Origin of the sequence: Aeromicrobium sp. NPDC092404, from assembly GCF_040684095.1 — a bacterium.
Taxonomy (GTDB): domain Bacteria; phylum Actinomycetota; class Actinomycetes; order Propionibacteriales; family Nocardioidaceae; genus Aeromicrobium.
In genome coordinates this window covers 1,462,696-1,520,366 of sequence record NZ_JBFBFI010000001.1, presented here as the reverse complement: position 1 = coordinate 1,520,366, position 57,671 = coordinate 1,462,696, and the positions used below count along the sequence as shown (strand labels likewise).

46 protein-coding genes (1 of these 46 running past the window's edge) are annotated in these 57,671 nt (G+C 69.8%); 33 read left to right on the top strand and 13 right to left on the bottom strand.

Going from position 1 to position 57,671, the window contains the following annotated elements:
- The first annotated feature begins 6 nt into the window (after positions 1–6).
- On the top strand, positions 7–1,680 hold the full coding sequence (gene treZ, locus AB0N22_RS07625; RefSeq protein ID WP_364637767.1) for a malto-oligosyltrehalose trehalohydrolase: 1,674 nt from the start codon (positions 7–9) through the stop codon (positions 1,678–1,680).
- Positions 1,681–1,725: 45 nt separating this feature from the next.
- Here the strand turns inward: treZ and AB0N22_RS07620 are convergent, their stop codons facing one another.
- Positions 1,726–2,496 carry an SDR family oxidoreductase gene (locus AB0N22_RS07620; RefSeq protein WP_364637765.1) on the bottom strand — a complete coding sequence of 257 codons (771 nt, stop codon included), beginning with the start codon at positions 2,494–2,496 and terminating at the stop codon, positions 1,726–1,728.
- Positions 2,497–2,622: 126 nt separating this feature from the next.
- On the opposite strand from AB0N22_RS07620, the gene AB0N22_RS07615 reads away from it, so the two are divergent.
- From AB0N22_RS07615 to AB0N22_RS07590, 6 genes are all read left to right on the top strand, one after another.
- Positions 2,623–3,207 carry a carboxymuconolactone decarboxylase family protein gene (locus AB0N22_RS07615; RefSeq protein WP_364637763.1) on the top strand — a complete coding sequence of 195 codons (585 nt, stop codon included), beginning with the start codon at positions 2,623–2,625 and terminating at the stop codon, positions 3,205–3,207.
- Positions 3,208–3,599: 392 nt separating this feature from the next.
- Positions 3,600–4,931 (top strand): adenylate/guanylate cyclase domain-containing protein, encoded by a 1,332-nt coding sequence (locus tag AB0N22_RS07610; protein WP_364637761.1) that lies wholly within the window; start codon positions 3,600–3,602, stop codon positions 4,929–4,931.
- Between the two features lie 119 nt (positions 4,932–5,050).
- Complete coding sequence (locus AB0N22_RS07605) at positions 5,051–6,106, top strand: YihY/virulence factor BrkB family protein (RefSeq protein ID WP_364637759.1); 1,056 nt, start codon at positions 5,051–5,053, stop codon at positions 6,104–6,106.
- Positions 6,107–6,560: 454 nt separating this feature from the next.
- Positions 6,561–7,721, top strand: a complete 1,161-nt coding sequence (locus AB0N22_RS07600; RefSeq protein WP_364637757.1) for an ice-binding family protein — start codon at positions 6,561–6,563, stop codon at positions 7,719–7,721.
- Between the two features lie 199 nt (positions 7,722–7,920).
- Positions 7,921–8,808, top strand: coding sequence for an LLM class flavin-dependent oxidoreductase (locus tag AB0N22_RS07595; RefSeq protein ID WP_364639262.1), 888 nt, complete (start codon positions 7,921–7,923; stop codon positions 8,806–8,808).
- Between the two features lie 90 nt (positions 8,809–8,898).
- On the top strand, positions 8,899–9,180 hold the full coding sequence (locus tag AB0N22_RS07590; RefSeq protein ID WP_364637755.1) for a hypothetical protein: 282 nt from the start codon (positions 8,899–8,901) through the stop codon (positions 9,178–9,180).
- Positions 9,181–9,200: 20 nt separating this feature from the next.
- On the opposite strand, the gene AB0N22_RS07585 is transcribed toward AB0N22_RS07590, so the two are convergent.
- From AB0N22_RS07585 to AB0N22_RS07550, 8 genes are all read right to left on the bottom strand, one after another.
- On the bottom strand, positions 9,201–9,584 hold the full coding sequence (locus AB0N22_RS07585; protein ID WP_364637753.1) for a hypothetical protein: 384 nt from the start codon (positions 9,582–9,584) through the stop codon (positions 9,201–9,203).
- 166 nt (positions 9,585–9,750) lie between these two features.
- The gene (locus tag AB0N22_RS07580; protein WP_364637751.1) at positions 9,751–10,581 is read right to left on the bottom strand and encodes a PhzF family phenazine biosynthesis protein; all 831 of its coding nucleotides are present in this window, start codon (positions 10,579–10,581) and stop codon (positions 9,751–9,753) included.
- A gap of 30 nt (positions 10,582–10,611) precedes the next feature.
- Positions 10,612–10,980 (bottom strand): hypothetical protein, encoded by a 369-nt coding sequence (locus AB0N22_RS07575; RefSeq protein ID WP_364637749.1) that lies wholly within the window; start codon positions 10,978–10,980, stop codon positions 10,612–10,614.
- Positions 10,977–11,561, bottom strand: a complete 585-nt coding sequence (locus AB0N22_RS07570) for a hypothetical protein (RefSeq protein ID WP_364637747.1) — start codon at positions 11,559–11,561, stop codon at positions 10,977–10,979. The genes AB0N22_RS07575 and AB0N22_RS07570 overlap by 4 nt, the downstream gene beginning before the upstream one ends.
- On the bottom strand, positions 11,558–13,084 hold the full coding sequence (locus tag AB0N22_RS07565) for a hypothetical protein (protein WP_364637745.1): 1,527 nt from the start codon (positions 13,082–13,084) through the stop codon (positions 11,558–11,560). Before AB0N22_RS07565 ends, AB0N22_RS07570 begins: the two co-directional genes overlap by 4 nt.
- A complete protein-coding gene (locus AB0N22_RS07560; RefSeq protein ID WP_364637743.1) occupies positions 13,071–13,352 on the bottom strand; it encodes a hypothetical protein in 282 nt (93 codons plus the stop codon). Before AB0N22_RS07560 ends, AB0N22_RS07565 begins: the two co-directional genes overlap by 14 nt.
- Positions 13,353–13,425: 73 nt before the next feature.
- A complete protein-coding gene (locus AB0N22_RS07555) occupies positions 13,426–14,058 on the bottom strand; it encodes a LysE family translocator (protein WP_364637741.1) in 633 nt (210 codons plus the stop codon).
- A gap of 41 nt (positions 14,059–14,099) precedes the next feature.
- On the bottom strand, positions 14,100–14,273 hold the full coding sequence (locus tag AB0N22_RS07550; protein WP_364637739.1) for a hypothetical protein: 174 nt from the start codon (positions 14,271–14,273) through the stop codon (positions 14,100–14,102).
- A 171-nt stretch (positions 14,274–14,444) separates the two neighbouring features.
- On the opposite strand from AB0N22_RS07550, the gene glgX reads away from it, so the two are divergent.
- From glgX to AB0N22_RS07455, 19 genes are all read left to right on the top strand, one after another.
- The gene (glgX, locus tag AB0N22_RS07545; RefSeq protein WP_364637737.1) at positions 14,445–16,574 is read left to right on the top strand and encodes a glycogen debranching protein GlgX; all 2,130 of its coding nucleotides are present in this window, start codon (positions 14,445–14,447) and stop codon (positions 16,572–16,574) included.
- Between the two features lie 55 nt (positions 16,575–16,629).
- A complete protein-coding gene (locus AB0N22_RS07540; protein ID WP_364637735.1) occupies positions 16,630–17,310 on the top strand; it encodes an alpha/beta hydrolase in 681 nt (226 codons plus the stop codon).
- 55 nt (positions 17,311–17,365) lie between these two features.
- Positions 17,366–17,833: a VOC family protein gene (locus tag AB0N22_RS07535; protein ID WP_364637733.1), complete on the top strand. Its 468-nt coding sequence runs from the start codon at positions 17,366–17,368 to the stop codon at positions 17,831–17,833.
- 104 nt (positions 17,834–17,937) lie between these two features.
- Entirely contained in the window at positions 17,938–19,944 is a 2,007-nt protein-coding gene (locus tag AB0N22_RS07530; RefSeq protein WP_364637731.1) for a maltotransferase domain-containing protein, read from the top strand.
- 16 nt (positions 19,945–19,960) lie between these two features.
- The gene (gene treS, locus AB0N22_RS07525; protein WP_364637729.1) at positions 19,961–21,781 is read left to right on the top strand and encodes a maltose alpha-D-glucosyltransferase; all 1,821 of its coding nucleotides are present in this window, start codon (positions 19,961–19,963) and stop codon (positions 21,779–21,781) included.
- The gene (locus tag AB0N22_RS07520) at positions 21,778–23,187 is read left to right on the top strand and encodes an aminoglycoside phosphotransferase (protein ID WP_364637727.1); all 1,410 of its coding nucleotides are present in this window, start codon (positions 21,778–21,780) and stop codon (positions 23,185–23,187) included. The genes treS and AB0N22_RS07520 overlap by 4 nt, the downstream gene beginning before the upstream one ends.
- The gene (gene glgB / locus AB0N22_RS07515) at positions 23,187–25,085 is read left to right on the top strand and encodes a 1,4-alpha-glucan branching protein GlgB (protein WP_364637725.1); all 1,899 of its coding nucleotides are present in this window, start codon (positions 23,187–23,189) and stop codon (positions 25,083–25,085) included. Before AB0N22_RS07520 ends, glgB begins: the two co-directional genes overlap by 1 nt.
- A 196-nt stretch (positions 25,086–25,281) precedes the next feature.
- Positions 25,282–27,999, top strand: coding sequence for a hypothetical protein (locus AB0N22_RS07510; RefSeq protein WP_364637723.1), 2,718 nt, complete (start codon positions 25,282–25,284; stop codon positions 27,997–27,999).
- The gene (locus tag AB0N22_RS07505) at positions 27,941–30,241 is read left to right on the top strand and encodes a hypothetical protein (RefSeq protein ID WP_364637721.1); all 2,301 of its coding nucleotides are present in this window, start codon (positions 27,941–27,943) and stop codon (positions 30,239–30,241) included. The genes AB0N22_RS07510 and AB0N22_RS07505 overlap by 59 nt, the downstream gene beginning before the upstream one ends.
- Positions 30,242–30,429: 188 nt before the next feature.
- On the top strand, positions 30,430–31,209 hold the full coding sequence (locus AB0N22_RS07500; RefSeq protein ID WP_364637719.1) for an electron transfer flavoprotein subunit beta/FixA family protein: 780 nt from the start codon (positions 30,430–30,432) through the stop codon (positions 31,207–31,209).
- A gap of 14 nt (positions 31,210–31,223) precedes the next feature.
- Entirely contained in the window at positions 31,224–32,171 is a 948-nt protein-coding gene (locus AB0N22_RS07495; RefSeq protein WP_364637717.1) for an electron transfer flavoprotein subunit alpha/FixB family protein, read from the top strand.
- 297 nt (positions 32,172–32,468) lie between these two features.
- Entirely contained in the window at positions 32,469–34,070 is a 1,602-nt protein-coding gene (locus AB0N22_RS07490) for an ABC transporter substrate-binding protein (protein WP_364637715.1), read from the top strand.
- Between the two features lie 170 nt (positions 34,071–34,240).
- Positions 34,241–35,170 carry an ABC transporter permease gene (locus AB0N22_RS07485; protein WP_364637713.1) on the top strand — a complete coding sequence of 310 codons (930 nt, stop codon included), beginning with the start codon at positions 34,241–34,243 and terminating at the stop codon, positions 35,168–35,170.
- Complete coding sequence (locus AB0N22_RS07480) at positions 35,163–36,149, top strand: ABC transporter permease (protein ID WP_364637711.1); 987 nt, start codon at positions 35,163–35,165, stop codon at positions 36,147–36,149. Before AB0N22_RS07485 ends, AB0N22_RS07480 begins: the two co-directional genes overlap by 8 nt.
- The gene (locus AB0N22_RS07475) at positions 36,146–37,858 is read left to right on the top strand and encodes an ABC transporter ATP-binding protein (protein ID WP_364637709.1); all 1,713 of its coding nucleotides are present in this window, start codon (positions 36,146–36,148) and stop codon (positions 37,856–37,858) included. The genes AB0N22_RS07480 and AB0N22_RS07475 overlap by 4 nt, the downstream gene beginning before the upstream one ends.
- A gap of 75 nt (positions 37,859–37,933) precedes the next feature.
- Positions 37,934–39,925 carry a S8 family serine peptidase gene (locus AB0N22_RS07470; protein ID WP_364637707.1) on the top strand — a complete coding sequence of 664 codons (1,992 nt, stop codon included), beginning with the start codon at positions 37,934–37,936 and terminating at the stop codon, positions 39,923–39,925.
- Positions 39,926–39,973: 48 nt separating this feature from the next.
- Positions 39,974–40,624, top strand: a complete 651-nt coding sequence (locus AB0N22_RS07465) for a hypothetical protein (protein ID WP_364637705.1) — start codon at positions 39,974–39,976, stop codon at positions 40,622–40,624.
- Positions 40,625–42,148 carry a DNA polymerase Y family protein gene (locus AB0N22_RS07460; RefSeq protein WP_364637703.1) on the top strand — a complete coding sequence of 508 codons (1,524 nt, stop codon included), beginning with the start codon at positions 40,625–40,627 and terminating at the stop codon, positions 42,146–42,148.
- An 87-nt stretch (positions 42,149–42,235) separates the two neighbouring features.
- The gene (locus AB0N22_RS07455; RefSeq protein WP_364637701.1) at positions 42,236–45,631 is read left to right on the top strand and encodes an error-prone DNA polymerase; all 3,396 of its coding nucleotides are present in this window, start codon (positions 42,236–42,238) and stop codon (positions 45,629–45,631) included.
- A 1-nt stretch (position 45,632) separates the two neighbouring features.
- Here the strand turns inward: AB0N22_RS07455 and AB0N22_RS07450 are convergent, their stop codons facing one another.
- Positions 45,633–47,144, bottom strand: coding sequence for an ATP-dependent DNA ligase (locus AB0N22_RS07450; protein WP_364637700.1), 1,512 nt, complete (start codon positions 47,142–47,144; stop codon positions 45,633–45,635).
- Positions 47,145–47,264: 120 nt separating this feature from the next.
- Between AB0N22_RS07450 and AB0N22_RS07445 the strand changes: the two genes are divergently transcribed.
- The 5 genes from AB0N22_RS07445 to AB0N22_RS07425 are packed head-to-tail and all read left to right on the top strand — an operon-like array spanning position 47,265 to position 52,730.
- On the top strand, positions 47,265–47,957 hold the full coding sequence (locus AB0N22_RS07445; protein WP_364637698.1) for an NUDIX domain-containing protein: 693 nt from the start codon (positions 47,265–47,267) through the stop codon (positions 47,955–47,957).
- Positions 47,954–49,213 (top strand): quinolinate synthase NadA, encoded by a 1,260-nt coding sequence (gene nadA / locus AB0N22_RS07440; RefSeq protein ID WP_364637696.1) that lies wholly within the window; start codon positions 47,954–47,956, stop codon positions 49,211–49,213. The genes AB0N22_RS07445 and nadA overlap by 4 nt, the downstream gene beginning before the upstream one ends.
- A 9-nt stretch (positions 49,214–49,222) precedes the next feature.
- Positions 49,223–50,761: an L-aspartate oxidase gene (gene nadB, locus AB0N22_RS07435; protein ID WP_364637694.1), complete on the top strand. Its 1,539-nt coding sequence runs from the start codon at positions 49,223–49,225 to the stop codon at positions 50,759–50,761.
- The gene (gene nadC / locus AB0N22_RS07430; protein WP_364637692.1) at positions 50,754–51,596 is read left to right on the top strand and encodes a carboxylating nicotinate-nucleotide diphosphorylase; all 843 of its coding nucleotides are present in this window, start codon (positions 50,754–50,756) and stop codon (positions 51,594–51,596) included. The genes nadB and nadC overlap by 8 nt, the downstream gene beginning before the upstream one ends.
- The gene (locus tag AB0N22_RS07425; protein WP_364637690.1) at positions 51,597–52,730 is read left to right on the top strand and encodes a cysteine desulfurase family protein; all 1,134 of its coding nucleotides are present in this window, start codon (positions 51,597–51,599) and stop codon (positions 52,728–52,730) included.
- Here the strand turns inward: AB0N22_RS07425 and AB0N22_RS07420 are convergent.
- Positions 52,727–53,155, bottom strand: coding sequence for a hypothetical protein (locus tag AB0N22_RS07420; RefSeq protein WP_364637688.1), 429 nt, complete (start codon positions 53,153–53,155; stop codon positions 52,727–52,729). The two genes, AB0N22_RS07425 and AB0N22_RS07420, sit on opposite strands and share 4 nt — an antisense overlap.
- A gap of 157 nt (positions 53,156–53,312) precedes the next feature.
- On the opposite strand from AB0N22_RS07420, the gene AB0N22_RS07415 reads away from it, so the two are divergent.
- Positions 53,313–54,404: a hypothetical protein gene (locus AB0N22_RS07415; RefSeq protein ID WP_364637686.1), complete on the top strand. Its 1,092-nt coding sequence runs from the start codon at positions 53,313–53,315 to the stop codon at positions 54,402–54,404.
- Positions 54,405–54,413: 9 nt separating this feature from the next.
- On the opposite strand, the gene AB0N22_RS07410 is transcribed toward AB0N22_RS07415, so the two are convergent.
- Positions 54,414–55,733, bottom strand: a complete 1,320-nt coding sequence (locus tag AB0N22_RS07410) for an aspartate aminotransferase family protein (RefSeq protein WP_364637684.1) — start codon at positions 55,731–55,733, stop codon at positions 54,414–54,416.
- Positions 55,734–55,741: 8 nt separating this feature from the next.
- Positions 55,742–57,250: a CoA-acylating methylmalonate-semialdehyde dehydrogenase gene (locus AB0N22_RS07405; RefSeq protein WP_364637682.1), complete on the bottom strand. Its 1,509-nt coding sequence runs from the start codon at positions 57,248–57,250 to the stop codon at positions 55,742–55,744.
- A 94-nt stretch (positions 57,251–57,344) separates the two neighbouring features.
- Here AB0N22_RS07405 and AB0N22_RS07400 point away from each other — a divergent pair, with 94 nt between their 5' ends.
- A protein-coding gene (locus tag AB0N22_RS07400) for a PucR family transcriptional regulator ligand-binding domain-containing protein (RefSeq protein WP_364637680.1) crosses the window boundary here: on the top strand, positions 57,345–57,671 show its 5' end (the start). Its footprint extends 1,269 nt past the window's final position; only the first 327 of its 1,596 coding nucleotides appear in the window; the start codon lies at positions 57,345–57,347; its stop codon lies beyond the right edge, outside the window.

Below are 57,671 nucleotides of genomic sequence, written 5' to 3'. Positions count from 1 at the left end.
GGCGCCATGGCTTTCACCGTCTGGTGCCCCGACCTGCAGCGCGTGCGTCTGCGGGTCGGCGGCACCGATCACGAGATGCGGTCCGGCGACGACGGCTGGTGGCGTGCCGATGTCGAGGCCGGACCGGGCACCGACTACGCCTACCTGCTCGATGACGACGACACCCCGTTGCCGGATCCACGCTCGACGTGGCAGCCGAACGGCGTGCACGCGGCCTCCCGGACGTACGACCACGAGTCGTTCGCGTGGACCAATTCGCAGTGGCAGGGCCGTGCGCTCGAGGGGTCGGTGATCTACGAGCTGCACATCGGCACGTTCACCCCCGGGCGTACGTTCGACGCCGCCATCGAGCGGCTCGACCACCTCGTCGACCTCGGCATCGATCTCGTCGAGGTGCTGCCGGTCAACGCGTTCGACGGTGACGCGGGCTGGGGCTATGACGGCGTGCTGTGGGGCGCGGTGCACGAGCCGTACGGCGGGCCTGATGGCTTCAAGCGGTTCGTCGATGCCTGCCACGCTCGCGGGCTCGGAGTCGTGCTCGACGTCGTCTACAACCACCTGGGTCCGTCAGGCGCCTACCTCGATCGGTTCGGGCCCTACTTCGCGGGCCAGAACGACTGGGGACCCGGGCTCAACCTCGACGGCGCGCAGTCCGACGAGGTGCGGCGCTACGTGCTCGACAACGCGCTCGGTTGGTTCGAGCACTTCCAGGTCGACGCCCTGCGCCTCGACGCGGTGCACGCGCTGTCCGACCACCGAGCGCTGCCTCTGCTCGAAGAGCTGTCGGCCGAGACTGCCCGCCTCTCGTCAGAGCTCGGCCGACCGCTGGCGCTCATTGCCGAGTCCGACCTCAACGACCCCCGCATGGTCACGCCGCGCTCCACCAACGGGCTCGGCATGGACGCCCAGTGGTCGGACGACCTGCACCACGCACTGCACGTGCGGCTGACGGGGGAGACCGACGGCTACTACGCCGACTTCGCCGCGCCCGGCGCGCTGACCGCGACACTGCGGGGTGCCTTCTTCCACGCCGGCACGTGGTCGTCGTTCCGCGAACGTACGCACGGCCGCCCCGTCGACACGTCCTCGCTGACCGGCACGGCCTTCCTCGCGTACCTGCAGAACCACGACCAGATCGGCAATCGCGCCACCGGCGACCGCATCTCGGCAGCCATCTCGCCCGGCCTGCAGGCGTGCGGTGCGGCGATCGTCCTGCTCGGGCCCTACACCCCGATGCTGTTCATGGGCGAGGAGTGGGCGGCCGGCACACCGTGGCAGTTCTTCGCGTCATTCCCCGATCCCGAGCTCGCCGAGGCCGTGCGCACCGGCCGCCGTCGGGAGTTCGGCCGGCACGGGTGGGGCGAGTCCGAGGTGCCCGACCCGATGGACCCGGCGACGGTCGAGCGGTCGACGCTCGACTGGTCGGAGGTCGGCGACCCGGACCATGCCGCGATGCTCGATCTCTACCGCTCGTTGATCGCGCTCCGTCGAGCGCACCCTGAGCTGACGGATCCGTCGCTGGACGGGTTCGTCGTGGAGGTCGCGGCAGACGATTCCTGGCTCGTCATGCACCGCGGCTCGCTTCGCGTGGCGGTCAACTTCGCCGCGGAGTCGTTCGAGGTGCGTACGTCCGACTGGTCACCCGAGTCACCGGAGCACGTGCTGCTGCGCTGGGGCTGAGTGCGGCGGTGCCCCGTCCGGCCGCACTGGCCGAGCTGTCGTCACCTACCAGCTGATCTCGCCTGAGGCGTCGAAGAACGTACCGGACAGCCCGGAGGAGTCCAGCAGGGCTGCTTCGACCACGACCTGGGCTGCCTCGTCGGCCGTGGTCGGTGCGGCGGCACGGTTGTCCGGACCGCCGAGGTCGGTCTGCACCCAGCCGGGACAGACCGAGTTCACCTTGATCGCCGAGTCGGCCAACGCCTTCGACAACGCGACCGTCAGGCCGTTCAAGGCAGCCTTCGACGTCTGGTAGGCCGGCACGACCAGAGAGAAGTAGGGCGAAGCCGGGTTGAGCTGCTCGGACAGCGAACCCATGGTGGTCGACACGTTGACGATGCGGCCGGCCGGCGACGCGGCCAGCAGAGGCAGGAAAGCCTGCGTGACGGCAACGGCGCCGAGCACGTTCGTGTTGATGGTCTGCGTGAACAGTGCCAGGTCGAGGGGCCAGCCGGCATCGGGCGTGGTCGCCTCGGGGAGGATCCCCGCGTTGTTGACGAGGATGTCGAGCCGTCCCTGCTCTCGAGTGACCCGTTCGGCTGCTGCTGCGACGCTGGCCGGGTCGTTGACGTCGAGCCGGATCGCGGTCGCATAGATGTCCTCACGCCGCAGAGCGACGACCGCCGCGCGGGACCGCTCCTCGTCGCGCGCGGCGATGATGACGGTCGCTCCCGTACGTCCGAGGAGCCGCGCTGTGGCGAGTCCCAGTCCGCGGTTGCCTCCGGTGATGAGAGCGATCTTGGTGGTCGTGGTTGCTTCTGCTGTCGGCGTGGTCATGGTGCCAGCCTCGCTGGCACCGCGGCCCGGTGCTGGCAGCTATCGGACCTCGCGTTGAACCGCCATGTCACACAGGGCCTCTGGTTTTCGTCTTCATGGTGAAGCTGCACACAACAGGAGGACGACATGACCGGAACCACCCGCATTCCCCCCGCCGAGATCAGCGGATTCAAGGGCGCGATCATCAAGCGGTTCGCGAGGAAGGCACTCGGCCAGGTGCCGAGCTCGATCGGTGTCTACTGGCACAACCAGAAGGTGTTGATGACCATGGCGGGCCTCGGAGGCAAGCTGAAGAAGTGGGACGCGTGCGACGAGCAGCTCAAGTCGTTCGCCCACATGGCGGTCGCCTCGCAGGTGGGCTGCACCTGGTGCCTCGACTTCAACTACTTCGAGGCCAACAACCTCAACCTCGACATGGACAAGGCGCGCGAGGTCCCGCGCTGGCGCGAGGTGGCCGTCTTCTCGCCGCTCGAGCGCGAGGTGCTCGAGTATGCCGAGGCGATGACGGTCACGCCACCGTCGGTGACCGACGAGATGGTGGCCGGGCTCCGCGACCAGCTCGGCGACGCTGCGCTCGTGGAGCTGACGGCGGTGATCGCCTTCGCCAACTTCACGACTCGCCCGAACGTGGCGATGGGCATCGAGTCGGACGGCTTCGCCGCCGCGTGTGGCCTCAGGCCGCTCGCACAGCCGACCACCCTGACGTCATGAGCGTCTCGCACGTCGAGAGTGGGTGAGCCAGGTCAGTCCGCGATACGCGGACAAGCGCAGTGGCGAACGCTGCCGCGCCGCCGCCTCAGGCGGTTGCCGAAGCTCCGAGGCGCGCTGGCGCTCCACCTGCAGGGCCAGGTCTCGCTCTCGTCGTTGGGCATCGGACTGGGCCAGGTAGATGTGGATCATGGGTGTTCCCCCTCGCAGACGAGGCTCGTGGGTGAGGTACGCCCTGTACATCGGGGGAAGTGCGTAGATCCCGTACGTCCGCCCATCAGGCAAGCCGCTGAGGTACCTCACTGGTCGGTGGGAGGGTCTGCCATGGTGCTGGCGCCGGCACCGCCGGTGCGGTTCACTCGTCACATGAGCGAAGCGGCCCTGCGAGCACGCCGGTGAGGCCGCGGGACTGGGCCGGGCCCGAGGTGGCGGCTCTCGACGCCGAACCCTGGTCGATGCCGTTCGCCGGGACTATGCGGCCGTTCGGCCTGATGGCCATGATCCGACTCACCTGGGCCGCCGCGTTCCTCCCGACGGCGAGCGGCGCCGCGGGTCTGGCCTACGCCATCGCTGCCGATGATGCTGCTCGCCACTCGAGCACGTTCGTCGTCTTCAACTGCATCGCGATCGCCCTGGGCGTGTCGATGGCCGGCTACGTCCTCGTGAGCCCGGCGCGGCTGCTTCGCCTGGCTGCACCCGCGGTCACGCTGCTGGTGCTCTACTTCTCGGTGGTGATGGTCACCCTCGGCGTCTGGTCGGCGGGTCCGGACCTCGCGGTCGTCGCGCTGGCCTACATCGAGGCGCCGCTGTTCGCGTTCTACATGCTGCGGCTGCGCTGGGCGGTCGTTCATGCCGCCTTCCTGCTGGGCTGCTTCGGGGTCGTCCTCGGTACGCAGGACGGTTGGTCCTCCCCGTGGCAGGCCTGGCTGTTCGCGGCGGCGAACATCATCGGCACGGGAGTCGTGATGGGCCAGATCGCTGCTCGAAGCAACGAGCTCGCGACGTCCGAGCACGAGGCGCGGGTCGAGCTGGCCGAGCTCAACCACACTCTGGAGGACCGGGTGGAGTCCCAGGTGGCCGAGATCGAGCGGCTGAGTGGCCTGCGCCGGTTCCTCTCGAGCCAGGTCGCCGACGTGGTGCTGGCCGAGGACTCCGCAGAGCTCTCCAAGCCCCACCGAGCACGCATCGCGGTGTTCTTCTGCGACCTGCGCGGATTCACCGCGTTCACCAACGGCGCCGAGCCGGAGGAGGTCGTCGAGGTGCTCGGTGACTACTACAGCGCGGTCGGCGGGCTGCTCCAGCGCTACGAGGCGACAGTCGGCGACTACGCCGGCGACGGGATCATGGCCTACTTCGGGGACCCGGTGCCGCGAGACGACGCTGCCCTGGCTGCCGTCGCGATGTCCGCCGAGCTCGGCAACACGATGTCGGGCGTCGTGGCCGGCTGGCAGCGCCGAGGATACGACCTGGACTACGGCGTGGGGCTCGCGTTCGGCTACGCGACGCTGGGGATCGTCGGGTTCGACGGGCGGTACGACTACAAGCCGGTCGGTGGGGTGGTCAACCTCGCGGCCCGTCTGTGCGCCCGGGCCGGGCCCAGGGAGGTGCTGCTCGACCACGCGACGCACGCCGAGACCGACGAGGTCCACGCCAGCAGCCCCGTCCCGGACCTGGATCTCAAGGGCTACGGCTCCGCGGTCCGCGCCTACCTCCTCGGCGCCGGCTGACGTCCGTCGAGATCCGGACCGCATGTCCGGTGCACTGCTCGGCGTTTCCCCGGGGTGCCCATGGGTAGTCGGTGTCGATCAGGACGCGCGACAACGAGACCCAGAGCAGCGGAGGCCCCATGAGCACGACCGACGAGCGGACCCGATCCGCGCCCAAGCCCGAGGACGATCGCAAGCCTGACTCACCCGCAGATCTCCACAAGAGGTCGTGGTTCTACGTGGCGCGAAAGACGCTCCGCGAGTTCTCCAAGGACCAGTGCACCGATCTGGCGGCTGCGCTGACCTACTACGCCGTGCTCGCGCTGTTCCCCGCGTTGATCGCGCTCGTCTCGCTGCTCGGCGTCTTCGGGCAGGGCAAGTCGACGGTCGACGCCCTGCTGAAGATCGTCGACCAGGTCGGACCGTCGTCGGCGGTGGACAGCCTGCGCCCGACCATCGAGCAGCTCAGCACGGCGCAGGGCGCCGGCATCGCGCTGATCACCGGTCTGCTCGCAGCCCTCTGGTCCGCGTCGGGCTATGTCGGGGCGTTCGGTCGTGCCATGAACCGGGTGTATGACATCGGGGAGGGGCGCCCCATCTGGAAGCTGCGTCCCGTGCAGCTGCTCGTCACCCTGATCTCACTCGTCCTGGTCGCGATCGCCGCGGCAGCCCTCGTCCTGACCGGCCCGGTGGCCGAGGCCGTCGGTGAGCAGATCGGCCTGGGGTCGACCGCCATCCTGATCTGGGACATCGCGAAGTGGCCCGTGCTGCTGGGTGTCGTCGTCCTCGTCGTCGCGCTCCTCTACTACGCCACGCCGAACGTCAAGCAGCCCAAGTTCCGCTGGATCAGCGTGGGCGCGGTCTTCGCGATCGTGGTGTGGATCATCGCCTCAGCCGCCTTCGGCCTGTACGTCGCGATGTTCTCGAGCTACGACAAGACGTACGGATCCCTGGCCGGCGTCGTCGTGTTCCTCCTGTGGCTCTGGATCACCAACCTCGCGCTGCTGTTCGGTGCGGAGCTGGATGCCGAGCTCGAGCGAGGGCGCCAGCTCCAGGCCGGCATCGAGGCGGAGAAGGACATCCAGCTTCCGCCACGCGACACCCGCAACATCGACAAGGCCGAGGAGAAGGAGCAGGAGGACGTGGCCAAGGGTCGCGAGCTTCGCGTCGAGTCAGAGCGGGACAGCCGTAGCTGACCGTCGCCTCACTGCTCTCTTCAGAAGTCGCGGAGCAGCTCGTCAAGTCGTGCGGGCCGCTCGAGCGGCACGAAGGTACGGACGCCGGAGATCGTCGTTGCTCAAGCGCCCGGAGTGCAGGCGGCAGCGGCGGTGTTGCGAAGCAGGCTCGAACTGCGGCGCGGGGAACGCCATGCGCCGGAGCGTAAAAATGTAACTCCGGTGTACAGCACGGGGCTGCGCAATATGTGCCACCTTGTAAAGGTGAGCCTGTCGCATATGCGACACACGCTCCTTCCGGAGCAGCGACAGAGCCCCTATGTGGGGTGCGCGCCTCGGAGGGGTTTGCCACTCCCACAGTCGTACGGTCTGCTGATCTCACATCCACGGCACTCCCGCACCATCGTCGCCCCGAACTCGTCGACGCGGCGAAGAAGCCGTGGCCCTTCTTGCCTGGTCACAGGATCGAGAAGACATGAACGACTACGTGCATCACGACTCAGCCGGGCCGCGCGGCCGTCACACGCTGCACACGGCGGTGGGCGTGACAGCCTTGACGCTCGCCTCGCTGGGCATCCTCAGTGCCAAATCGGCCCAGGCAGCAGACCCGACCATCGACCTCGGGACCGCCAAGGCGTTCTCGGTCCTCGCCGGTTCAGGCGTGAGCAACACAGGTGTCACGTCACTGGCTGGCAGCGTCGGAAGCTACGAGACCCCCACGGTCAGCACCGACACGCCTTTCGTGTTCACCGGCGCTGGCGCGGAGGACCACGCCGGCGACGGGGTCACCCAGCAGGCCAAGTCCGACCTGTTGGCGGCATACAACGAGACCGCCGGGGCTTTGCCTCCGACCGCTGTCCCGCAAGAGCTCACCCGCAACGACCCGTACCTGCCCGGGATCTATCGCGCGAGCAGCAGCATGCTGCTCAGCGGCGCGATGACGCTGGACGGCAACGGGCGCAAGGACGGAGTCTTCGTCTTTCAAGCGCCCTCGACGCTGATCACCGCGTCAAACTCGACGGTGAACTTCGTCAACGGGGCGCAACCGTGCAACGTCTACTGGCAGGTCGGCAGCTCGGCCACCTTCGGCACCGGTACGAGCTTTGTCGGAAACGTCCTGGCGCACACCAGCATCAGCGCCACGACCAACGCCACGTTCGAAGGACGGCTGCTCGCCAGCAACGGGGCCGTCACCTTGGACAGCAACACCATCGTCGACCCTCGTTGCGACACCACCCCAGACGCCGGTACCGACACCACCGCAGTCACTGGCACTGAAGGCACCAGCACGGACTCCGGTACCGAGACGGACCCCGACGGTGGCACAGACACAGACACGGCCGTCGACACCGATGCCGGCACCGACGCAGGCGGGGGTACCGACACTGACACCGACGCCGGGGCCAGTGCCGACTCTGGAACTGAGATCGACGCCGGGACAGACGCCGGAGCCCAAGCCGACGATGGCTCCAACATCGACAGTGCGGGCACTGATTCCGACTCAGTCGACTCATCGACCGACCTCCCGGACACAGGCGGGCCGGCCGTCATCCCGCTCGCCTTCGCCCTCGTGGCCATGGCCGGAGGGGTGGCGTTGGTACGGGCACGGCGTCATCGCGGCACGCACCGAGCGTGAACGTCACGCGCTGAGCTCAAGCTCGGCCGGTGACGCCGGAAAGGCCGGACTCGTCGACCGAACCCAGGGCGGTTGAACCGTCTCGCATCGACGACCAGTCTCTGTAGGGTTCGGGGATGTCCCTCGAATTCGCTTGCAGGTGTGCATGCCCGATCGGCATGCCGAAGCTTGTCTCCGATTGCTTGCGGGTGGCTGAGTGATGGACGTCGGTGTCGCGGTTCCGCAGATGGCTGAGGGCTACGGCCCCGGCACCACCGTTGACTGGGCGCGCGGAATCGATGCAGGACCCTTCTCGAGCGTCTCGGCAGGGGAGCGCGTCACGTTCAGCAATCCCGAGATGGTGGCGACGCTCGCCGCGTGTGCTGCAGTCACCGAACGCGTGCGCGTCTTCGCCAATCTGTGGGTGCTGCCGCAGCACGCGATGCCGATGGTCGCCCAACAGATCGGCACCCTCGACCACCTTGCTCGGGGCCGTCTCGACGTGGCAGTCGGCGTCGGAGCTCGGGATGACGACTACCGCGCCGTGGGACGGGACTTCTCCAACCGCCACTCGCGGCTTGACTCCAACATCGCCGAGCTGCGTCAGCTGCTGGCGGGGCACCCGCCGTTCGACGGAGCCGAGCCGGTGGGGCCGCTCCCGCTGCAGCCCGGCGGTCCACGCATCCTGGCCGGCGCGATGGGACCCAAAGCCATGCGCCGGGCTGCTCGATGGGCGGACGGGATCAGTGGGTTCGACATCGCAGGCGACCGCGAGGCCATCAGTCGGGTCAACGCCTTGGCCGAGAGGTGCTGGGAGGAGGCGGGTCGCGACGCGCCGCCCGTCAAGATCAGCGGCTGCTTCGTCGCGGTGGGGATCGGCGACGCCGCTGAGACGTTGCGCTCGTTCACCGCTCGCTATCTGGGATTCCTCGGCCCAGAGCTCGCAGGCGCGATCGCGAAGACGGCCATCACTGCGACGCCCGACGCCCTGCGCGGAGTGCTGGACGGTGCTGAGCAGGCCGGTTGCGATGAGTTCATCGTGGTGCCCGCCACCACCGATCTGCGCTGCCTCGACGCGGTGGCGGACGTCGTCGCTGCTCGTGGATGACGTCAGCGCAGGTGCGCCCGGACCCTTCGCCGCCCTCTTGGAGGAGTCGGGACGGGTTCCAGGCATGCGCGGGCTGACTAGATTGGTGCCATGACTGACGACGCTGTTGTCGCCTGGAAAGGCAACACGCTGCTCACGTTCGACGGCACGGTCCTGGAGGTCTTCGGCTATCCCGGCACCCTCAGTGCCCGATTTCACGTCGCCAATCTCGACCTGACCGTGGGTGAGCCGGATCGCAAGGGAGATCGGTTCCTACGCCTCGCGACGCGCCTCCGGAGTGCGGGCTCCATGCGCCTCGAGGTGACCGCCGACGAGTGGCTCGAAGTGCAGGAGGTCATCGACGCGGTGCAGGCTGCGCTCGCGCTGGATTGAGCCCTCCCGGTCGGGTGTCGTCACTGCGGCCACCGGCGTGCCCAGTCCTCGATCGGCCAGACCGACTCGCTGCTGGCATCCCAGCCGACGGTGATGGTCTGTCCGGGTTCGAGCCGCGAAGTGGCCGAGAGCTCGACCTGCCATGTCACCGAGCGAACCACGCCCGAGCCGAGATCAAGCCTGAGCTCGACGATGGCGACGCCCCGATCAGCCGCCGTGCTGTTGATGGTTCTCGAGCTGACGATCTGAGCGCCAACCCACTCCACACGGCCTGACTGCACCGGCTCCTGCCGCCGTCCCGACGGCGGGGCAGCGGCGACCCTCCTCAGCAGTGCGACAACGGCGAGTGTCGCCAACGCGCACAACAGCACAGTCGCGACCACGATCGTCAGCACAGTCACCACGGCCCAGACCTTATCTCCACACGCAGGACGCCCCGCCGGTGATGCGCGCAGCGGAGCAATGTCTACCACGAACCCTGCCACCCAGACGCGATCCGGGACTGCCGAGGCCACGGCCTGACGTGAGCAGGTCGAATGACGCAGGTGAGCCAGCGACCGAGCCCCCGGCCTACAGGCTCACGGTCCCGGTGATCCCCACGACGGTCTCGCCGCCGATCCAGATGTCATCCCCGATCCGGTCGACGTGGATGCGGCCGCGGCGGTGGATGACGGTGCCCTGCGCGGCAACGTACGACGAGGGTGCTCGGCCGGTGCCGATGAGCCACTGCGCGATCGAGGCGTTGAGGCTGCCGGTCACTGGGTCCTCGCCGCCGGGACTGGAGGTGAAAGCACGGATCTCGAGGGCGGTCTCAGAGCCTTCGGGGTGGGGCCCGACGACGCCGACGCGGTTGGTCTCGCCGAACAGTGACTGGTCAGGTGTCAGGCCGAGCACGGTCTCGGCGCTGTCGAGCAGCACGGCGACCCACCCCGGGCCGTTGTCGGCCCAAGCGGCGTCGACGACACGGGACGGATCGACCCCCAGGCCGCGCACCACACGGTCCAGGTCGGCGTCGTCGACCGCGCCGTCGCGAACGAGTGGGGGAGCGGCGAAGGCGAGCCGCTCACCGTCCTGGCGGATACGGATCAGGCCGGCAGCGCACTCCTGGACGATCTCGCCCGGTGTGCGAGGCGTGCCGCCAGCCTCGAGCCACGCGCGAGCCGAGCCGAGGGTGGGGTGGCCGGCGAAGGGCAGCTCTCGCTGCGTATTGAAGATGCGTACGCGGTAGTCGGCGTCGGGGTCTGTCGGCGGCAGGAGATACGTGGTCTCGGCGAGGTTGGTCCACCGCGCGAAAGCGGCCATGAGCTCGTCGTCGAGGTCGTCAGCGTCGTGGACGACGGCAAGGGGGTTGCCCTCGGTGATGGCGGAGGCGAACACGTCGATCTGGCTGAACTGGTGCACGCCCCCATCCTCCACGACCGGCCGTACGGCTCAGCGTGCGGCAGCCACTGCTTCACGGACGCGCTGCGACACCTTGCGCGCCCCGTAGCACCGGAACGTGACGCCACCGTCGGGACCGTCGACATGGACGATCTTGGTGAAGATCCCGCCTCGGTCCTCGACAGCGGTGACGTCGCGAAGCGCGATGGCGCGGTTGGTGTCACCGTCGTGCAGCGCGATGTTGACGATGTTGGGCTCGAACTCGAGCCTGGTCGCGGTGAGCGTGATCCGGCCGCCGACCCACAAGCCGCCCATCCGCTTGCCCATCCAGCGCGTGACCGCGCGCATCATCCAGGTGCCAGTGGTCGAGACATCGGGCACGAGGCAGTTCGCGACCTTGCTGACGATGACGTCGGTCACGACGGACCGAACCGTTTGCCGCTCCTGACGTCCTCGACCTCGTCCGACGGCTTCGCGGGATCGGCGAGGCAGGTGTCCTCAGGCTGCAGTGCCGGGGGCTGCGGCCAGCCCTTGTCGACGTGGTGCGGCACGAAGACCTTGACGGTCACGTCGTACGAGTCCTCGGCCGTGCTGCTGTCCGGAGAAGCCGTGATGATGGCGCGGGCGAAGGTGCCGAGGCTGTCGCCCCGCGAGAGCTGGACGGAACGCACATGGCCATCGTCCTCGTCGCAGTCGGCGGCCACGAGCTCCCAGCCATCGGCGGTGGCAGCCTCGACCTCCTTGGCGACGATGGGCCGGCTGTCGCTGCCTGCGACGTTGGTCGAACGCTCGCCGGCCTGGCGGTCGAGCTGCCCGTTGCTGCCGTACGACTGGCGCGGCAGCATCGTCCTGGTCGGTGCGGCCCAAGGATCCTTCGCGATGCGGTCGACGCGTGCCCGGTCGGTCGCGTTGGGCTTGAGGTCCTGCTTCGCCGGCCCCGGGCACGCGGCGAGCAGGAGCGCGGCTGCCGTGACGAGCAGCAGCCTGAGGGTGCGTGTCACGACGGCGTGACCGCCATCCATGGCTGCTCCCAGCCGGCGATGTCGGCCGTGCCGTTCTCGAACTCGTCCCGCGTCACCGTGATCGTCTTCCCGTCCGCCGGCTCATAGATCGTCAGGGTGTCATCCGAGCTCGCGGTGACCAGCACGACGTGCTGGGGGATCTTCTCGTCGCCGACGAACAACGGCACGGTCTCACCGTTCTGCGTCGCCGCGACGATGCTGTCGTAGTCGGCACCCGGCGCGCTGGGATCGGTCAGGTCGATGCCGTAGTCGGAGCCCGGCAGGCCCGATCCGCCGTCGCCGGCCATCTGGTTGGCGACACCCCATGGCGAGGTGCCGATGGGCTCGGGCCACGGCACCTGCGGATCCCCGTCGTGATCACTGAGCCCGTTGGTCTGGTCGTGCATCTTCTGCGACTCGGCGGCGAACAGCTTCTCCGGAGACAGGTCGGACGTCTCCCCGGTCTCGGGGTTGTAGCCGGTCGTGATGAACATGGCGTACGCCGGATCGTTGAGCATCCGCGACATCACGAGGGTCGACGAGCCGCACGTCGTCTGGTCGGGCTGCTTGTACGTCCCGTCGCTCGCGTTCGCCGGGTCGAGCGCGTCGAGCTCCTGCGGCGACATCGCGTTGACCTTGCCGGCATACCGGGTCAACGCCGCCACACCCATGCCGGATGCGAGCCCGGCGAGGATCCATGCCTTGGCCTCGTCGCTCGGCGCCGAGTCGAGCAGCCGCTGCACGACGGCACGCTCGGAGGGCGACATCTCGTCGAGGGCCGCATCGGCGCGTTCCAGGACGGAGCCGCGCAGGGGACCGCTCTCGTCACCGTCCCAGGCGTTGACGACGCTGATGGCGCTGACTCCGCCGGGCAGGTGGGCGGGCAGCTCGATGTCATCGATCGCCGCGACGATCGCGCGGCGCGCGGTGGCCAGCGCCTCGGCGGCGTCCTGGTAGGACCCGATGAGTGCCTCGACCGCCTCGATGCAGTCGCCGACGATGTTCTTGAGCTTGTCGACCAAGGCCCACGGGCTCATGTCGGACCAGCTGATGTTGAGGTTCTCGGTGAGGATCGAGTATGCCGATGAGTGCCGGTCGCGCGCCCCGGTCATCGCGTCCGCGGCCACGACGAGAGCTCGTTTGACCGCCTCGGCGGCGACCGGGATGGTCTCGGTCCGGTCGCTGAGCTCGTCGATCGAGGTGCGTGCCGCGTCGCCGGCGTCGCCCAGCCAGACCGCCGGGGTCATGGCCCGGTGCGACTTCGACAGGTCGAGCGCAGCCTGGTCGACGTGCGTCGCGATGGAGCCCCACGCGTCGGCCGCTCGTTCGATGTCGTCGGGATCGGGCTCGGGTGGGGTGGTGGCCACGGTCACCGCCGTGCTGATGGCATCGACGATCGTCTGGGCCGCGTCCCAGGGCGGCCAGAAGTCGATGTTCTCGAGCTTGGCCAGCACGGTCCGCAAGCCCTCGATGGTCTCGTCGAGGGCGTCCTCGGCGATCGCCCCGACGTCAGGTGAGCCCATGGAACCCACCCGCCGTGCGGCCGTCGCTGGCGGCGTACTCAGCCAGGCAGCCGTCGATGTTGGCGGTCGTCTCGCTGATGACCGCCGTGACGACGTCGAGCATCTGGCTGACGGTGTCGGCGGCCGAGGTCAGCGTGGCCTGCAACCCGGCGAGGTCGGTGCCGGCAGCTGCGGTGGTGAGACCTGATGCGGAGTCGATGTCGCCCTCCGCGCCTTGCCCGATCTCCCACGCATCCAGAACTCCCCGCGGTTCCATCTCTATGCGCATGCGGCCACTGTAGTGACATCCAGTCTCCCCGGACAGAGCGTCTCCCGGGAGCCTCGACGGCGGCAGCTGCGCCTCAGGTCTTGTTTCCGGCGAGCAGCAGCCCGCCGCCGAGGCCGATCATCATGGCGCCCCCGGTGGCGTTCATCTGCGACATCCGGCGAGGCGAGCGAGCGAACCACGCCCGCGCTGCGCCGGCCGCCACGGCCCACACCGAGTCGCAGGCGAACGCGATGACGGCGAAGATCAGACCGAGCGCCAGGATCTGACCCGGGATGCCACCGCGGTCGTGGTCGACGAACTGGGGGAGCACGGCGACGAAGAACACGATGGTCTTGGGATTCGTTGCACCGACGACGAACCCCTGCCAGAGCAGCTGTCCGCCCGAGCTGGCAGCGGCATCGGGACCGTCGACGGGTGCCCGCCGGTGCCGCACCGCCTGGAGGCCGAGGAACGTCAGATAGACCCCACCGGCAACCTTGACCGCGGTGAAGGCGACGACCGACTGCGACACGAGGGCACCGATGCCGAGGGCGACGGCGACGATCGGCACGACGTACCCGAGCTCGTTGCCCGCCACGCTGAGCAGGCCGCCGCGGCGTCCGAGCGACAGTGAGCGGCCGACGACGAACAGCACGCTCGGCCCCGGGATCACGATCAGCAGCAGCGACGCCACCGCGAACGTCAGGGCGGAGTCGGTCGAGAGCATGCCCCGATCCTAGGGGCCGTCAGCCCCCGCTGGATGCTGCTTCAGCGCAATGATCTCGGCTGGCTCGCGTGGCCGCCTCGGACCGCGACACGGACACGGCGCGGGCGCGGCCGGGTGAGCGTTGACTCCATGTGCACAGCGAGCAGCAACAGGGTGCTCAAGGCAATGAAGAACGTGAGGATGACCAGCAACGACGCGCCGAGGCTCGCGGTCATGATGCCTGCCTCTCGGTGGGAGTAGAGGTGTCGGACGAGGGGGAAGTACCCGGCCGGCGCAGGCGAAACCACAGACACCCCGTCTTTTCGAAGAGCTCCCCACTCGATGCCGCGAGCCCGGCGTGGCTCCTCCGCTCGTCCGTGTGCACCCCCACCTGAAAGACTTGCCGCATGGCCACCCACCCGACCTCCGGCACCCAGGTCCTCGCCGGACGCCCGTTCCCGCTCGGCGCACATCCGGAGGCCGGCGGCGTTCGCTTCGCCGTCGCCAGCAGCGTCGCCGATCGGGTCGAGCTGTGCCTCATCGACGAGGACCTCAACGAGCGCCGCATCGAGCTCACGGAGCGGACGTTCGGGGTCTGGCACGGGCTGGTTCCGGGAGTCACGCCCGGGCAGAAGTACGGCTTCCGCATCCACGGCCCGTACGAGCCCAAGACCGGGCTGCGCTGCAACCCCAACAAGCTCCTGGTCGACCCCTACGCCCGGCGCATCAGCGGGACGATGACCGACATGTCAGCCGCACTCGGCTACGCCGACGACCCCGAAGGCGTCGAGCCGTCGCAGGTCGACTCGCTCGGATCGGTGCCGCTGAGCGTCGTGACGAGCCCGGGCGGACCCGACACCGGCGTCAAGCCCGAGATCCCGTTCGAGGAGACCGTGATCTATGAGCTCCACGTCAAGGGCTTCACGCAGCAGCACCCCGACGTGCCCGAGGCGCTGCGCGGCACCTACCTCGGCCTCGCGCACCCCGCAGTCATCGAGCACTTCGTACGCCTCGGCGTGACGAGCGTCGAGCTGCTGCCCGTGCACACGTTCAGCGACGAGCCTTCGCTCGTCAACGCCGGCCGGCACAACTACTGGGGCTACTCACCGCTGGGCTTCTTCGCGCCGCACGCCGGCTACGCGAGCGAGCCGGGTCGTGAGGTCGAGGAGTTCCGCACGATGGTGGCGGCGTTGCACGCGGCCAACATCGAGGTCATCGTCGACGTCGTCTACAACCACACCTGCGAGGGCGGCCCCGACGGCCCCACGCTGGCGTTCCGCGGCTACGAGGCCCCGGCCTACTACCTGCACGACGAGGACGGCCACATGGCCGACATCACGGGCTGCGGCAACACGCTCGAGTCCGGCTCGCCGACGGTCGTCCGGATGGTGACCGACTCGCTGCGCTACTGGACCACCGAGCTCGGCGTCGATGGCTTCCGCTTCGACCTCGCAAGCACGCTCGGGCGGCCCAACGGGGGACCGTTCGACCGCGACTCGACCCTGCTGACCGCGATCACGACCGATCCGGTCCTGTCGAGGTGCAAGCTCATCGCCGAGCCCTGGGACGCCACCGGCGAGGGTTACAAGGTCGGCGACTTCAGCGCCCAGTGGGCCGAGTGGAACGGCATCTACCGCGACACCGTGCGCGACTTCTGGCGCGGTGCCGCGGGCGGCGTCGACGACCTGGCCTACCGGCTCACCGGCTCGTCCGACCTCTACGACCACACGTTCCGCAGGCCTTGGCAGTCGATCAACTTCGTCAACGCGCACGACGGCTTCACGCTCCGGGACCTCGTGTCGTACGACGGCAAGCACAACGAGGCCAACGGCGAGGACAACCGGGACGGCACCAACGACAACCGATCGTGGAATCACGGCGTCGAGGGCGAGACCGACGACGCCGGGATCCGCACGCTGCGCCAGCAGCAGGCCCGCAACCTGTTCGCGACGCTGCTGCTGTCGACCGGCACGCCGATGTTCGTGGCGGGCGACGAGCTCTGGCGCACCCAGGGCGGCAACAACAACGCGTACTGCCTCGACGACCCCACGTCGTGGGTCGACTGGACCGAGACCGACGAGACCGAGGCGATGCTCGCGTTCGCGCGTCGCGTGATCCATCTGCGGGCCAACAGCCCCGCTCTGCGTCAGCCCGAGTTCTTCGACGGTCGCACCACGCCGACCGGGCGTCCCGACCTCATCTGGCTGCGCCCCGACGGCCACGAGCTCGAGGAGGCCGACTGGGCCGAGGACGACCGTCGCACCCTCGGCATGTGGATCGACGGGTCCAACAGCCAGTCCCGCACGCGCGAGGGCGAGCTGCTGGCGGACCACTCGTGGCTGCTGCTGATGCACGCCGGTGCCGAGCCGGTCGACGTCGTGCTGCCAGGAGTGGAGTTCGGCGCCACGTTCGAGCCCACGCTCGACACGACCACGCCGGACGGCGAGCCGGCATCCACCGAGCCGCTGTCGGCCGGCAGCTCGCTCACGTTGCCGGCCCGGTCGCTGCTGCTGCTCAAGGCACCTCGGCAGGACTGACCGCAGCGCGGGGCGCCGGGGGTTTCGCAGCCGCCCGTCCGGGCAATGCACATGCGTGCCGAACTCCCCACGCCTGATCCCCGTCTCCGAGCCCAAGAATGCCGAGGCAGCCGTCCTGGTGCTGCACGGCGGTGCCAGCCGCCGTGGCAACCCCATGGTCAGCCCGACCCAGCTCTCGGTCCTGCGCATGATCCCGATAGCCAAGCGGCTCGCACTCGCCGGCCGGCGCCGGCTGGCGGTCTACCGGCTGCTCAACTCCACACGCGGGTGGGACACCCGCCGCACTCCGGTCGACGACGTCCACTGGGCCATCGACCAGATGCACGAGGGCCTCACGGAACGCCTCCCGGTCGGCCTCGTGGGGCACTCGCTGGGTGGCCGGGCTGCCCTCCTGGCCGGCGACCGCCGGGAGGTGCGAAGCGTCGTGGCGCTGAACCCCTGGGTCTACCCGACCGACGGCGAGGTCGATCTCTCCGGGCGCAAGGTCCTCATCGTGCACGGCACGGACGACCGGATCGCGCGCCCGGACAGCTCTGCCGCAGCCGCTCGACTGTTGTCGCGCACGGCCGACGTGTCATACGTACGCGTGACAGGCGGCAAGCACGCGATGCTGCGCCGCCACCGCGACTTCGACAAGCTCGCCGCCGACTTCGCCGCGGCGACCCTCCTCGACGGTGCCAAGCAGTCCGACCTGGTCGCCCGCGTGCTCGGTGAGGAGCGGCTCGTCGAGATCTGACGCGGCAGCGATGGACCATGGCGTCACCTCGTCGAGGCCACGTAGCGTCGGGCCCATGACCGAGCAGACCCCAGAGACCGGCCCCGTCGTCCAGCTCCGCCTCGTCGTCGAGGCCGACGACTACGAGCAGGCCGTGACCTTCTACCGCGACGTGCTGGGCCTCCGCGAGCAGGAGGCGTTCGAGGCCGAGGGCGAGGGAGCGAAGGTGACGATCCTGCACGCCGGCTACGCGACGGTCGAGATCGCCAACCCGGCGCAGCGTCGGATGATCGACGAGCTGGAGGTCGGGCACCCGACCACGCCTCGGCTGCGGGTGGCGTTCGAGGTCCTGGACGCCGAGGAGCGGACGCAGAGGCTCGTCGACGCGGGTGCCTCGCTGGTGGCTCCACCGACCGAGACCCCCTGGCAGTCCCTCAACTCGCGGCTGGACGCTCCCGGCGGGCTGCACATCACCCTGTTCCAGGAGCACCTGTCGCGTGAGGAGCGGGCCCAGCTCGAGGGCTTCGGCACGGGCGACGACTGAATCGGGCCGGGCTTCCAGGCGGTGTTTGCTCGGAGTGCGTCCGGGTAGGTCCACCCAGTAGGTTCGAAGACGACGCACGCACTCGACGTACGGGGGAGCACTGGATGACCGGTCGGCTCGGGATTGACGACGTCAGACCTCTCTCCGGAGACGGCACACACCCCTCGAAGGCAGTCGCCGGCGAGCATGTCCCGGTCACCGCCACGGTGTGGCGCGAGGGCCACGACGCCGTCGCGGCCACCGTCGTCTGGCGCGGTCCCGGCGAGCGGCGTGACCGCACGACCCGGATGCACGAGACCGGCAAGGACACCGACCTGTTCCGGGCGACGATCGTCCCCGACACGACCGGGCTGTGGACCTTCCGCGTCGACGCGTGGGGCGATCCGTGGACGACGATCGTGCACGCGATCAAGGTCAAGCTCGCGGCGGGCCAGACCGCCGCCGAGCTGGGCAACGACCTCGAGCTCGCCGCCCAGCTGCTCGACGAGGTGGCCGCCCGCAAGGAGCGCAAGGCGCACCGCCCGGCGCTGGAGGGCGCCGCGACCGCGCTGCGGGCCACGGAGCTGCCCCTCGGCGCGCGCACCGGCCCTGCGCTGGGCGGCGACATCCGCTCGATCATGCACGACTTCCCGGTCCGCCAGGTCGTGACGAAGGGTCCGACCCACAAGATCTGGGTCGACCGCCAGCGGGCCGCGTACGGATCCTGGTACGAGCTCTTCCCCCGATCGACCGGCGGCACCGACAAGAAGGGCCGGCCGGTCCACGGCACGTTCGCGACGGCCGCCAAGGAGCTCGAGCGCGTCGCCGACATGGGCTTCGACGTCGTCTACCTCCCGCCGATCCACCCCATCGGCCGGGTCAACCGCAAGGGACCCAACAACACGCTGACACCGGGCAAGACCGACGTCGGGTCGCCGTGGGCGATCGGCGCCAAGGAGGGTGGCCACGACGCGATCCACCCCGAGCTGGGCCAGGACAAGGACTTCACGGCCTTCGTCCAGCGAGCCGGCGAGCTGGGGCTCGAGGTCGCCCTCGACCTGGCGCTGCAGGTCGCGCCCGACCACCCGTGGGTCGAGCAGCACCCCGAGTTCTTCACGACGCTGCCGGACGGCACGATCGCGTACGCCGAGAACCCGCCCAAGAAGTACCAGGACATCTACCCGCTCAACTTCGACAACGACCGCGATGCGATCTACGCCGAGATGCTGCGGGTCACGCTGCACTGGGTCGAGCGCGGAGTCCGGATCTTCCGGGTCGACAACCCGCACACCAAGCCGCCGGACTTCTGGGCCTGGCTCATCGCGCAGGTCAAGGCCGAGCACCCCGACGTGTTGTTCCTCGCCGAGGCGTTCACCCGTCCGGCGCGGCTCTGGGGCCTCGCCCGGGCCGGCTTCACGCAGAGCTACACCTACTTCACGTGGCGCACGACCAAGGCCGAGCTCACCGAGTTCGCCGAGGACCACCGGGACCACTGGGACATCGGGCGGCCCAACCTGTTCGTCAACACCCCCGACATCCTCCCCGAGCACCTGCAGGTGGGCGGGCCGAGCATGTTCGCGATCCGGGCCGCGCTCGCCGCCACCCTGGCGCCCACCTGGGGGGTCTACTCCGGCTTCGAGCTCTTCGAGCACGAGGCGGTCAAGCCCGGCAGCGAGGAGTACCTCGACTCGGAGAAGTATCAGCTGCGGCCGCGTGACTACGCCGCCGCGCTGGCCGAGGGGCGATCGCTCCAGCCGTGGCTGACCCGGCTCAACGAGATCCGCCGGGCGCACCCTGCGCTGCAGCAGATGCGGACCCTGCACTTCCACCACATCGACCACGACGCCCTGCTGGTCTACTCCAAGCAGGACCCTGCGACCGGCGACACGGTGCTCGTCGTGGTCTCGCTCGACCCGCACGAGTCCCGCGAGGGCACGATGTGGCTCGACCTGCCGGCGCTCGGCCTCGATCCGGGCGACCGCCTGATCGCGCACGACGAGGTCACCGGCGAGACGTACGACTGGGGCGAGTCCAACTACGTACGCCTCGACCCCTCGCGTGCCGTCGCCCACATCGTGAGCCTGACCAGACGGACGTACGAAGACGCCGACGACACTGCCCTGAATGCCTGACCGAGAGGTGACGCACATGCCACACGACCCCGCCCCCGATGCCGGACTGGTGGGGCTGGAGGAGACGCCGCACACCGGGGAGGCGATCGCCGAGGACGGCACGCTCGTCGAGCCCCAGGCCGACGACTTCGGCCACGCCGAGCAGGCGACGAGCGACCCCGAGTGGTTCAAGCGGGCGGTCTTCTACGAGGTCCTCGTGCGTGCCTTCTCCGACTCCAACGGCGACGGCACCGGCGACCTGCGCGGGCTCGCCGACAAGCTGGACTACCTCCAGTGGCTGGGCGTCGACTGCCTGTGGCTGCCGCCGTTCTACGCCTCGCCCCTGCGCGACGGCGGGTACGACATCAGCGACTTCCGCGCCGTGCTGCCGGAGTTCGGCACGGTCGACGACTTCGTCTACCTGCTGGAGGAGGCGCACAAGCGCGACATCCGGGTCATCACCGACCTCGTCCTCAACCACACCTCCGACGCGCACCCGTGGTTCCAGCAGTCCCGCAACGACCCCGACGGGCCCTACGGCGACTACTACGTGTGGAGCGACGACGACTCGGCGTACTCCGACGCGCGCGTCATCTTCGTCGACACCGAGTCGTCCAACTGGACGTACGACCCCGTGCGCGGCCAGTTCTTCTGGCACCGCTTCTTCAGCCACCAGCCCGACCTCAACTTCGAGAACGAAGAGGTCCAGGAGGCGATGCTCGACGTGCTGCGGTTCTGGCTGGACCTCGGCATCGACGGGTTCCGGCTCGATGCCGTGCCCTACCTGTTCGAGGAGGAGGGCACCAACTGCGAGAACCTCCCGCGCACGCACGAGTACCTGCGCAAGTGCCGCGAGACGGTCGACCGCGAGTATCCCGGCCGCATCCTGCTCGCCGAGGCCAACCAGTGGCCGTCCGACGTCGTCGAGTACTTCGGCGATCCCAAGGTCGGCGGCGACGAGTGCCACATGGCGTTCCACTTCCCGCTCATGCCGCGCATCTTCATGGCCGTCCGCCGCGAGTCACGGTTCCCGATCTCGGAGATCCTCGCGCAGACCCCCGAGATCCCGTCGGGCACGCAGTGGGGCATCTTCCTGCGCAACCACGACGAGCTGACGCTCGAGATGGTGACGGACGACGAGCGCGACTACATGTACCAGGAGTACGCCAGCGATCCGCGCATGAAGGCCAACATCGGCATCCGCCGGCGGCTCGCCCCGCTGCTCGACAACGACCGCAACCAGCTCGAGCTGTTCACCGCGATGCTGCTTAGCCTGCCCGGGTCGCCGGTCCTCTACTACGGCGACGAGATCGGCATGGGCGACAACATCTGGCTGGGCGACCGCGATGCCGTCCGCACGCCGATGCAGTGGTCGCCCGATCGCAACGCAGGGTTCTCCCGCTCCGACCCCGGCCGCGTCTACCTGCCGCCGATCATGGACCCGACCTACGGCTACGAGGCGATCAACGTCGAGGCGCAGCAGGGCAACGCGATGTCGCTGCTCAACTGGACGCGCCGGATGATCGAGGTCCGCAAGCAGCACAACGCGTTCGCGGAGGGCGAGTTCGTCGACCTCGGCGGCTCCAACCCGAGCGTGCTGGCCTACAAGCGGGTGTGGGAGCGGCCCGACGGCGAGCGGGACGTCGTGCTGTGCGTCAACAACCTGTCGAGGTTCCCGCAGCCCGTCGAGCTCGACCTGTCGGAGCACGAGTCCTACACCCCGGTGGAGCTGACCGGCAGCGTGCGGTTCCCGCGCATCGGTGAGCTGCCCTACCTGCTGACGCTGCCGGGCCACGGCTTCTACTGGTTCCAGCTGTCCGAGCTCGGCGACGAGGGAGAGCGAAGGAGCAAGACATGAGTGGACCTGTTGAAGCCACCGAAGCCGTGTCGCCGCGCGACGAGCTGGTCGCGCAGCTCGCGACGGCCCTGCCCGGCTGGCTGCCGACGCAGCGCTGGTTCGGCGGCAAGGACCGTGAGATCAGCGCCGTACGCCCGCTGTCGTGGACGACGCTGCTCGACGGCGACCCGCTGCTGATCCACCTCGTCGTCGAGGTCGAGCAGGGCGACCGCAGCGAGCCCTACCAGCTGCTGATCGGCAGCCGGCAGAGCCAGGTCCCCGACGTGGCGGCGTCGTCGTCGATCGGGCTCGAGAACGGCCTCACCTGCTACGAGGCCAGCGGCGACGCGGACCTCACGGCCGCGCTGCTCGAGCTGATCATCGCCGGTGAGCAGGTCGACGAGCTGCGCTTCGAGCGTGAGCCCGACGTCGAGCTCACCTCCGGGCTGCGGGCTCACCCGATCACGTCGGAGCAGAGCAACACCTCCCTCGTCTACGGCCACCACTACATCCTCAAGCTGTTCCGCAAGCTGACCCCGGGTCTCAACAAGGACCTCATGCTGCACCGCGCGCTGCGTGACGTGGACTGCCCGCACATCGCCGATCCGCTCGGCTCGATCTCGGGTGAGCTCGACGGCGAGGAGCTGACGATCGGCATGCTGCAGCGCTTCATGCCCGACGCCGCTGACGGCTGGGTCATGGCGACCACCAGCGTGCGCGACTTCATGGCCGACTCCGGAGGGCTGGCGCCCGAGGAGGTGGGTGGTGACTTCGCCGGCGAGGCCTACCGCCTGGGCAAGGCGGTCGCGAGGGTGCACACCGACCTCGCGACCGCGCTGGGCACCGAGCAGGCCGACGACGCCGAGCTCGAGCGCAGCGTCACGGCGATGATCGAGCGACTCGACCGGGTGACCGCGGAGCTCCCAGCCCTCGCCGACCACGGGCCGGCGCTCCGCTCCGCGTTCGCCAAGGTCGCCGAGGTGTCCGAGCCCGTGTCGATGCAGTTCGTCCACGGCGACCTGCACCTCGGCCAGGTCCTGCGGACGATCAACGGCTGGCTGCTGCTCGACTTCGAGGGTGAGCCCGCCGCCAGCCTGGCCGAGCGATCGGCGCTGCGGTCGCCCCTGCGCGACGTCGCGGGCATGCTCCGGTCGTTCGACTACGCCGCACAGCAGCTGCTGGTCGGCCAGCCCGACGACCCCGATCGCACCGCTAGAGCGATGCAGTGGTCGCGCCGCAACCGGGCGGCGTTCTGCGACGGCTACGGCAAGGTCGCCGGCGCGGATCCGCGAGACAGTGCAGACCTGCTGCGAGCCCTCGAGCTCGACAAGGCGGTCTACGAGGTGTCCTACGAGCACGCCAACCGGCCCGACTGGCTGTCGGTCCCGCTGGCGTCGATCGAACGCATCATGACGGAGGGTCAGTGATGGAACCCCAGACGTACTCCTGGCCGGCAGCGGTCGGCGAGCTCGACCTGCACCTCATCAGCGAAGGGCGGCACGAGCGGCTCTGGGAGGTGCTCGGCGCCCACGTGCGTACGTATGAGGGGCCCGACGGCCCCGTCGAGGGCACCTCGTTCGCGGTGTGGGCCCCCAACGCGCAGGCCGTCCAGGTCGCCGGTGACTTCAACTTCTGGGACAGCGGCGAGCACCCTATGCGCTCGCTCGGCAGCGCCGGCGTGTGGGACCTGTTCGTCCCGGGCATCGGGATCGGTACGCACTACAAGTTCCGGATCCTCGGCCCCGACGGGCAGTGGCACGAGAAGGCCGACCCGATGGCGTTCCGTGCCGAGGTGCCGCCCGCGACGGCTTCGGTCGTCACGACACCCCAGCACACCTGGGCCGACGACGCGTGGATCGCCAAGCGCGACTCCACGGCCTGGCTCGACGCGCCGATGAGCATCTACGAGGTGCACCTCGGCTCGTGGCGGCCGGGTCTTGACTACCGCGAGCTCGCCGACGAGCTGGCGGACTACCTCACCGAGACCGGCTTCACCCACGTCGAGCTGATGCCGATCGCCGAGCACCCGTTCGGCGGCTCGTGGGGCTACCAGGTCACCTCCTACTACGCGCCGACGTCGCGCTTCGGCTCGCCCGACGACTTCCGCTGGTTCGTCGACGAGCTGCACCAGCGCGGCTTCGGCGTCATCGTCGACTGGGTCCCCGCGCACTTCCCGCGTGACGAGTGGGCGCTGGCGCGCTTCGACGGCACTCCTCTCTACGAGCACCCCGACCCGCGCAGGGGCGAGCAGCCCGACTGGGGCACGTACGTCTTCGACTTCGGCCGCCCCGAGGTGCGCAACTTCCTCGTCGCCAACGCGCTGTTCTGGCTCGAGGAGTTCCACCTGGACGGGCTGCGCGTCGATGCGGTGGCGTCGATGCTCTACCTCGACTACTCCCGCAAGGACGGGCAGTGGGTCGCCAACAAGCACGGCGGCCGCGAGAACCTCGAGGCCGTCCAGCTCCTGCAGGAGCTCAACGCGACGGTCTACAAGCACCACCCGGGTGTCGTGATGGTCGCCGAGGAGTCGACGGCCTGGCCCGGCGTCAGCAGCCCGACCGACAACGGCGGCCTGGGCTTCGGCTTCAAGTGGAACATGGGCTGGATGCACGACACGCTCGACTACCTCGGGCACGAACCGGTCCACCGGTCGTACCACCACGGCGAGATGACGTTCTCGATCGACTACGCCTGGACCGAGAACTTCATCCTGCCGCTGTCCCACGACGAGGTCGTCCACGGCAAGGGCTCGTTGTGGCAGCGCATGCCGGGTGACGACTGGAACAAGGCGGCGGGCGTACGTGCCCTGCTGGCGTTCATGTGGGCCCACCCGGGCAAGCAGATGCTGTTCATGGGCGGCGAGTTCGGGCAGGAGGGGGAGTGGGCCGAGGCGCGGTCCCTCGCGTGGAACGAGCTCGAGCAGCCGCTGCACTCCGGCATCCTCCACCTCGTCAGCGACCTCAACACCTACTACCGCTCGGCGCCGGCGCTCTACTCCGCCGACAGCCGGCCGGAGGGCTTCCGCTGGATCGATGCCAGCGACGTGGCCGGCAACGTCATCTGCTTCCTGCGGATCGGTGCGGACGGATCCACGGTCGCGTGCATCGCCAACTTCTCGGGCAGCCCCCACCACGACTACCGGGTCGGCCTGCCGACGGCCGGCACGTGGCGCGAGGTCATCAACACCGACAGCGAGATCTACGGCGGATCCGGCGTCGGCAACCTCGGCGCGGTCGAGGCCGAGGCCGAGGCGTGGCACGGTCAGCCGGCCTCCGCGCTGCTCCAGCTCCCGCCTGCCGGTGTCGTCTGGCTGGCACCGGCCTAGCGCCGTCACAGCGACGGGTGCACCGTCGACATGACTTTCCGGCGGTGACGATCGTTGGTCCTCATGTGACTCCGTCGGGCCGCCTTCGGGCGCGCGCGGCACGGGTCGCCCGGTGGCCGGAACCGATGTGACACACGGTACGCATGGGGCATACTGAGCAACGAAGTGCCACTAGCGGTGAAGATGAAAGGGAGTCATGACCGACTCAGAGTCCAATCAGCCGGTCGAGCGTCGGCGCGCCGACCCGTTGCAGGTCGCGGCCGACATGCTCGAGAGCGATGAAGCGGACAGTGCTCCCACCACGGGCCGGGACACCGGCTCGACCAAGGACGACTCGTCCTCACGACCCAAGCACGGCGACGCACTCGCGAAGGCCGCGGCCAGCATCGACGACTCGTCAGCTGACACCGGCGGCGACGACAGCCCCCGTGCACGCCGGGCCGCCGCCCGAGCCGCGCGTCAGGCCGCTGCCGAGCAGCGCAAGGCCGAGCGCGCCGCCGCCAAGGCCTTCGCCGCGTCCAAGCGCCACGCTGTACGCCGCGACGACCCGCCGGCCGAAGAGGCTCCGCAGGAGAAGACCCTTGCCGAGAAGCTCAACGCCGCACGCGAAGCCGTGGCGACGCCGCCCGACCAGGTCGAGCCCGACCCTGCACCGACCGTGACGTTCCAGGCGTTCAACGACCGCAAGCAGGCCGAGGAGCCCGCCCGCTCCGACACCCCGGCCGAGACCACCGCTGAGCAGCCCGCCGTCGACGACACGCCGCGCGAGTCGCCCTTCTCGCGAGTGGGAGGAGCGCCGACCGCCGGCGAGCTCTCCGGGGACGACGCCCCGCCGGCACCTCAGCCCGAGGTCGCCGAGGCGCAGCCGCAGGTGGTCGAGGAACGCGTCGTCGAGACGCTCGAGAACGAAGCGCCCGCGCAGGAGCCGGCACCGGTCGCTGAGGCCGAGCCGGTCGCCGAGCCGCAGCCGGAACCCGTCGCCGAGCCCGAACGTGCTCCCGAGCCGGTGGCCGAGCGTGCACCGGAGCCCGTACGCGAGCCTGAGCCGGCCCGCGAGCCTGAGCGTGCGCCGGAACCGGTCCGCGACGAGACGCCTTCGGGCGAGGCGGTTCCCGCGACGTTCGCCGAGAAGCTGGCTGCCGCCAGCGCCGCTGCCCAGCAGCGGGTCGCGGCCGCTCGAGCCGAGGCGGCCCGTCTGATGGAGGAGGCGGCACGCGAGCGTGCGGAGGTCTCCGCACGGCTGCAGTCCGACGAAGCGGCCCAGCGCGAGATCGCCGCCCAGAAGCTCAAGGCCGCCGAGCAGGCCGCCGCCGACCGGGTCAGTGCCGCGCAGCAGGAGGCTGACCGCGTCACCGCCGAGATCGAGCGCGAGCGGGCCGCAGCCGCTGCCAAGATCGCCGAGCTCCAGAAGGCAGCCGACGAGCGAGTCGCCGCAGCGAAGGCCGAGGCCGAGCGCCAGGCCCAGCAGCGCATCGAGCAGGCCAACGCCGAGGCGCTTCGTCTGGCCGAGGAGGCAGAGGCGGAGGCCAAGCGCGTCGCCGAACGCCGCCTCGCCGAGTCCGAGAAGGCCGCAGAGGAAGCCGCGACACGGCGCCTCGAGGCAGCCGAGCAGGACGCCCAGCGTCGTATCGAGGCCGCCCGTGCGGAGGCCGAGAAGGTCGCCGCCCAGGCTGCCGCCGACCGTGAAGCCGCCCTGACCCAGCTGGCCAAGGAGCGCGAAGCCGCTGACGCCCGCCTGGTCGAGGTCAAGGCCGAGGCCGAGCGCATCGTCGCCGATGCCGACCGCACGTCCGCGAGCCACGTCGCCGCGGCGCAGGCCGAGGCCGAGAAGGTCGCCCAGCAGGCCGCCGCTGACCGCGAGGCCGCCCTGGCTCAGCTGGCCAAGGAGCGCGAGGAGGCCGACGCCCGACTGGCCGAGGTCAAGGCAGAGGCCGAGCGGACCATACGCGAGGCCGAGGAGTCCGCGGGTGCCCACGTCGCCGCGGCCAAGGCCGAGGCCGAGAAGTTCGCCCAGGAGACCGCTGCCGAGCGCGTCGCCATCGCCGTACGCGTCTCCGACGCCGAGCGCGCCGCGGAGGAGAAGCTCGTCGCGGCCAAGGTGCAGGCCGACCGACTGGCCGCAGAAGCCGCTCAGCGGCACGCTGAGGCAGCCGCCGAGCTCGCCCGCGAGCGCGACGAGGCCAAGGCGCTCGTCGAGCGAGCCAACGAAGAGGCCGACAAGCTGGCCAAGGAGGCCGAGGCCGAGCGTGCCGAGGCCGCCGCCAAGCTGGCCGAGGCCGAGCGCATGGCCGCGGAGAAGATCCGCGCGGCGCAGGCTGAGGCCGAGCGCGTCGCCGCCGAGGCCAACGAGGCCGCGCGGCTCGCGGGAGAGGCCCGCGAGCAGGCCGAGCGCAAGCTCGCCGAGGACGTCGAGGCTGCACGCCTCGATGCCGAGCGCAAGATCGCCCAGGCCGAGAAGGACGCAGCCGAGCGCATCGCCCAGGCCCAGGCCGAGGCACGCCGGCTCGCCGAGAAGTCCGAGCAGGACGCTCGCGAGCGTGTCGCTGCTGCGCAGGCCGAGGCCGAACGGGTCACGGTCCAGTCCAAGCGGGACGCGCAGGAGCGGCTCAGCCAGGCCGTCGCCGCGGCTCGTTCCGCCGCGGAGGAGAAGCTGCAGGAGGCCGAGCGCACGGCTCTCGAATGGGTCGCCGCTGCCGAGGCCGAGGCCGAACGCGTCGCGCAGGAACACATCGTGATGGCCAACCACTCGTCAGCAACCACCCCGCTGACGACGCCCGAGCCGCTCGTCGACGAATATGTCGACGAGGCGCCCGATGACACTGACACCTCCGATGATCATTCGCCCGAGGAGGTGAATGACGACTCCGGGCAGGTCGCCCCCAAGATCAAAAAAAGGGTCGTCCGCCGCAAGTGAGGTCCTGACTGCCGGTTCGATCGTCGCCGAGCTCGAGAGCGACGAGGACTCCGACGACGCGCCGACCGGTGCGTCGGAGCACGCTGACGTCGACGACGCCGTCGACGTCCCTGGACCGATCGTCGACGCCCCGGTCGTCGAGCCGCTGCAGAGCGTCGCGCCGACCGACGTCCCGGCGCCCGAGGCCAAGCCGACCCGTCGTGAGCTGAAGGCGGCCCGCCGCCGGGAGCGCGAGGAGGCCAAGGCGGCCGCGCGCCGCGAGCGTGAAGAGGCAGCCCAGGCACGGGCTGACGCCAAGCGCCAGGCGCGGGAGGAAGCAGAGCAGGCCAAGCGCCAGCTCCACGAGGAGCGGGAGAATGCCAAGCGCGCCGAGCGCGAGGAGCGGGAGAACGCCAAGCGCGCCGAGCGTGAGGAGCGGGAGAACGCTGAGCGCCAGGAGCGTGAGCTCGCGAAGCAGCGCGCCCGCGAGGAGCAGGAGCGGGCCGACCAGCGGGCCGCGGCTGCACGTGAGCAGGAGGCGGCCGACCAGGCAGCCGCACGTGAGCAGGAGACGTCCGACGACGCGGCTGAGAGCACAGCGCCCGAGCCGGCGTTGGAGCCCGAGCCGCAACCGGTGGCGCCCACCGCCGAGTCGGTGGGACTGGCCCAGCGGCTTGAGGCCGAACGGCTGAAGCTGGCAGAGCAGAAGGAGCAGCGCGAGGCCGAGGAGCGGGAGCGGCTGGCACGTGAGAAGGCCGAGGCGGATGCCGCCGAGGCGAAGGTCGCCCAGCGCCGCGAGCGTGACGAGGCCAAGACGGCGTCCCGGCAGGCTCGTATGGACGCCAAGGCACAGCGCAAGCAGGCCAAGCTGGATCGCCTCGAGGCCAAGCAGGCAGCCCGCCGCCAGCGCAACGAGGAGCGGGAGAAGCTCGCAGCCGCGAAGGTCCAGGCCAGGACCGACGCTGCCGCGGCCAAGGCGGCGGCGCGGGTCGACACGCAGACGGCCGAGCTCCACGCCCCGGAGCTGACGACGCGGGACGACGTGACCGACGAAGCCGGCCGCGCAGCGGCCCTCCGGGACAGCGCGCCGGAAGCCGTCGAGGCCGTCATCGGGCCCGATACCGACAGTCGTGAGGTCGCGGACGCCTCTCGTGGCGACGAGCCCGTCGCGCCGGATCCCGCGACCGACCCCAAGACGGAGGCCAAGGCCGCGCGACTCGCTGCCCGGCAGGAGCAGGGAGACGTCCGCCGTGCTGCCAAGCACGCTCGGGCGACGAGCAAGCAGGAGGCTCGCCGCGAGCGCCAGGAAGCCAAGGACGCAGCCCGTCGCGAGCGCGCTGCGGCCAAGCAGGCAGCCCGGTCCGAGCGCCAGGAGGCCAAGGAGGCCAAGGACGCCGAGCGCAGGGCTCGCGAGCAGGCCGAGCACGAGGAGCGGATCCAGCGCGAGGAGGCCGAGCAGGCAGCGCGTACGCCCGCTGAGACGGTCGCCGAGCCCGCGGCTTCGACGGGCGACGCAGACGTCGATCAGCTCCGGCAGGACGACACCGCCGAGGTCGAGGTGCCGGCAGAACCAGAACCCGACGTCGCCGCCGACGCGGCAGTCTCCGACAAGACCGACACGACCGACGAGACCGCGGGTGCGCCCGAGCAGCAGGACGAGCAGCAGCCCCAGGACGACGAGGCCACGCCCGAGGCCGCACGGGTGGCGACGACGACGCGGGAGGCCCTGCGCCGTGATCGCGAGGACGCCAAGGCGGCCCGCCAGGCCCGCGACGAGGCCAAGGCAGCCGCGCGTCGCGAACGCCAAGAGGCCAAGGCAGCCGCCCGCAGCGCCAAGCTCACGCAGCGGGCCGAGAAGAAGGCCGACCACATCGTCGAGGCGCCGCGGGAGCCCAAGGTCTCGTTCCTCGACCGCTGGCGTCAGAAGACTGCGGGACGCGACGGCGACGGTCCCGACGGAGGGCGCAATGCTGTTGCGGCCCTGGCGGTCACGATCGGCGTGGTCGGGTTGATCTGCTCGCTCGCCTTGGCGACGGGGGCCCTCATGGCAGCGCTCGGCACGACCGACAGCAACGGCATCTTCGACATCTTGTCGTCGGTGTGTGACGTGCTCGTCGGCCCGCTGCGGAACGTCTTCAGCTTCAGTGGCGCCAACGCCGAGATGAAGGAAGCGGTCGTGGCCTGGGGCGCCGGCGCAATGATCTACGTGCTCGTCGGCATGTTCGCGCAGTCCTATCTGCGGTCGCGGACCGAAGAGGACTGAGCGCGCGGGTGTGACCTAACCCATGCCCACGACGTGTCGCCCCCGTTGCTACCTCTAGGTAACATTCAGATGACGTAGGGCCGCCTCATCTCGGCGCCGGATGGCGTGGAATGGTGGTTCTCGCCCAGTCCAGAGACTGCCGTGGCGACTGTTCGGTCGTCGCGCCCCAGATTCACAGGAGGGTCCTCGTGACCAAAATCGTTGTCGCTGTGAAGTACGTACCGGATGCCACGGCTGACCGGACCTTCAGCGCCGATAACACCGTCGACCGTGTCGGTGTCGACGGTCTGTTGTCCGAGCTCGACGAGTACGCGGTCGAGCAGGCGTTGCAGGTCGTGGAGGCCGGCGAGGGCGAGGTCACAGTGCTGACGGTCGGCCCCGAGCAGGCCTCCGATGCCGTGCGCAAGGCGCTGCAGATGGGCGCCGACGCCGGCGTGCACGTGCAGGACGATGCGATCCACGGCTCCGACGCCTTCGCGACGTCGTTGGTGCTGGCCAAGGCCATCGAGAAGCTCGACTACGACCTGGTGTTCTTCGGCATGGCCTCGACCGACGGCGGCCTCGGTGTTGTCCCGACGCTCGTCGCCGAGCGTCTGGGCCTGCCGGCCGTCACGTTCGCCTCGGAGATCAGCGTCGACGGTGACACCGTCAAGATCCGCCGCGACGGCGACGTCGCCACGCAGGAGATCGAGGCGTCCGGCAAGGTCGTCGTCAGCGTGACCGACCAGTCCGGCGAGGCTCGCTACCCGTCGTTCAAGGGCATCATGGCGGCCAAGAAGAAGGACGTCCAGGAGTGGACGCTGGCTGACCTTGACCTCGACGCCGGCTCGGTCGGTCTCGACAACGCCTGGACCAAGGTCGAGTCGTTCGAGCCCCGCCCGCCGCGCACCGCCGGCGAGATCGTCACGGACGAGGGAGACGGCGGCGCCAAGCTCGTCGAGTTCCTCGCCGCCAAGAAGTTCGTCTGAGAAGGGCACTGACTATGACTGAAGTACTCGTTCTGATCGACGCCCCCGACGGCAAGGTCACCAAGCCCTCCCTCGAGCTGCTGACGATCGCCCGCCGCATCGGCGAGCCGTCGGCTGTCGTGTTCGGCAACGCCGACACCGACACGCTCAAGGAGTACGGCGCAGAGAAGATCTACACCTACGAAGATGCCGCGTTCGACGAGTTCCTCGTCGGCCCCAAGGCCGAGGCGCTCGCGCAGCTCGTGGCCGACAAGAGCCCGGCTGCCGTGCTCGTCGGCGCCAGCACCGAGGGCAAGGAGATCAGCGCCCGTGTGGCGCTGAAGACCGAGTCCGGCTGGATCAGCGACGCGGTCGACGTCCAGGCCGACGGTGGCAGCATCACCACGACGCAGTCGGTCTTCGCCGGCAACTTCACGGTCAAGGCCGCCGTCACCCAGGGTGCGCCCGTCATCACGGTCAAGCCCAACTCGACCGCTCCCGAGGCCGCTCCGGCCGCCGGCGCCGTCGAGTCGGTCACCGCCGACATCTCCGATGCCGCCAAGACCGCCAAGATCACGTCGTCCAAGCCCAAGGAGGCCTCGGGTCGCCCGGAGCTGACCGAGGCCGCGATCGTGGTGTCGGGTGGACGTGGCACCGGCGGCGACTTCACCGAGGTCGAGTCGTTCGCCGACTCGCTCGGCGCAGCCGTCGGCGCGAGCCGCGCGGCCGTCGACTCGGGCTGGTACCCGCACTCGTTCCAGGTGGGCCAGACCGGCAAGACCGTGTCGCCGCAGCTCTACGTCGCCAACGGCATCTCAGGCGCGATCCAGCACCGCGCCGGCATGCAGACGTCCAAGACGATCGTGGCGGTCAACAAGGACGACGAGGCGCCGATCTTCGAGCTCGTCGACTTCGGTGTAGTGGGCGACCTCAAGGCCGTCCTGCCGCAGGCCACCGAGGAGATCAAGAAGCGCAAGGGCTGAGCACCACCTCCCCACGACGGCCGGCTCACCATGGTGAGCCGGCCGTTGCCGCGTCCCGGCGTCCCACCATGTGGTACGCCGGTCTGACCCGTGAGAACCACCGCGGATGAGCCGCCCTGACTATTGACTCGGGCTTCGCAGGCCGCCTCTACCTTTTGGTAACACTTTGATTAAGCAGCCCGCTGATGCTGTCCCGCGAGCCTGCTGTGGTGATAGTCATAGGGGGCGCGCGCCAGCGTGCACACATAATCACAGGAGGATTCCATGCGACTCACTCGGCGAACTCGCCTTGCGGGTGTGGCGTTGACTGCTGCCGCCAGCCTGTTCTTGGCTGCTTGCGGTGGCGGCGACGATGACAAGGGCGGCAGCTCCGACGCCGTCATCACTGTCTATGGCACCAACCCCCAGAACCCGCTGATCCCGACCGCCACGAACGAGGTCGGCGGTGGAGATCCTCTCGACAACCTGTTCTCCGGCCTGGTGGCCTACAACACCGACGGCTCCGTGACCAACGATGTCGCCGAGTCCGTCGAGCCCAACGAGGACAGCACCGTCTGGACCGCCAAGATCAAGGACGGCAAGAAGTTCACCGACGGCTCGCCCGTCACGGCCGAGTCGTTCGTCAAGGCATGGAACTACGGCGCCAACCCCGCCAACAAGCAGCTCAACAACTACTTCTTCTACCCGATCGAGGGCACCGACGACGTCGGCAACACGGTCGAGGGCGCCGAGACGGTCTCCGGCCTCAAGGTCGTCGACGAGAAGACCTTCACGATCACGCTCAAGGAGCCGGAGTCGGACTTCAACCTCCGTCTCGGCTACTCGGCGTACTTCCCGGTCCCGGAGTCGGCCTACGACTCGGCCGGCAAGATCACCAAGGAGTACGGCGACAAGCCGATCGGCAACGGTCCCTACAAGCTGTCCGACAAGGGCTGGGAGAAGAACAAGCAGATCTCCCTGGTTCCGAACCCGGACTACGACGGACCGCACAAGGCCAAGAACGGCGGCCTGACGTTCAAGTTCTACAACTCGGTCGACGCGGCCTACACCGACGTGCAGTCGGGCAACCTCGACGTCCTGGACCAGGTCCCGCCGAGCGCGCTGACCACCTTCGAGGAAGACGACTCGGTCAAGGCCTACAACGAGCCCGGCTCGAGCTTCTCCTCGTTCACCATCCCGGAGCGCCTGCCGCACTTCGACGGTGAAGAGGGCAAGCTGCGTCGCGCCGCCATCTCGATGGCGACCAACCGCGAGGAGATCGTCGACAAGATCTTCAACGGTGCTCGCACCGTGGCCAAGGACTTCACCTCACCGGTGCTCGACGGCTGGACCGAGGACGTCCCGGGCAACGAGGTCCTGGAGTTCAACCCGACCGAGGCCAAGAAGCTGTGGGCCGAGGCTGACGCGATCGACAAGTGGGACGGCAAGTTCGAGCTGGCCTACAACAACGACGGCGCCGGCAACAAGGAGTTCAGCGAGGCGATGGCCAACCAGATCAAGAACACGCTGGGCATCGAGGCCGCTCCGAAGGCCTACCCGACGTTCGACGAGCTGCGCACGGTCGTCACCGATCGCAAGATCAAGACCCCGTTCCGCACCGGTTGGCAGGCGGACTACCCGTCGATGCTCAACTACCTCGGACCGATCTACGCGACCGGCGCCGGCTCCAACGATGGTGACTACAGCAACAAGGAGTTCGACAAGCTGATCGCTGACGCGTCCGCCGCCCAGGGCGACGAGCGCTACAAGCTGATCAACGAGGCTCAGGCGATCCTCCTCGAGGAGCTGCCGGCCATCCCGCTGTGGTACCAGAACGCCACCGCAGTGACCACGAAGGATCTGACCGGTTACAAGTTCAACTGGAAGCAGAAGCCGGACTACTACGCACTGTCGAAGTAGCTCGCTGATGTGACGGCGGAGGCAGCCCTACCGGGCTGCCTCCGCTCGTTCCGCCCTCTCGGACCAGCCCTCACCTGGGCGGTCCGTCCCCCTGCGTGGTTGACACTCCGGAGTAACGTTGGAGCGGACTCTCGCGGGGGTCCCGCTTCCAGACCCCAGGAGGTCCCATCGTGTGGTGGTACGTCGCCAAGCGGCTGCTCCAGACCATCCCGGTTTTCCTCGGCGCCACGCTGATCATCTACGCGTTGGTGTTCTTGCGTCCCGGTGACCCGATCAATGGCCTGATCGGCAACAAGCCGGTCTCTGACGAGGTACGTCAGGCCATCCGCGACCAGTACCACATGAACGACTTCTTCCTCGTCCAGTGGCTCTACTTCATCAAGGACGTCCTGACCTTCAGCCCTGACTTCGTCGGGCTGGACGGCCAGCCCGTCTTCCAGAAGATCAGCAACGCCCTTCCGGTGACCGCGACCCTGGCCGTCATGGCCCTGGCGATGGATGCCGTCATCGGCATCGTGGTCGGCACGATCGCCGGTCTTCGCCGCAACGGCGTCTTCGACTCGATCACCCTGGTGATCTCCCTGATCCTGCTCTCGGTCCCGATCTTCGTGGTCGGCTTCGTGCTGCAGTTCCTGTTCGGCGTCAAGTTCTCCATCTTCTCCGCCACGGTGGGTGGTGACTGGTCGATCGGCGACCTGATCCTGCCGGCGTTCGTGCTGGCCATCGCCAACATCGCCACGACGACCCGCCTGACCCGCACGTCGGTCGCCAACAACTTGAGCGCCGACCACGTCCGCACGGCTCGCGCCAAGGGCCTCTCCAATGGCCTGGTGATCCGCAACCACGTGCTGCGCAACTCGCTCGTGCCGGTCGTCACCTACATCGGCATCAACCTCGGCTCTCTCATGGCCGGCGCGATCATCACCGAGGGCATCTTCAACGTGCAAGGAATCGGCAACCTCGCCTTCGACGCCGTCAGCCGTGGAGATGCTCCGGTGACCGTGACGGTCGTCGCGGTCATGGTGATGATCTACGTGTTCATGAGCTTGATCGTCGACCTCTTGTACGCCGTTCTCGACCCGAGGATCCGCTATGTATGACAAGCAGTCGGGCGACATCCGCCCGGGCCAGGAGCGCTTCGTCGCACCCCTCGACGAGACACCGCTGCGCGCGATCGACGAGGTCGATGTCGACGCGGTGCCGGAGAGCCAGTGGAAGGAGGCCTGGAAGCGCCTTCGCAAGTCGCCGCTGTTCTGGCTGGCCTCGCTGATCATCCTCGTCCTGGCGGTCATGGTGGCGTTCCCGACGTTGTTCACGAGCGCCGATCCCAAGGCGGCCTCCCTCGGCAACCAGTTCGCCCCTCCGAGCGACGGTCATCCGTTCGGCTACAACTTCCAGGGCGCCGACATCTGGGCCCGCACCGTCTACGGCGCCCGCGCCTCGGTGGCGGTCGGACTGCTGGCGACCCTCGTCACGGTCCTGCTGGGCATGATCACCGGTGCCCTGGCCGGCTTCTACGGCGGGATCGCGGACACCCTGATCTCACGTCTCAGCGACATCTTCTTCTCGATCCCGCTCCTGCTGGCGTGCATCGTGGTCATCTCGGTCATCAACAACGTCTGGGAGGACCGCGGCTTCTGGGCCTCCGTCCTCGTGGTCGTCATGGCGCTCGCCCTCTTCGCGTGGCCGCAGATCACCCGTCAGATGAGAGGTGCGGTGCTGGAGGTCAAGAACCTGGAGTTCGTCGACGCAGCCACCGCGATCGGCGCGTCCAAGCTCACCAACCTGCGCCGTCACATCGTCCCCAACGCCCTGTCACCGGTCATCGTGTCGGCCACGATCATGCTCGGTGTCTTCATCGTGTCGGAGTCCGCGCTCTCGTTCCTCGGGCTCGGCCTGCCCCAGTCCATCGTCTCGTGGGGCAACGACCTCTCCGATGCCCAGACCTTGGTCCGGTCGGGCCAGCACCTCGTCGTCATGTGGGTCCCCGCGACGGCGCTGGCGATCACGGTGCTCGGCTTCGTCCTGCTGGGTGAGGCCGTCCGCGAAGCGCTCGACCCGAAGGCGAGGAAGTCATGAACGAGACCCCCCTGCTCGAGATCAAGGACCTGCAGGTCGGGTTCCGTACCGGCAAGAAGACGATCCTGACGGCGGTCGACGGTGCCAGCCTCAGCATCTTCCCCGGCCAGACGATCGCGATCGTCGGCGAGTCCGGCTCCGGCAAGTCCACGCTCGCCCACTCGGTCATCGACCTGCTGCCCGGGTCCGGTCACGTCATGGGCGGTCAGATCCTGTTCGAGGGGCACGACATCTCGCAGGCCGATCGCAAGGCGGTCCTCGCACTTCGCGGGTCTTCCATCGGGCTGGTCCCGCAGGACCCGATGTCCAACCTCAACCCGTTGTGGCGTGTGGGCCGGCAGATCAAGGAAGCACTCGTCGCCAACGACGTGGCGACCGGGGCCGAGGCCGACAAGCGCGTCGTCGAGCTGCTCGAGGAGGCCGGCCTCCCGGACGCTGAGCGTCGCGCCCGGCAGTATCCCCATGAGTTCTCCGGCGGCATGCGTCAACGCGCGTTGATCGCGATGGGACTGGCCTCTCGTCCCAAGCTGCTGATCGCCGACGAGCCCACGTCCGCCCTGGACGTGACGGTGCAGAAGCAGATCCTGGACCACCTCGACCAGCTGACCAGCACGCTCGGCATCGCCGTCATGCTGATCACCCACGACCTGGGACTGGCCGCCGAACGGGCCGACCACCTCGTGGTGATGTACCGCGGCAAGATCGTCGAGTCCGGCCCCGCCCGCGAGATCCTCCAGGACCCGCAGCATCCGTACACCAAGCGCCTGGTCGCCAAGGCGCCGTCGATCGCGTCGCAGCGCCTGTCGTCGGTGCGCGCTCGCGCCGAGGTCCGTGAGCAGGCGGTCCAGACCGCAGCCGAGATCGCCGAGGAGATCGCTCACAGCGAGTCCGAGTTCGGAGAAGGACGCGACGACATCATCGTGGTGGAGAACCTCACCAAGGTGTTCACGCTCCGCGGTGCCAAGCCGTGGCAGAAGGTCGACTTCCCGGCCGTCGACGACGTGTCGTTCAGCCTTCGGCGTGGTACGACCACGGCGATCGTGGGGGAGTCGGGGTCCGGCAAGTCGACTGTCGCGCGCATGGTCCTCGACCTGCTGCCGCCCACGTCGGGTCGTGTGCTGTTCGACGGCCGCGACGTGAGCGGGCTCCAGTCCAAGGCCGAGCGCCTCAAGCTGCGGCGGCAGATGCAGCCGGTCTTCCAGAACCCCTATGCGTCACTCGACCCGCTGTACTCGATCTACCAGTCGATCGAGGAGCCGCTCCGCACCCACGACGTGGGCACCAAGAAGGAGCGCGAGGCGCGCGTACGGGACCTGCTCGACAAGGTCTCGCTGCCGACCACCGTGATGTCGCGCTATCCCGGTGAGCTCTCGGGCGGTCAGCGCCAGCGCGTGGCGATCGCACGGGCGCTGGCACTCGAGCCGGAGGTCGTGATCTGCGACGAGGCCGTCTCGGCCCTCGACGTGCTGGTCCAGGCGCAGATCCTGGAGCTGCTCAACGACCTGCAGGCCGAGCTGGGTCTCAGCTACCTGTTCATCACGCACGACCTCGCAGTCGTCCGGCAGATCGCCGACGACGTGGTCGTGATGCAGAACGGCAAGATCGTGGAGGCCGCGACGGTCGCCCAGGTCTTCGACGATCCGCAGAAGGACTACACGCGCAAGCTGCTGGACGCCATTCCGGGCGCATCGATCGAGCTGGGGGCCTGATCGGGCTGTCGTTGCCGGTTGTCCGGCTGGTGCCCTACGCTGACCGGTGGGAGAGGGTCCTAGCGAAGGGTCGGCATGAGGCGCTGGACGCTCTCCTCCATGATCGCGGCGTGCTGCCTGGTGCTGCCGACGGTGGCCCAGGCGGCCACTGACGACGAGTCGCCCCCACCGGCGGCGACGTCACAGCGGGCGACCGGGCTGATCGTCTCGACCTCGGGGCTGCTTCCCGATAAGACGCTGCGCCGGGTCTCGAAGCTGGTCGGCCGGGACATCGTGGAGCAGACGCCGTTGGGCGGGTCGACGGTGTCGCTGCGGTTCGACCGGGCGCTGCCGGCCTCGACCGTACGACTGCTGAGCAGCCTGCTCAACGCGCTCCCGGACGTGTCCGGCGTCAGTCCCGACCTCGTCGCCACGAGCGACTCGGTGCCCAACGACACCTACTTCCAGCGGCAGACCAACCTGTGGTCGCCCGTGCCGGTGATGTCGGACTCGACGGATGAGGACGGTGAGGCCGCGGTCGACTACAGCATCGCCGCGCCCACGCTGTGGGAGGCGACGACGGGACGAAGATCCGTCGTCGTCGCGATCGTCGACAGCGGCCTCGTGGCGCACCCCGACCTGGCGAAGCAGACGGTCCCGGGCTACGACATGATCGCCGACAGCCGCAACGCCGAGGACGGGAACGGCCGCGACGCCAGCCCTGCGGACCCGGGCAACGGGTCCAACGGATCGTTGTGCTCGGCGCATGCCAGCACGTGGCACGGCACGCACGTGGCCGGCATCGTCGGGGCGTTGCGCAACAACGGGATGGGGATCTCCGGCATCGCGCCCGGGGTCGCCCTCCAGGCCGTACGTGTCGCAGGTCAGTGCGGAGCCGCGATGTCCGACGTGGTCGCCGGGATCCGTTGGGCGTCCGGAGGGTACGTCCCGGGGGTCCCGCGCAACGCGAACCCCGCCGACGTCATCAACCTCTCGCTGTCGAGCAGCGTCAGCGACTACGCGTGCCCCGCGGCCTATCAAGACGTGATCGACGAGGCGCGGTCACGCGGCGCGATCGTGGTGGCCTCGGCGGGCAACCAGGGCAGGGTGGTCCTGTCCCGTACGCCCGCCAACTGCCGGGGTGTGCTGTCGGTGGGCGCCACGGACATCGACGGCAGCCCCACGTCGTACACGAACGCCGGCTACACCATCGGGATGATGGCGCCGGGCGGGGAGACCGGCGAGGGCCAGGGCATCTGGTCGACCGTCGACTCGGGGACGTCGGGACCGGTGCGCGCGACGTACCGCCAGCTGGCCGGCACCTCGATGGCCGCGCCGGCCGTCTCGGCCGCTGCCGCGCTGGTCCGCTCGCTGGGTGACTTCACGAACGACGAGGTCGTACAGGTGCTCAAGGCGTCGGCGGTCAAGCCGCCGGACCTCGACGGCTACTACACCTGCATCTCGCAGGACCCGACGACCGGTGCCGAGCGCACGGTCTGCGGCGCGGGCATCCTCAACCTGGCGAGGATCCCGGCCCCGGTCGGGCAGGCGACCCTGTCGGGAGGTGCCACGGTCGGCAGCACGGTGTCGCTGACGCCGGGGGACTGGAACGGCAGTCCCGACTCGGTGACGTACGCGTGGCTGCGCAACGGCGCCGCGATCGCGGGGGCGACCGGCACGTCGTACGAGCTGACGGGTGCCGATGTCGGCCGCACCCTGACGGTGCGCTCGACGGCGCACACCCGGGGCTACCCGGACTTCTCCGGGCTCTCGGTGGCCAAGGTGGTGCCCAAGGCGTCGGCGACGGTCACGCTGCGCCTGTCGTCGACGCGTGCGCGGGTGAAGCTGTCGCGGCTGTACGCCTACGTGACCGTGAGCGCCGCCCAGGGACAGTCACCGTCGGGCACCGTCGGGGTGTACGTTGACGGTCGCCGGATCTCGAGCGCCACGCTGGTCTCCGGTGCCGTACGGGTGCGGCTCCCGGTGTTCGGGACGACCGGGCAGCACCAGGTCCAGGTGCGCTACAACGGCACCTCGCAGGTGGCCGCGAAGTGGTCGCCGAGCGTCTCGGTGAGTGTGTCGAAGTAGTCCCTCCGACGGATTGACTCCTTCGAACACATGTTCGAAGATGGGTCAATGACCGTCGCTCCTGCCCCGACCTTGGACGAGCTGCGAGCCCGCGTCGACCAGATGCAGGGCCGCCCGGCGGCGCAGCCCGTCGCGACCCACCCTGCCTTCGCCGGACTCCTGCAGCTGCAGACCGGATCGAGCTATGCGGTCGACTCGGCCAGCCTGGCGATGGCCCTCATGGCCGGGCCCTCGGCCGACGGTGCCTGGTGCGCTGTCGTCGGCTCTGCGGAGTTCGGCCTCGAGGCCGCCGCGGCCGCGGGTGTCGAGCTGCGCCGGACGATCCTGGTGCCCGACCCGGGCAAGGCCTGGCTCGAGGCGACGGCCGCCCTGATCGACGTGCTGGGCGTCGTGGTGGTGGCCGCTCCGTCAGGCGTCTCGGCCAAGGACGTCAGCCGCATCGGCGCCCGGCTGCGCCAACGGGGGAGCGTCCTCATCGCCTACGGCGACTGGCCGCGCTGTGACGCCCGGCTGTCGCTCCGCGATGCCGAGTGGGTCGGGCTGGGACGTGGGCACGGGCACCTGCAGGCGCGCCGGGTCACGGTCGAGGTCCGTCGTGGCACGGCTCCGCCGCGCACCGGACGGCTGTGGCTGCCCGACCGTGACCAGGCCATCCGGCCGGTCGAGCAACAGCCCGTGCAGCTGCGGAGCGTGGGCTAGATGCCTGCTCCGTCCAAGGGCCGCACGATGGTGCTGTGGGCGCCTGACTGGCCGGTCGTCGCGGTCGAGAGCCCGGCCTCGATGCCGGCTGCCGTGCTCCACAAGGGTCAGGTGCTGGCCTGCTCGCAGGCCGCCCGTGCCGACGGCGTACGCCGGGGGATGCGGCGGCGCGATGCCCAGTCGCGGTGCCCGGACCTGGTCCTGCACGACTACAACCCCGATGCCGATGCGCGGGCGTTCGAGGCGGTGCTGGCCGCGATCGAGGAGCTCAGCCCAGGTGTCGCTCCGCTGCGGCCGGGCCTCTGCGCGATCAACGTGCCGGCCCGGTTCTACGGTGGTGAGGCCGAGGCGGCGGCGGTCATCGCCGAGCGGCTCGTACGCCTGGGGGTGTGGGACGTCCGCGCCGGCATCGCCGACGGGCTCTTCGCCGCCGAGCAGGCCGCCCGCCGGGCCCTGGCGCAGGACAGCCTCGTCGTGCCCCCGGGCGGATCAGCCCAGTACCTGCGCGACCTGCCGATCGACGCGCTCGACGACGAGGCGATGGTGGGGTTGCTGCGCCGCATGGGCCTGCTGACCCTGGGCGACTTCGCCGCCTTGTCGCCGGCCGACGTGCACACCCGGTTCGGCACGCACGGCGAGCTCCTGCACCGCATGGCCCGTGGCCTCAACCCGCAGCCGATCAGTCGCCGGCAGGTGCCTCCGGAGTTCGAGGCGACGCTCGTGCTGGAGCCGCCGCTCGACCTGGCCGAGCAGATCGCGTTCAGCGTGCGGACGACGGCCGAGAAGTTCGTCACCGATCTCGCCGGCCACGGCCTGGTGTGCACGACGGTGCTGATCGAGGTCGACACCGACGGCTCGCTGGCGACGTCGCGGCAGTGGATGCATCCCCGCTGGTTCGGCCCGACGGACCTGGTCGACCGGGTCCGCTGGCAGCTGCAGGTCGACGGCGCGATCAAGGCGTCGGTCGACGCCGTGCGCCTGATCCCCCAGGTCACCGAGCCGCTCGGTGATCACGCCGACAGCCTCTTCGGTGGTGGCCCCGACGAGCGGGTCGAGCGCGGGGTGGCCCGGGTGCAGAGCATCGTCGGCCACGAGGCGGTCGTCTCGGTGTCGGTGCAGGGCGGCCGCGGGCCCGCCGAGCGGCGGCTGCTCGCCCCGTGGGGCGAGCGCCCCGTCGCCGCCCGAGCGGTGGGGCTGCCGTGGCCGGGCAGCCTGCCGCCGCCCGCACCGGCGACGGTCTATCCCGAGCCGCAGCAGGCCATGGTCGTCGGCGCCGAGGGGCAGGCCATCGGGGTCACCGGTCGTGGCATGGTGACGGGGGAGCCCGCCCGCTTCCGCGCCGCGGCCGGCCAGGACTGGCAGCCGGTGGCGTCGTGGGCCGGGCCGTGGCCGGTCGACGACCAGTGGTGGGACGAGGCCGCCGCCCGCCGCATCGCCCGCTTCCAGGTCGTCGGTGTCGACGGCAGCGCCTATCTCATGATCGTGGAGAGCGGCTCCTGGTGGACAGAGGCGCGCTATGACTGACCAGACCCCGCTGGCAGTGACGTTTCGGCCGCGAAACGCCGCGCATACCCGACCACAACGTCACTCCCATCGGGGATGTGAGCACGGGTGAACTGGAACAACCCGGACGTCTCGTGGCGTGAGCTCGAGCGTCGACTGTCCGGCAAGCCCGAGCCCAACGGCGGTGATGCACCGGGCTGGTCGCGCAAGCGCGCCAAGACCGAGCCCAAGGCGCTCCAGCGTCCGCCCGGTCCCGTCGTGCCCTACGCCGAGCTGCACTGCCACAGCAACTTCAGCTTTCTCGACGGGGCCAGCGGTCCCGAGGAGCTGGTCGAGGAGGCGATCGGTCTCGGCCTGCACGGACTGGCCCTGACCGATCACGACGGGTTCTACGGCGCTCCACGGTTCGCCGAGGAAGCCCTGAAGTATGCCGATGCCGGGCTCAGGACGGTCTTCGGCGCCGAGCTGTCGATCGGGCTCGGCAAGCCGCAGAACGGCGTGGCCGACCCCGAGGGCAACCATCTGCTGGTCCTCGCGCGAGGGGTCGAGGGCTACCACCGGCTCGCCGCCGCCATGACCGACGCGCACTTCCGGGGCGACGAGAAGGGCCGGCCCGTCTACGACCTCGAGGAGCTCGCCGAGCGGGGCCGCGACCACTGGCTGATCCTCACCGGGTGCCGCAAGGGTCATGTCCGCCAGGGGCTCGCCACCGGTGGTCGCGACGAGGCGGCAGCGGCCCTCGACCGGCTCACCGCGCTGTTCGGCCTCGACAACGTCGTCGTCGAGCTGATCGACCATGGCTTCCCGGCCGACAGCGTCACCAACGACGCCCTCGCCGAGCTCGCCGCGATGCACGGGCTGCCGACGATCGCGAGCAACAACGTGCACTTCGCCAAGCCCGCCGCCCGCCAGCTCGCCGCCGCGATGGCGGCGGTCCGGGCCCGCCGCAGCCTGGCCGAGATGGATGGCTGGCTGCCGGCGACCGGGGCGGCGCACCTGCGCTCCGGCGCGGAGATGATGGCGCTTTTTGCGAGATTCCCGGGGGCGGTCCACCGTACGGTCGCGATCGCCGACGAGCTCGCGTTCGACCTGCGCGCCGCGAGACCCCGGCTGCCCCACCGCGGCATCCCCGAGGGGCACACCGCGATGAGCTACCTCCGCGAGCTGGCTGAGCAGGGCATCCAGGAGCGCTACGCCCACAACGTCGACGAGGCGCGCGAACGCATCGATCGTGAGCTCAAGGTCATCGAGGAGAAGGACTTCCCGGGCTACTTCCTGATCGTCCGCGACATCGTCAAGGAGGCCAGGCGGCGCAAGATCCTGTGCCAGGGCCGGGGCTCCTCGGCCAACTCCGCGCTCTGCTACGCGTTGGGCATCACGGCGGTCGACTCGATCTTCTACAACCTGCCGTTCGAGCGCTTCCTCGCCACGACGCGTGAGGAGGAGCCCGACATCGACGTCGACTTCGACTCCGACCGGCGCGAGGAGATCATCCAGTGGGTCTACCAGACGTACGGCCGGCGCAACGCCGCCCAGGTCGCCAACATCATCACCTATCGGCCCCGGTCGGCCGTACGCGATGCCGCCAAGGCGCTGGGCCACTCGCCCGGGCAGCAGGACGCGTGGTCCAAGCAGATCGACGCGTGGAGCTCGATCACGGCACAGGACACGTCCGAGGTGCCGCCGCAGGTCGTGTCGCTGGCGCAGCAGCTGCTCGGCGGTCCGCGTCACCTCGGCATCCACTCCGGCGGGATGATCCTCACCGAGCGGCCCATCGGCGAGGTCTGTCCCATCGAGCGCGGCCGCATGGACGACCGCACGGTGCTGCAGTGGGACAAGGACGCGTGCGAGTGGATGGGGCTGGTCAAGTTCGACCTGCTGGGCCTGGGCATGCTCGGCGCGCTCGACCACACGATGCGGATCGTCGCCGAGCACCTCGGCGAGGAGTGGGACCTCGCCACGATGCCCAAGGAGGAGGCCGCGGTCTACGACATGCTGTGCCGGGCCGACTCGATCGGGGTGTTCCAGGTCGAGAGCCGGGCCCAGATCGGCACCCTGCCACGCCTGCAACCCCGGTCCTACTACGACCTCGCGATCGAGATCGCCCTGATCCGCCCCGGCCCGATCCAAGGTGGTGCGGTGCACCCCTACATCCGCCGGGCCACCGGCCGGGAGCCGGTCACATACGCGCATCCAGCCCTCAAGGAGGTGCTCGAGCGAACGCTGGGCGTCCCGCTGTTCCAGGAGCAGCTCATGCAGATGGCGATCAAGCTGGGTGGCTGCACGGGCGACGAGGCCGACCTGCTGCGCCGCGCGATGGGCTCCAAGCGCGGCATCGAGCGCATCGAGTCGCTGCGGCTCAAGCTCTACGAGGGCATGGCCGCGCACGGCATCACGGGCGAGGAGGCCGATGCGATCTACGTCAAGATCCAGTCGTTCGCCAACTTCGGCTTCGCCGAGAGCCACGCGTTGAGCTTCGCCCTGCTGGTCTATGCCAGCTCGTGGCTCAAGCTGCACTATCCGGCGGCGTTCCTGGCTGCGCTGCTGCGCAACCAGCCGATGGGCTTCTACTCGCCGCAGTCGCTCGTGACCGACGCCCGCCACCATGGCGTCACGATCCTGCGGCCGGACATCGTGCACTCGCAGGCCCAGGCCGACCTCGACGTGATGGACTCGGCCGAGGCGACCGGGCTCGACAGCTGCCTGGCCCGCGAGCAGCCCCCGGTCGAGCGGTTCGTCCGTGGCACCCCCGACCCGACCGTCGAGCACCGCCGCGACGGCAACTTCGCCGTACGCCTGGGGCTCGACGAGGTGCAGGGCATCGGGCTGGAGGTGGCCCGGCGGATCGTGGCCGAGCGGGACCGGCAGCCGTTCAAGGACATGGCCGACGTGTCACGTCGCACCGGTCTGACCGTCGCCCAGATGGAGTCGCTGGCGACCGCGGGGGCGTTCGACGGGTTCGGCCTCTCGCGGCGGCAGGCGTTGTGGAACGCCGGCTACGTCGAGAACCCCGACCAGCTCGAGGGCACCTCGGTCCAGGCCCCGCCGCCGATGCTGCCGGGCATGACCGAGGTCGAGGAGACCATGGCCGACCTGTGGGCGACCCGGATCTCACCCGAGAAGCATCCGGTGGAGTTCCTCCGCCCCCTGCTGACCTCGGAAGGCATCTGCTCGGTCGCCGGGCTCGCCGAGGGTGAGTCCGGGCGCCGGGTCAAGGTCGCCGGCCTGATCACGCACCGGCAGCGCCCCGCGACGGCCGACGGGACGACCTTCCTCAATCTCGAGGACGAGACGGGGATGCTCAACGTGGTGTGCTCCCACGCCTTGTGGCAGCGTCATCGTCGGGTCGCCCGCAACTCCGCGGGGATGATCATCCGCGGCAAGCTCGAGCGGTTCGACGGCGTGACCAACCTCGTGGCCGACAAGCTCGAGCGCATCGAGACGGTCTATCCCGAGGCCGCCGCCGCGATCCCGGCGAGGCACCAGGGCCGCGACTTCCGGTGACTCAGGGCAGGTAGCCGCGCACCGTCTCGAGCGTGTCGGCCTCGGCCGGCGTCTTGTCGTCGCGGTAGCGGACGACCCGGGCGAACCGCAGCGCGACGCCACCGGGGTAGCGGGTCGACCGCTGGACGCCGTCGAACGCGATCTCGACGACCTGCTCGGGACGGACCGTGACGACGTAGCCGTCGTCGTCCATCTGCAGCTCGCGGAACCGCTCGGTCTGCCACGTGAGGATCTCGTCGGTCATGCCCTTGAACGTCTTGCCGAGCATGACGAGGGAGTCGCCGTCGCGGGCGCCGAGGTGGATGTTGGACAGCCAGCCGCTCCGGCGCCCCGAGCCGCGCTCGACCGCCAGCACGACGAGGTCGAGGGTGTGGACGGGCTTGACCTTGACCCAGGTCGCCCCGCGCCGCCCAGCGGCATAGGGCGCGTTCAGGCTCTTGACGACGACACCCTCGTGGCCGAGGGCCAGCACCTCGGCAGCGAAGGCCTCGGCCTCGTCGGGGTCGGCCGTGACGAGCCGAGGCACGCGATGTTGCTCCGGCACGACGCGCTCGAGGGCGTCGAGGCGTTCGGTGGTCGGAGCGTCGACGAGGTCGCGGCCGTCGAGGTGCAGGAGGTCGAAGAACGCCGGAGTCAGCCGGACCGTGCCGCCGGCCGTCGCGGCCCGGGAGGCGGTCTCCTGGAAGGGACGCGGACGGCCGTCGGGTCCCAGGGCGAGCACCTCGCCGTCCAGCACGACGTCGTGGCACGGCAGGGCGCGGGCGATCTCGACGACCTCGGGATGGCGATCGGTGACGTCGTCGAGCGATCGGGTCACGACCAGCACGTCGTCACCTCGTCGGTGCACCTGGATGCGGATGCCGTCGAGCTTGGTGTCGATGGCCACCTCGCCGCCGCCCGCCTTGGTCATGGCCGCCTCGACCGTGGGCGCGGTGGAGGCGAGCATCGGCAGCACCGGTCGGCCGACCTGGAGCGTGAACACCGCGAGCGCGTCGAGGTCGCCGGTCAGCGCCGCGGCGGCGATGTCGACCGAGGAGCCGGCCATCATGGCGGCCCGGCGCACGGCCGCGACGGGGACCGCGCCGGCAGCAGCAAGGGCTTCCTGCACCACGGCGTCGAGCGCTCCCTGCCGGACCTCGCCGGTGACGATGCCCCGAAGCCAGCGCTGCTCATCAGCCGTCGCCCGGCCGAAGAGGTCGCGGGTGGCCCCGGCCCGGGCGAGCTGCGACCCTGCGCCGGTCAGCTCGGCGATGCGATCGAACGCTGCGTCGACCTCGGCGACCTCGAGGGTCGCTTGCTCGGCGGGCTCGGGCAGCTCCTGCAGCGACCGCCAGCCGAGGCCCGTCCGGCGCTGCCGGAGGGTGCCCGAGACGTAGGACGTGACGACCGGGACGGCGTCGGGCTCGCTGTCGGCCACGCGGCGCAGGAGCTCGGCGATCGCCGCGACCTTGGCCGTACGTGACCGGGTGGCCGCGACCGCGGCGGAGGTGTCGACGACATCGGCGAGGAGCATGCACCCATCATCGGCGCCCCCACCGACACCGCAAGACGGACTTAGGGTTGACATGACTTTAAGTGGGCCACTACGCTGACCTTAGAGTCGGATCAACCTTAAGTAGGGCGGAGGATACGCATGACGGTGCAGGCAGCGATCGACCAGCGGGTCTCGCTCGCGGTCTCGACCGTGATCTTCGCGCTCAGGCCCCATCCGGAGTCCGGCCTGATGACCCTGTGGCTCCCGCTCGTGCGCCGCATCCGCGAGCCGTACGAGGGGCAGTGGGCCCTGCCCGGCGGCCCCCTCGAGGCCGACGAGGACCTGGCCGGCAGCGCCCGCCACACCCTCGAACGGACCACCGGCCTGGCGCCCAACTACCTCGAGCAGCTCTACGCCTTCGGCAGCCTCGACCGCTCGCCCGACGATCGGGTCGTCTCGATCGTCTACTGGGCGCTGGTGCAGCCCGACGAGGTCGCCCGCGCCGTCGACGGCGAGAACGTCGAGTGGTTCGTCGCCGACGAGCTGCCGCCGCTGGCGTTCGACCACACCGAGATCGTCGACTACGCCCTCGCCCGCCTGCGCGCCAAGATCACCTACACACCCATCGCGCACGCGTTCCTGCCTCGGGAGTTCACCCTCGCCGAGCTGCGGGCCGTGCACGAAGCCGTCCTCCGCACGCATCTCGATCCGGCCAACTTCCGCCGCCAGGCGCTCGCCAGCAAGACCCTCGTCCCCACCGGCACCTGCCTGCAGGGCACGAGCCACCGACCTCCGGCCCTGTTCCGCTTCGAGGCAGGCCTCCCGTCGAACGCCCCAGAGGAGCGCAGATGACCACCTCCATCAACGACCTGATCGTCGCGGCACCCGATGCCAGCTGCGACGTCGAGCTGGCCAAGGGGCCGTGGGAGTTCGACACGTTCCCCGGCTACGGTCCGGGCGCGTCGGAGGAGGACGTCATCCCCGACCCGGTGGTCCGTCCGGGACAGCTCCCTGCCGCCTACCAGCGCATGACCGACGACGAGCTGCACGCGCGCATCCGCGCTGCCAAGGAGACCCTCGGCAACCGGCTCGTGATCCTCGGCCACTTCTACCAGCGCGACGAGGTCATCCAGTACGCCGACTTCGTGGGTGACTCGTTCCAGCTCGCCAACGCGGCACTGACCAAGCCCGACGCCGACACGATCGTGTTCTGCGGCGTCCACTTCATGGCCGAGACCGCCGACATCCTGGCGCGGCCCGAGCAGCACGTGATCCTGCCCAACCTCGCCGCCGGCTGCTCCATGGCCGACATGGCCGACGAGGACTCGGTCGAGGCGTGCTGGGAGGAGCTGATGGCCGTCTACGGCGAGGAGCCCGACGCCGACGGCCGGCAGCCGGTGATCCCGGTGACCTACATGAACTCTTCGGCAGCGCTCAAGGCGTTCTGCGGCCGGCACGGCGGCATCGTGTGCACCTCGTCCAATGCGGCGACCGTCCTGGAGTGGGCCTTCGAGCGTGGCCAGCGCGTGCTGTTCTTCCCCGACCAGCACCTCGGACGCAACACCGCCAAGGCCATGGGGATCCCGCTCGAGCAGATGCCGATGTGGAACCCCCGCAAGGAGCTCGGCGGCAACACCGCGGAGGACCTCGACGCCGCCAAGGTCATCCTCTGGCACGGCTTCTGCTCGGTGCACAAGCGTTTCTCGGTCGCCCAGATCGACAAGGCTCGCGCGGAGCACCCGGGCGTCAAGGTCATCGTGCACCCCGAGAGCCCGATGCCCGTCGTCGACGCCGCTGACGCGGCCGGGTCGACCGACGCGATCCGCAAGTACGTCATCGCGTCCGAGCCCGGCGACGTGATCGCGATCGGCACCGAGGTCAACATGGTCAACCGGCTGGCCGCGGAGTTCCCCGACCGGACGATCTTCTGCCTCGACCCCGTCGTGTGCCCCTGCTCGACGATGTACCGCATCCACCCCGGCTACCTCGCCTGGACGCTCGACGGCCTCGTCGCCGGCGAGGTCCGCAACGAGATCGTCGTCCCCGACGACGTCGCCACCGACGCCAAGGTCGCCCTCGAGCGCATGCTCGCGGCGCTGCCCAAGTAAGGACCGACCATGCGCAGCAGCATCATCGTCGTCGGCAGCGGGGTGGCCGGCATGACCGCAGCCCTCGAGGCCGCGGACGCGTACGACGTCACGCTCTTCACCAAGGCCGACCTCGCGCAGAGCAACACCCGCTACGCACAGGGCGGGGTCGCCGTCGTGATCGACGCGATGAGCGACCCCGGCGCCCCGCGCCTCGGCGACACCGTCGAGTCGCACGTCGGCGACACCCTGGTCGCCGGCGCGGGGCTCAGCGACGAGGACACCGTGCGCATCCTCTGCACGGACGGTCCTGCAGCGATCGACGAGCTCATCGCCCGCGGCGTGCCGTTCGACCGGCACGACGGCGAGCTGTCGCACGGTCTCGAGGCCGCACACACCTACGCCCGCATCCTGCACGCCGGGGGAGACGCCACCGGGGCGGGCATCGCCTATGCACTGATCGACCGGCTGCGCGAGAGCAGCGTGACGGTCCGCGAACGGACCACGGTCGTCGACGTCGTCATGGTCGATGGTCGGGCTGCCGGCGTACGCCTGCTCGACGGCTCCGAGGTCCGGGCCGACGCGGTGATCCTCGCGACCGGGGGAGCCGGCCAGCTGTTCCCCTACACGACCAACCCCGGGATCGCCACGGCCGACGGGCTCGGGATGGCGCTGCGGGCGGGTGCCGTCGCGGCCGACCTGGAGTTCTACCAGTTCCACCCGACGTCCCTCGACGCCCCGGGCAACTTCCTGGTGTCCGAGGCCGTACGCGGTGAGGGCGCCACCTTGATCGACGCCGACGGCCGGCGCTTCATGCTCGACATCCACCCCGATGGCGAGCTGGCACCGCGGGACGTCGTCGCCCGCGGCATCGCGACCCAGATGGCCAGGCAGCCCGGCATTCCCGTCCGCCTCGACGCGACTCATCTGGGAGCGGAGTTCCTCGCCAAGCGCTTCCCCAACATCGACGCCGCCTGCCGGGCGCAGGGCTTCGACTGGGGCGAGGTGCCCATCCCGGTGACTCCTGCGGCGCACTACTACATGGGCGGCATCCGCACCGACGAGTGGGGCCGCACCTCGGTCCCCGGGCTCCATGCCGTGGGCGAGGCCGCGTGCAACGGGCTGCACGGCGCCAACCGTCTTGCCTCCAACTCCCTGCTCGAGGGCGCGGTCTACGGCACGCGGGTCATCGCGGCGTTGGGTGACCCCGCACCGCAGGCCGACCTCGGGGCCGACTGGCCGGCGCCGATCGCGGTCGATCTCGGTGACGACCCGGACGGCGACGACGTCAACCGCAGCGACCTGCAGCAGCTGATGTGGGACGCTGCGGGGCTGTCGCGTGACGGCGACCAGCTCGAGCGCGCCGTCGCCACCCTGGCCGGCTGGCGGGCACCCGCGGCGACCGACGCGAAGTCCGCCGAGGACGCCAACCTGCTCGTCGTGGCGCGCGCCGTCGTCGCGAGTGCGCTGGCCCGGCGTGAGTCGCGCGGCGGGCACTTCCGCACCGACTTCCCCGAGACCGACCCCGCGCAGGCCAGGCACTCGTCGATCGCGCCCCAGCATGCTTGAGCGCCGACAGGTCCAGCGCGTCGTCGACCTCGCGCTCGACGAGGACGCGCCTTTCGGCGACCTGACCTCCCAGACGCTCGTCCCCGAGTCGGCGATCGCCCGAGCCGACCTGGTCGCGCGCGAGCCGGGTGTCCTGGCCGGTGCCGGCGTGTTCGAGATCGCGATGACGACGCTCGACCCCACGGTCAAGGTCACCTCCGCGCTGTCGGACGGCGAGCGGTTCGACGCCGGCGCGGTGCTCGCCCACGTCGAAGGGCCGGCGCGGGCTGTGTTGCAGGCCGAGCGGGTCGCGCTCAACCTCGTCCAGCGGATGACCGGGATCGCGACGCTCACCGCGACGTACGTCGCAGCCGTTGCGGGCACCCAGGCGCGCGTCGTCGACACCCGCAAGACCACGCCCGGCCTACGGGCGCTCGAGCGCCACGCCGTGCGGTGCGGCGGCGGCCACAACCATCGCTACTCGCTGTCCGACGCGGTGATGGCCAAGGACAACCACCTCGCCGTCATCCCGGACATCACGGCGGCGCTCCGCCAGGCCAAGGCCGACCTGCCCCACACCACGCACATCGAGGTCGAGGTCGATCGCCTGGAGCAGCTCGACGCGGTGCTCGCTTCCGGGGCAGCCGGCACGATCATGCTGGACAACTTCAGCCTCGACGACCTCCGCGCCGGCGTCGCCAAGATCGCCGGCCGAGCGGTCGTCGAGGCCAGCGGTGGCATCACGCTCGACACGATCGCCGACGTCGCCCGTACGGGCGTCGACGTCATCTCGGTCGGCGCCCTGACGCACAGCGTGCGGGCGCTCGACCTCGGGCTCGACATCACGGTGTCCTAGGTGATCTACCTCGACCACGCGGCCACCACGCCTCTTCGACGCGAGGTGCTCGAGGCGATGTGGCCGCACTTCGGCCCCGACTTCGGCAATCCGTCGAGCCACCACGAGGTCGGTGAGTCGGCCCGTCGAGCCCTCGAGCAGGCCCGCGCCGACGTCGCGCAGCAGCTCGGCGCCCGTGCCTCGGAGATCACGTTCACCTCAGGTGGCACCGAGGCCGACAACGCGGCGCTCAAGGGCATCGCGCTGGCTGCTCCCCGAGGCAAGCACGTCGTCATCTCGTCGATCGAGCACCCGGCGGTGCTCGAGTCGGCCGAGTTCCTCGGGCGTCTGGGCTACGAGATCACGGTCCTCGACGTCGACCACGACGGCATGGTCCATCCGGAGGTCCTCGAGGCGGCGCTGCGCGACGAAACGACGCTCGTCAGCATCCAGCACGCCAACAACGAGGTCGGCACGATCCAGCAGGTCGAGACGCTGTCGCGACTGGCCGCCGGCCGGGGAGCGCCGTTCCACACCGATGCCGTGCAGGCCGCCGGTTGGCTCGACCTCGACGTCGATCGGCTCGGCGTGCAGGCCGTGAGCATCTCGGGCCACAAGCTCGGCGCCCCCAAGGGCATCGGAGTCCTGTACGTCCGACGTGGCACGCGCTTCGAGCCGCTGATCCACGGTGGCGGGCAGGAGTCCGGCCGTCGGTCCGGCACCGAAAACGTCGCGGCCGCCGTGGGGATGGCGGCAGCGCTTCGACTCGCGGGTGACGGGGGAGCGGGCAACGACGAGGTCGTCGTCCGCCGCGATGCCTTCATCGAGCGCGTGCTGGCCGAGGTGCCGTCGGCCGAGCTCACGGGCGACCGCAACCACCGGCTGCCGGGCAGTGCTTCGTTCGTGTTCCCCGGAACCAACGGCGAGACGATCCTCCTGGAGCTCGAGGCCCGCGGCATCGTGTGCTCGAGCGGCTCGGCGTGCGCAGCGGGCAGCGACGAGCCGTCCCACGTGCTGACCGCGATGGGCTACGACGCCGCCGTGGCGCAGACCGCGGTGCGATTCACGTTCGGCCGGACGACGACGAGCGAGGAGCTCGACGCGGCGGCGACCGAGCTGGTTCGCGCGGTCGCCGCCGTGTCGGCGCTGGGCTAGACCGCCAGGCCGCCGTAGACGTACGTCCCCGGTGCCGACGGGTTCGGGATCAGGTTGACCGAGTCGCCGACGCGCGGGATCTGCAGCTTTGAGACGAGGATCTGGTCCATCTGCAGCGCCTGACCGCTCTCGAGGGTGACGCTGAGGTTGACGACCGGATCGTTGTTGATCATCGTGCCGGTGTCGGCCAGACCCGTCACGGTCGCCTTGACCCCGGGGATGCCCGATGCCGCGATCGCCGCGTCGGCCTGCGCGTTGCGGGCGGTCGCGAGGCCGTCACCGAACTTGGCCATCGTGTCCGCGCCCATGAAGCCCTTGGCGAGCTTGCCGGTGAGGCCCTTGCCGCCGACGATCCTCTCCGCCTGCTGCATCGCGTCCTCGGTGCGTTCCGCGTCGGAGCGCTTGTCTTTTCCGAACAGTCCCATGTTGAGTCCTTGCTGTCCTTGTCGTGAGGTGACTGCATCTCACGATAGACGCGCGAGCCTGCGGCTGAAACGGTTTTGGCCGATCGCGCGATCACTCTCGGTTGAGAGCGACTTGGTGGCTGCCGGGCCCATCCGGGCCTGGTGCAAGGATGATGCGGTGAGCGAGCAGATCGACGACGTGACCGTCTTGCGAGCCGACTTCGGGGCGTACGGACGCTGGTTCAAGCAGCCGGTTCGCGGACTCGGGTTGATCCTCGCCCTGGTCGGGGGCAGTGCGGCTTCAGCGGTCCGTGGAGGCGACGCCGCGGCACTGTTCTTCCTCATCGCCGGAACCGTGGTCGTCACGCTCGGCAGCATCGCGATCCTGATCGCGACCAGCCGGATCACGTTGACGTCCGACAGGATCGAGTACCGCAGGTGGTTCCTGCGCACACGGCTGCGCCTCAGCGACGAGCTCGTCGGGGCCCTCGCGGAGATGCAGGCCGGCTCCGTGGGCCGGACGAGCCAGGTGCTGATGCTCCGCGCGCGATCAGGAGGTCCACGCATCCGGCTCAACGGCGCGTACTGGGACCACGAGGATCTCGTCCTGATCGCGAGGACGGCCGGCGTGCTCATCTCGGACCGGCCCATGACGCCACGCGACTACGAGGACGCTGCGCCCGGAAGCATGCCGTTCCGATACCTGCACCCCTGGGTGTTCGGGCTGGGTGTCGCGGTCGTGCTCATCGCTGGGATCGTCGGAGCGGTGCTCGCCTGGTTCGACCACCGCAACATCCCGCCCTTCGACGAGCAGCCTCCTCGCATGGTCTCGTCGGCGGTGGTGAGCGAGCAGGACTCGCTGCTCGACGACCTGCAGCGCGCCATGGGCGGCGAGTGGGAGTCGCCGGAGAGCGGGTTGACCGAGTGCAAGGACGGGACGGACCACAAGGGGTGGAGCCGCCGACTGTCGTCCGGGTTGCGCACGACGGTGGTGCAGGAGACCGGCGAGGAGCAGGTCGTGACGCCGGTCCGACCCAGCCCGGCCCTCGTCGACGAGATCGAGAGGCGGTTGCGCGACCATGACCTCACGCCCGTGTCCGGGGAGCTGGACGGTGCGGACACCGGTCCGGACGGCTACGTCGAGATCCGGGCTCTTTCCGAGCGGGACGGCAGGGCGTCCCCGCCAGGGGGATCCGTCGACGTGGCCTTCAGCGGCGGCGAACGGGTGACCGTCCGGCTGCATTCAGGCTGCGAGGTGCCCGGCCGCTGACGGCCGGGCTCAGGCCACGACAGCGTCGCCGAACGCCAGCGCGTCGTCGATGATCGCGAGGCCGCGGCGGGCGTCGTCGTCACTGATGACGCACGGCGGGACGACGTGGATCCGGTTGAAGTTGGCGAACGGCAGCAGGCCGGCCTTCTTGCAGGCCCCGATGATGTCGTTCATCGCCGGGCTGCTGCCGCCGTAGGGCGCCAGCGGCTCGCGGGTCTCGGGATCCGCGACGAGCTCGATGGCCCAGAACGCGCCGATGCCGCGCACCTCGCCGACGCATGGATGCCGTTCGGCGATCTCGGCGAGGCCGGGCGCGAAGACCTCGGTGCCCAGCCGGGCGGCGTTCTCGACGATGCCCTCCTCGGCCATCGTGGTGATCGTGGCGACCGCAGCGGCGGCGGCGAGGGGATGGCCTGAGTAGGTCAGGCCGCCCGGATAGGCGCGGTGCGCGAACGTCTCGACTATCGCGTCGCTGACGACGACACCGCCGAGCGGGACGTATCCGGAGTTGACCCCCTTGGCGAACGTGATGAGGTCCGGCACGACGTCGAAGTGGTCGATCGCGAACCAGGCGCCGGTACGCCCGAAGCCGCTCATGACCTCGTCGGCGATCAGCATGATGCCGTGCTCGTCGCACAACCGCCGGACCCCGGCAAGATAGCCGGGCGGCGGCAGCATGATGCCGGCGGTGCCGGGGATCGTCTCGAGGATGATGGCCGCGATCGTCGTGGGACCCTCGTTGCGGATCACGTGGTCGAGGTGCTGGAGCGCGCGCTCGCACTCCTCGGCCTCGGTCGTGGCGTGGAACTCCGATCGGTAGAGGAACGGCCCGAAGAAGTGCACCGTCCCGGTCGAGGCGGAGTCGTTGGCCCAGCGCCGAGGGTCGCCCGTGACGTTGATCGCCGTCTGCGTGCCGCCGTGGTAGGACCGGTACGTCGACAGGACCTTGGGCCGCCAGGTGTGCAGCCGGGCCATGCGGATGGCGTGCTCGTTGGCGTCGGCACCGCCGTTGGTGAAGAACACCCGCTCGAGACCGTCCGGCGTGCGCTCCGCGATCAGGCGCGCGGCCTCGGAGCGTGCCTCGTTGGCGAACGGCGGACCGATCGTGCACAGCTTGGCGGCCTGCTCCTGGATGGCCGCGACGACCTTGGGGTGCTGGTGCCCGATGTTGGTGAACACGAGCTGGCTGGAGAAGTCGAGGTACCGGGTGCCGTCCTCGTCCCACACCTCGCTGCCCAGCGCGCCCTCGATCACCATGGGGGAGATCTCGGCCTGCGCCGACCAAGAGTGGAACACGTGGGCGCGGTCGAGGTCGTACGTCCTGCTCATGCTGGCTCCTAGTCGTGGGTGGGGAAGGCGAGCTCGAGGCCGCCTGACGGGGAGACCGCCGGATCGGCCCAGCGGCTCGTGATCACCTTGCCACGGGTGAAGAAGTGGATGCCCTCCACACCGTGCGCGTGGGTGTCACCGAACAGCGAGTTCTTCCAGCCGCCGAACGAGTAGTAGGCCATCGGCACCGGGATGGGCACGTTGACGCCGATCATGCCGACCTCGACGTCCACCTCGAACTTGCGGGCCGCTCCGCCGTTCTTGGTGAAGATCGCCACGCCGTTGCCGTAGGGGTTGGCGTTGATCAGCTCGACCGCCTCGTCGTACGTCTCCGCGCGAACGACGCTGAGCACGGGACCGAAGATCTCCTCGGTGTAGATGCTCATGTCGGGGGTGACGCGGTCGAACAGCGTCGGGCCGAGCCAGAAGCCGTTGTCCTCGCCGTCGACGGGCGACTCGCGGCCGTCGATCACGAGCGTGGCGCCGGCCGCGTCGCCGGCCTCGACGAACGAGGCCACGCGATCGCGATGGGCCAGCGTGACGAGCGGTCCCATGTCGGTGCCCCGCGTGCCGTCGCCGATGCGCAGCGTCTTGGTGCGTGACGCGATGCGGTCGACGAGGTCGTCGGCCACGCCACCCACCGCGACGACGACGCTGATCGCCATGCAGCGCTCACCGGCCGAGCCGTACCCGGCGTTGACCGCGGCGTCGGCCGCGAGGTCGAGGTCGGCGTCGGGCAGGACAACCATGTGGTTCTTGGCACCACCGAGGGCCTGCACGCGCTTGCCGGCCTGGCTCGCGCGCTCGTAGACGTACCGCGCGATCGGGGTGGAGCCCACGAAGCTGATCGACTTGACGTCGGGGGAGTCCAGGAGGGCGTCGACGGCGACCTTGTCGCCCTGGAGGACGTTGAAGACGCCGTCGGGCAGGCCGGCCTCCTTCCACAGCTCAGCGGTCCACAGCACGGCGGACGGGTCCTTCTCGCTGGGCTTGACCACGACGGTGTTGCCCGCGCCGATCGCGATCGGGTAGAACCACATCGGCACCATGGCCGGGAAGTTGAACGGGCTGATGATGCCGACGACCCCCAGTGGCTGACGCTTGGAGTGCAGGTCGACCCCGGTCGACACCCCCTCGGAGTGCGAGCCCTTGAGCAGGTGCGGCATGCCGCAGGCGAACTCGACGACCTCGAGGCCACGGCTGACCTCGCCCAAGGCGTCCGACAGCACCTTGCCGTGCTCGGAGGTGATGATCGCGGCCAGCTCCTCCTTGCGCTCGTTGAGCAGCTCGCGGAAACGGAACATGACCTTCGTACGGGTCGTCAGGGAGGCGGCGGCCCAGCCGGGTGCCGCGGCCTTGGCGGCCGCGATGACGCGTGCGGCGTCGGCCTCGTCGGCGAAGGCGACCTGCGCGGTGACCTCGCCGGTGGCGGGATTGGTCACGTCGCCGAAGCGCCCGGAGCTGCCCGTGTGGATGCCGTTGTCGAGCCAGTGCCCGATGACCTTCTTCTCGTTCATGCCTCGATCCTGCGCCCGCACGCCAGGCGAGGCAATGGGCAAGGTGTCGCCGAAAGCAGTCCGTGTCTTACACAGTGTCAAGTAGGCTCCGCGCATGATCCCGACGATCCGCACGGTGCTGGCCGGATCCGCCGTGCAGGCGGGGAAGCCCGAGGTCCTGAGCGGATCGAGCCGGCTCGACCGTCCGGTCCGTTGGGTGCACGTGAGCGAGGTGCGCGAGGTCGCGGACCTGCTCGAGGGTGACGAGCTGCTGCTGTCGACGGGCCTGGCGATGCGCGGCACGGCGGACGAGGCGACCGACTACGTCTCTGCGCTCATCGGGGCAGGTGCAGCCGGCTTGATCGTCGAGCTGGGCGAGCACCTCCCCTCGATCCCGCCAGCGGTGCTGGAGCTCGTGCGCAGCCAGGACTTTCCCCTCGTC

Bases quoted from the DNA above. Each gene is read 5' to 3' on its own strand.
- AB0N22_RS07480 (WP_364637711.1), top strand. From the start codon at position 35,163: ATGTATGACAAGCAGTCGGGCGACATCCGCCCGGGCCAGGAGCGCTTC.
- AB0N22_RS07475 (WP_364637709.1), top strand. From the start codon at position 36,146: ATGAACGAGACCCCCCTGCTCGAGATCAAGGACCTGCAGGTCGGGTTC.
- AB0N22_RS07590 (WP_364637755.1), top strand. From the start codon at position 8,899: ATGACTGACGACGCTGTTGTCGCCTGGAAAGGCAACACGCTGCTCACG.
- nadC (WP_364637692.1), top strand. From the start codon at position 50,754: ATGCTTGAGCGCCGACAGGTCCAGCGCGTCGTCGACCTCGCGCTCGAC.
- AB0N22_RS07530 (WP_364637731.1), top strand. From the start codon at position 17,938: ATGACCGGTCGGCTCGGGATTGACGACGTCAGACCTCTCTCCGGAGAC.
- nadB (WP_364637694.1), top strand. From the start codon at position 49,223: ATGCGCAGCAGCATCATCGTCGTCGGCAGCGGGGTGGCCGGCATGACC.
- AB0N22_RS07520 (WP_364637727.1), top strand. From the start codon at position 21,778: ATGAGTGGACCTGTTGAAGCCACCGAAGCCGTGTCGCCGCGCGACGAG.
- treZ (WP_364637767.1), top strand. From the start codon at position 7: ATGGCTTTCACCGTCTGGTGCCCCGACCTGCAGCGCGTGCGTCTGCGG.
- AB0N22_RS07470 (WP_364637707.1), top strand. From the start codon at position 37,934: ATGAGGCGCTGGACGCTCTCCTCCATGATCGCGGCGTGCTGCCTGGTG.
- AB0N22_RS07410 (WP_364637684.1), bottom strand. From the start codon at position 55,733: ATGAGCAGGACGTACGACCTCGACCGCGCCCACGTGTTCCACTCTTGG.
- AB0N22_RS07550 (WP_364637739.1), bottom strand. From the start codon at position 14,273: ATGACCGCGAGCCTCGGCGCGTCGTTGCTGGTCATCCTCACGTTCTTC.
- AB0N22_RS07495 (WP_364637717.1), top strand. From the start codon at position 31,224: ATGACTGAAGTACTCGTTCTGATCGACGCCCCCGACGGCAAGGTCACC.
- AB0N22_RS07605 (WP_364637759.1), top strand. From the start codon at position 5,051: ATGAGCACGACCGACGAGCGGACCCGATCCGCGCCCAAGCCCGAGGAC.
- nadA (WP_364637696.1), top strand. From the start codon at position 47,954: ATGACCACCTCCATCAACGACCTGATCGTCGCGGCACCCGATGCCAGC.
- treS (WP_364637729.1), top strand. From the start codon at position 19,961: ATGCCACACGACCCCGCCCCCGATGCCGGACTGGTGGGGCTGGAGGAG.
- AB0N22_RS07620 (WP_364637765.1), bottom strand. From the start codon at position 2,496: ATGACCACGCCGACAGCAGAAGCAACCACGACCACCAAGATCGCTCTC.
- AB0N22_RS07465 (WP_364637705.1), top strand. From the start codon at position 39,974: ATGACCGTCGCTCCTGCCCCGACCTTGGACGAGCTGCGAGCCCGCGTC.
- AB0N22_RS07445 (WP_364637698.1), top strand. From the start codon at position 47,265: ATGACGGTGCAGGCAGCGATCGACCAGCGGGTCTCGCTCGCGGTCTCG.
- AB0N22_RS07505 (WP_364637721.1), top strand. From the start codon at position 27,941: ATGACGACTCCGGGCAGGTCGCCCCCAAGATCAAAAAAAGGGTCGTCC.
- AB0N22_RS07595 (WP_364639262.1), top strand. From the start codon at position 7,921: ATGGACGTCGGTGTCGCGGTTCCGCAGATGGCTGAGGGCTACGGCCCC.
- AB0N22_RS07600 (WP_364637757.1), top strand. From the start codon at position 6,561: ATGAACGACTACGTGCATCACGACTCAGCCGGGCCGCGCGGCCGTCAC.
- AB0N22_RS07450 (WP_364637700.1), bottom strand. From the start codon at position 47,144: ATGCTCCTCGCCGATGTCGTCGACACCTCCGCCGCGGTCGCGGCCACC.
- AB0N22_RS07615 (WP_364637763.1), top strand. From the start codon at position 2,623: ATGACCGGAACCACCCGCATTCCCCCCGCCGAGATCAGCGGATTCAAG.
- AB0N22_RS07510 (WP_364637723.1), top strand. From the start codon at position 25,282: ATGACCGACTCAGAGTCCAATCAGCCGGTCGAGCGTCGGCGCGCCGAC.
- glgB (WP_364637725.1), top strand. From the start codon at position 23,187: ATGGAACCCCAGACGTACTCCTGGCCGGCAGCGGTCGGCGAGCTCGAC.
- AB0N22_RS07420 (WP_364637688.1), bottom strand. From the start codon at position 53,155: ATGGGACTGTTCGGAAAAGACAAGCGCTCCGACGCGGAACGCACCGAG.
- AB0N22_RS07535 (WP_364637733.1), top strand. From the start codon at position 17,366: ATGACCGAGCAGACCCCAGAGACCGGCCCCGTCGTCCAGCTCCGCCTC.
- glgX (WP_364637737.1), top strand. From the start codon at position 14,445: ATGGCCACCCACCCGACCTCCGGCACCCAGGTCCTCGCCGGACGCCCG.
- AB0N22_RS07560 (WP_364637743.1), bottom strand. From the start codon at position 13,352: ATGCGCATAGAGATGGAACCGCGGGGAGTTCTGGATGCGTGGGAGATC.
- AB0N22_RS07405 (WP_364637682.1), bottom strand. From the start codon at position 57,250: ATGAACGAGAAGAAGGTCATCGGGCACTGGCTCGACAACGGCATCCAC.
- AB0N22_RS07565 (WP_364637745.1), bottom strand. From the start codon at position 13,084: ATGGGCTCACCTGACGTCGGGGCGATCGCCGAGGACGCCCTCGACGAG.
- AB0N22_RS07555 (WP_364637741.1), bottom strand. From the start codon at position 14,058: ATGCTCTCGACCGACTCCGCCCTGACGTTCGCGGTGGCGTCGCTGCTG.
- AB0N22_RS07460 (WP_364637703.1), top strand. From the start codon at position 40,625: ATGCCTGCTCCGTCCAAGGGCCGCACGATGGTGCTGTGGGCGCCTGAC.